This window comes from Mycoplana azooxidifex, assembly GCF_014196765.1.
Classification (GTDB): domain Bacteria; phylum Pseudomonadota; class Alphaproteobacteria; order Rhizobiales; family Rhizobiaceae; genus Mycoplana; species Mycoplana azooxidifex.
Genome location: NZ_JACIEE010000004.1, coordinates 270,386 through 327,684, shown reverse-complemented (window position 1 = coordinate 327,684; position 57,299 = coordinate 270,386). Strand labels below are relative to the sequence as shown.

General features: G+C 65.3%; 49 protein-coding genes and 1 riboswitch (2 of these 50 running past the window's edge). Of the genes, 23 read left to right on the top strand and 26 right to left on the bottom strand.

Going from position 1 to position 57,299, the window contains the following annotated elements; all coding sequences use genetic code 11:
* Nucleotides 1-860, bottom strand: partial view of a methionine synthase gene (metH, locus tag GGQ64_RS10820; RefSeq protein WP_183803560.1) — the 5' portion only. Its footprint begins 2,932 nt before the window's first position; 860 of the gene's 3,792 nt are visible here — the first part of the coding sequence; the start codon lies at nt 858-860; its stop codon lies off the left edge, out of view.
* Nucleotides 861-939: 79 nt separating this feature from the next.
* On the bottom strand, nt 940-1,155 hold the full coding sequence (locus tag GGQ64_RS10815; RefSeq protein WP_183803542.1) for a hypothetical protein: 216 nt from the start codon (nt 1,153-1,155) through the stop codon (nt 940-942).
* Between the two features lie 101 nt (nt 1,156-1,256).
* A riboswitch (cobalamin riboswitch) is annotated at nt 1,257-1,474 on the bottom strand.
* Nucleotides 1,475-1,916: 442 nt separating this feature from the next.
* Here GGQ64_RS10815 and GGQ64_RS10810 point away from each other — a divergent pair.
* Nucleotides 1,917-10,406: a glycoside hydrolase family 94 protein gene (locus GGQ64_RS10810; RefSeq protein ID WP_183803539.1), complete on the top strand. Its 8,490-nt coding sequence runs from the start codon at nt 1,917-1,919 to the stop codon at nt 10,404-10,406.
* A 115-nt stretch (nt 10,407-10,521) separates the two neighbouring features.
* Nucleotides 10,522-11,661, top strand: a complete 1,140-nt coding sequence (locus tag GGQ64_RS10805) for an OpgC family protein (RefSeq protein WP_183803535.1) — start codon at nt 10,522-10,524, stop codon at nt 11,659-11,661.
* Between the two features lie 154 nt (nt 11,662-11,815).
* Here the strand turns inward: GGQ64_RS10805 and GGQ64_RS10800 are convergent, their stop codons facing one another.
* Entirely contained in the window at nt 11,816-13,573 is a 1,758-nt protein-coding gene (locus GGQ64_RS10800) for a glucan ABC transporter ATP-binding protein/ permease (protein ID WP_183803532.1), read from the bottom strand.
* 297 nt (nt 13,574-13,870) lie between these two features.
* Here GGQ64_RS10800 and GGQ64_RS10795 point away from each other — a divergent pair, with 297 nt between their 5' ends.
* The 3 genes from GGQ64_RS10795 (at nt 13,871) to GGQ64_RS10785 (ending at nt 18,930) form a co-directional block, all read left to right on the top strand.
* Nucleotides 13,871-14,611, top strand: coding sequence for a LuxR family transcriptional regulator (locus GGQ64_RS10795; RefSeq protein WP_183803529.1), 741 nt, complete (start codon nt 13,871-13,873; stop codon nt 14,609-14,611).
* A 115-nt stretch (nt 14,612-14,726) separates the two neighbouring features.
* Entirely contained in the window at nt 14,727-18,182 is a 3,456-nt protein-coding gene (gene pyc / locus GGQ64_RS10790; protein ID WP_183803526.1) for a pyruvate carboxylase, read from the top strand.
* 193 nt (nt 18,183-18,375) lie between these two features.
* A complete protein-coding gene (locus tag GGQ64_RS10785) occupies nt 18,376-18,930 on the top strand; it encodes a GNAT family N-acetyltransferase (protein ID WP_183803524.1) in 555 nt (184 codons plus the stop codon).
* 9 nt (nt 18,931-18,939) lie between these two features.
* On the opposite strand, the gene GGQ64_RS10780 is transcribed toward GGQ64_RS10785, so the two are convergent.
* The 3 genes from GGQ64_RS10780 to acnA form a co-directional block, all read right to left on the bottom strand.
* Nucleotides 18,940-19,332 carry a DUF2794 domain-containing protein gene (locus GGQ64_RS10780; RefSeq protein ID WP_183803521.1) on the bottom strand — a complete coding sequence of 131 codons (393 nt, stop codon included), beginning with the start codon at nt 19,330-19,332 and terminating at the stop codon, nt 18,940-18,942.
* 617 nt (nt 19,333-19,949) lie between these two features.
* The gene (locus GGQ64_RS10775; RefSeq protein WP_183803518.1) at nt 19,950-20,726 is read right to left on the bottom strand and encodes a DUF1223 domain-containing protein; all 777 of its coding nucleotides are present in this window, start codon (nt 20,724-20,726) and stop codon (nt 19,950-19,952) included.
* 173 nt (nt 20,727-20,899) lie between these two features.
* On the bottom strand, nt 20,900-23,593 hold the full coding sequence (acnA, locus tag GGQ64_RS10770) for an aconitate hydratase AcnA (protein ID WP_183803515.1): 2,694 nt from the start codon (nt 23,591-23,593) through the stop codon (nt 20,900-20,902).
* Nucleotides 23,594-23,860: 267 nt separating this feature from the next.
* On the opposite strand from acnA, the gene ccmA reads away from it, so the two are divergent.
* From ccmA to GGQ64_RS10745, 5 genes are all read left to right on the top strand, one after another.
* A complete protein-coding gene (ccmA, locus tag GGQ64_RS10765; protein ID WP_183804246.1) occupies nt 23,861-24,508 on the top strand; it encodes a heme ABC exporter ATP-binding protein CcmA in 648 nt (215 codons plus the stop codon).
* A gap of 244 nt (nt 24,509-24,752) precedes the next feature.
* Nucleotides 24,753-25,412 (top strand): heme exporter protein CcmB, encoded by a 660-nt coding sequence (gene ccmB, locus GGQ64_RS10760; protein ID WP_183803512.1) that lies wholly within the window; start codon nt 24,753-24,755, stop codon nt 25,410-25,412.
* Between the two features lie 60 nt (nt 25,413-25,472).
* Nucleotides 25,473-26,288 carry a heme ABC transporter permease gene (locus GGQ64_RS10755; RefSeq protein ID WP_183803509.1) on the top strand — a complete coding sequence of 272 codons (816 nt, stop codon included), beginning with the start codon at nt 25,473-25,475 and terminating at the stop codon, nt 26,286-26,288.
* Nucleotides 26,285-26,446, top strand: a complete 162-nt coding sequence (ccmD, locus tag GGQ64_RS10750) for a heme exporter protein CcmD (protein WP_183803506.1) — start codon at nt 26,285-26,287, stop codon at nt 26,444-26,446. The genes GGQ64_RS10755 and ccmD overlap by 4 nt, the downstream gene beginning before the upstream one ends.
* Complete coding sequence (locus GGQ64_RS10745) at nt 26,443-27,066, top strand: DsbE family thiol:disulfide interchange protein (RefSeq protein ID WP_183803503.1); 624 nt, start codon at nt 26,443-26,445, stop codon at nt 27,064-27,066. The genes ccmD and GGQ64_RS10745 overlap by 4 nt, the downstream gene beginning before the upstream one ends.
* A 41-nt stretch (nt 27,067-27,107) precedes the next feature.
* On the opposite strand, the gene GGQ64_RS10740 is transcribed toward GGQ64_RS10745, so the two are convergent.
* The 6 genes from GGQ64_RS10740 to GGQ64_RS10715 all read right to left on the bottom strand — a co-directional run bounded on the left by GGQ64_RS10740 (nt 27,108) and on the right by GGQ64_RS10715 (nt 33,360).
* On the bottom strand, nt 27,108-27,743 hold the full coding sequence (locus GGQ64_RS10740) for a septation protein A (protein WP_183804243.1): 636 nt from the start codon (nt 27,741-27,743) through the stop codon (nt 27,108-27,110).
* A 14-nt stretch (nt 27,744-27,757) separates the two neighbouring features.
* The gene (gene ftsY / locus GGQ64_RS10735) at nt 27,758-29,410 is read right to left on the bottom strand and encodes a signal recognition particle-docking protein FtsY (protein ID WP_183803500.1); all 1,653 of its coding nucleotides are present in this window, start codon (nt 29,408-29,410) and stop codon (nt 27,758-27,760) included.
* Between the two features lie 12 nt (nt 29,411-29,422).
* Complete coding sequence (gene mtaB / locus GGQ64_RS10730) at nt 29,423-30,700, bottom strand: tRNA (N(6)-L-threonylcarbamoyladenosine(37)-C(2))-methylthiotransferase MtaB (protein ID WP_183803497.1); 1,278 nt, start codon at nt 30,698-30,700, stop codon at nt 29,423-29,425.
* On the bottom strand, nt 30,697-31,605 hold the full coding sequence (dapF, locus tag GGQ64_RS10725; protein ID WP_183803494.1) for a diaminopimelate epimerase: 909 nt from the start codon (nt 31,603-31,605) through the stop codon (nt 30,697-30,699). The genes mtaB and dapF overlap by 4 nt, the downstream gene beginning before the upstream one ends.
* A gap of 92 nt (nt 31,606-31,697) precedes the next feature.
* Nucleotides 31,698-32,288, bottom strand: coding sequence for a biliverdin-producing heme oxygenase (locus GGQ64_RS10720; RefSeq protein WP_183803491.1), 591 nt, complete (start codon nt 32,286-32,288; stop codon nt 31,698-31,700).
* Nucleotides 32,289-32,343: 55 nt separating this feature from the next.
* Nucleotides 32,344-33,360, bottom strand: a complete 1,017-nt coding sequence (locus GGQ64_RS10715) for an MBL fold metallo-hydrolase (RefSeq protein ID WP_183803488.1) — start codon at nt 33,358-33,360, stop codon at nt 32,344-32,346.
* 312 nt (nt 33,361-33,672) lie between these two features.
* Here GGQ64_RS10715 and ffh point away from each other — a divergent pair, with 312 nt between their 5' ends.
* From ffh to trmD, 5 genes are all read left to right on the top strand, one after another.
* Nucleotides 33,673-35,256: a signal recognition particle protein gene (ffh, locus tag GGQ64_RS10710; protein ID WP_183803485.1), complete on the top strand. Its 1,584-nt coding sequence runs from the start codon at nt 33,673-33,675 to the stop codon at nt 35,254-35,256.
* A gap of 10 nt (nt 35,257-35,266) precedes the next feature.
* A complete protein-coding gene (locus tag GGQ64_RS10705) occupies nt 35,267-35,590 on the top strand; it encodes a chorismate mutase (protein WP_183803482.1) in 324 nt (107 codons plus the stop codon).
* A 37-nt stretch (nt 35,591-35,627) separates the two neighbouring features.
* Nucleotides 35,628-35,990, top strand: coding sequence for a 30S ribosomal protein S16 (gene rpsP / locus GGQ64_RS10700; protein ID WP_183803479.1), 363 nt, complete (start codon nt 35,628-35,630; stop codon nt 35,988-35,990).
* Nucleotides 35,991-36,090: 100 nt separating this feature from the next.
* Nucleotides 36,091-36,663, top strand: a complete 573-nt coding sequence (gene rimM, locus GGQ64_RS10695; protein WP_183803476.1) for a ribosome maturation factor RimM — start codon at nt 36,091-36,093, stop codon at nt 36,661-36,663.
* A gap of 1 nt (nt 36,664) precedes the next feature.
* Entirely contained in the window at nt 36,665-37,363 is a 699-nt protein-coding gene (gene trmD, locus GGQ64_RS10690) for a tRNA (guanosine(37)-N1)-methyltransferase TrmD (protein WP_183803473.1), read from the top strand.
* Here trmD and GGQ64_RS10685 read toward each other — a convergent pair.
* Nucleotides 37,345-38,091 carry a sulfite exporter TauE/SafE family protein gene (locus GGQ64_RS10685; protein ID WP_183803470.1) on the bottom strand — a complete coding sequence of 249 codons (747 nt, stop codon included), beginning with the start codon at nt 38,089-38,091 and terminating at the stop codon, nt 37,345-37,347. The two genes, trmD and GGQ64_RS10685, sit on opposite strands and share 19 nt — an antisense overlap.
* 301 nt (nt 38,092-38,392) lie before the next feature.
* Here GGQ64_RS10685 and rplS point away from each other — a divergent pair, with 301 nt between their 5' ends.
* The gene (rplS, locus tag GGQ64_RS10680) at nt 38,393-38,935 is read left to right on the top strand and encodes a 50S ribosomal protein L19 (protein ID WP_183803467.1); all 543 of its coding nucleotides are present in this window, start codon (nt 38,393-38,395) and stop codon (nt 38,933-38,935) included.
* A 12-nt stretch (nt 38,936-38,947) separates the two neighbouring features.
* Here rplS and GGQ64_RS10675 read toward each other — a convergent pair whose 3' ends face one another.
* Complete coding sequence (locus GGQ64_RS10675) at nt 38,948-39,199, bottom strand: hypothetical protein (RefSeq protein WP_183803464.1); 252 nt, start codon at nt 39,197-39,199, stop codon at nt 38,948-38,950.
* Between the two features lie 4 nt (nt 39,200-39,203).
* On the opposite strand from GGQ64_RS10675, the gene GGQ64_RS10670 reads away from it, so the two are divergent.
* The 4 genes from GGQ64_RS10670 to GGQ64_RS10655 all read left to right on the top strand — a co-directional run bounded on the left by GGQ64_RS10670 (nt 39,204) and on the right by GGQ64_RS10655 (nt 43,253).
* Nucleotides 39,204-40,001, top strand: a complete 798-nt coding sequence (locus tag GGQ64_RS10670) for a transporter substrate-binding domain-containing protein (protein WP_183803461.1) — start codon at nt 39,204-39,206, stop codon at nt 39,999-40,001.
* Between the two features lie 7 nt (nt 40,002-40,008).
* Complete coding sequence (locus GGQ64_RS10665) at nt 40,009-40,830, top strand: amino acid ABC transporter permease (protein ID WP_183803458.1); 822 nt, start codon at nt 40,009-40,011, stop codon at nt 40,828-40,830.
* 303 nt (nt 40,831-41,133) lie between these two features.
* Nucleotides 41,134-42,543, top strand: a complete 1,410-nt coding sequence (gene leuC / locus GGQ64_RS10660; protein ID WP_183803454.1) for a 3-isopropylmalate dehydratase large subunit — start codon at nt 41,134-41,136, stop codon at nt 42,541-42,543.
* Between the two features lie 191 nt (nt 42,544-42,734).
* Nucleotides 42,735-43,253, top strand: a complete 519-nt coding sequence (locus GGQ64_RS10655) for a SixA phosphatase family protein (protein ID WP_183803451.1) — start codon at nt 42,735-42,737, stop codon at nt 43,251-43,253.
* Between the two features lie 60 nt (nt 43,254-43,313).
* Here the strand turns inward: GGQ64_RS10655 and GGQ64_RS10650 are convergent, their stop codons facing one another.
* On the bottom strand, nt 43,314-44,144 hold the full coding sequence (locus tag GGQ64_RS10650; RefSeq protein ID WP_183803448.1) for an aldo/keto reductase: 831 nt from the start codon (nt 44,142-44,144) through the stop codon (nt 43,314-43,316).
* A 160-nt stretch (nt 44,145-44,304) separates the two neighbouring features.
* Nucleotides 44,305-44,853 carry a L,D-transpeptidase family protein gene (locus GGQ64_RS10645; RefSeq protein WP_183803445.1) on the bottom strand — a complete coding sequence of 183 codons (549 nt, stop codon included), beginning with the start codon at nt 44,851-44,853 and terminating at the stop codon, nt 44,305-44,307.
* 158 nt (nt 44,854-45,011) lie between these two features.
* Here GGQ64_RS10645 and GGQ64_RS10640 point away from each other — a divergent pair, with 158 nt between their 5' ends.
* Complete coding sequence (locus GGQ64_RS10640) at nt 45,012-45,695, top strand: response regulator transcription factor (protein ID WP_183803442.1); 684 nt, start codon at nt 45,012-45,014, stop codon at nt 45,693-45,695.
* Nucleotides 45,696-45,825: 130 nt separating this feature from the next.
* A complete protein-coding gene (locus tag GGQ64_RS10635; RefSeq protein ID WP_183803439.1) occupies nt 45,826-46,281 on the top strand; it encodes a cyclic nucleotide-binding domain-containing protein in 456 nt (151 codons plus the stop codon).
* Between the two features lie 16 nt (nt 46,282-46,297).
* On the opposite strand, the gene GGQ64_RS10630 is transcribed toward GGQ64_RS10635, so the two are convergent.
* From GGQ64_RS10630 to tesB, 6 genes are all read right to left on the bottom strand, one after another.
* On the bottom strand, nt 46,298-47,104 hold the full coding sequence (locus GGQ64_RS10630; protein WP_183803436.1) for an exodeoxyribonuclease III: 807 nt from the start codon (nt 47,102-47,104) through the stop codon (nt 46,298-46,300).
* A 178-nt stretch (nt 47,105-47,282) separates the two neighbouring features.
* Entirely contained in the window at nt 47,283-47,945 is a 663-nt protein-coding gene (locus GGQ64_RS10625; protein ID WP_183803433.1) for an outer membrane lipoprotein carrier protein LolA, read from the bottom strand.
* A 93-nt stretch (nt 47,946-48,038) separates the two neighbouring features.
* Entirely contained in the window at nt 48,039-50,699 is a 2,661-nt protein-coding gene (locus tag GGQ64_RS10620; RefSeq protein WP_183803430.1) for an FtsK/SpoIIIE family DNA translocase, read from the bottom strand.
* A 257-nt stretch (nt 50,700-50,956) separates the two neighbouring features.
* Entirely contained in the window at nt 50,957-52,321 is a 1,365-nt protein-coding gene (locus GGQ64_RS10615) for an ammonium transporter (RefSeq protein WP_183803426.1), read from the bottom strand.
* A gap of 26 nt (nt 52,322-52,347) precedes the next feature.
* Complete coding sequence (locus tag GGQ64_RS10610) at nt 52,348-52,686, bottom strand: P-II family nitrogen regulator (RefSeq protein ID WP_183803423.1); 339 nt, start codon at nt 52,684-52,686, stop codon at nt 52,348-52,350.
* A gap of 221 nt (nt 52,687-52,907) precedes the next feature.
* Nucleotides 52,908-53,798: an acyl-CoA thioesterase II gene (gene tesB, locus GGQ64_RS10605; protein WP_183803420.1), complete on the bottom strand. Its 891-nt coding sequence runs from the start codon at nt 53,796-53,798 to the stop codon at nt 52,908-52,910.
* An 83-nt stretch (nt 53,799-53,881) separates the two neighbouring features.
* Between tesB and GGQ64_RS10600 the strand changes: the two genes are divergently transcribed.
* Nucleotides 53,882-55,102: a ubiquinone biosynthesis hydroxylase gene (locus GGQ64_RS10600; protein WP_183803417.1), complete on the top strand. Its 1,221-nt coding sequence runs from the start codon at nt 53,882-53,884 to the stop codon at nt 55,100-55,102.
* Nucleotides 55,103-55,135: 33 nt separating this feature from the next.
* On the opposite strand, the gene GGQ64_RS10595 is transcribed toward GGQ64_RS10600, so the two are convergent.
* The 4 genes from GGQ64_RS10595 to GGQ64_RS10580 form a co-directional block, all read right to left on the bottom strand.
* Nucleotides 55,136-55,324 carry a Trm112 family protein gene (locus tag GGQ64_RS10595; RefSeq protein ID WP_183803414.1) on the bottom strand — a complete coding sequence of 63 codons (189 nt, stop codon included), beginning with the start codon at nt 55,322-55,324 and terminating at the stop codon, nt 55,136-55,138.
* An 8-nt stretch (nt 55,325-55,332) separates the two neighbouring features.
* Nucleotides 55,333-56,013 (bottom strand): LON peptidase substrate-binding domain-containing protein, encoded by a 681-nt coding sequence (locus GGQ64_RS10590; RefSeq protein ID WP_183803411.1) that lies wholly within the window; start codon nt 56,011-56,013, stop codon nt 55,333-55,335.
* Between the two features lie 116 nt (nt 56,014-56,129).
* Complete coding sequence (trxA, locus tag GGQ64_RS10585) at nt 56,130-57,083, bottom strand: thioredoxin (protein WP_183803407.1); 954 nt, start codon at nt 57,081-57,083, stop codon at nt 56,130-56,132.
* Between the two features lie 58 nt (nt 57,084-57,141).
* Nucleotides 57,142-57,299, bottom strand: the final stretch of a protein-coding gene (locus tag GGQ64_RS10580) for a prolyl-tRNA synthetase associated domain-containing protein (protein ID WP_183803404.1). 358 nt of this gene lie beyond the right edge of the window; only the last 158 of its 516 coding nucleotides appear in the window; its start codon lies beyond the right edge, outside the window; its stop codon occupies nt 57,142-57,144.

Sequence of the window (57,299 nt, the reverse complement as noted above, 5' to 3'; positions counted from 1 at the left end):
CAGACGAAGGTGTCGGCCACGGACGAGATCTCGTCCAGGTGGGCGCGCATGGCATTGGCGCCGAGCGCGCAGTTCAGCCCGATCGAGAAGGGCAGGGAATGTCGCACCGAGTTCCAGAAGGCTTCGGGCGTCTGGCCGGAAAGGGTGCGGCCGGACAGGTCGGTGATCGTGCCGGAGATCATCACCGGCAGCTCGATGCCCTTTTCGGCAAACACTTCCTGGGTGGCGAAGATCGCCGCCTTGGCATTGAGCGTGTCGAAGATCGTCTCGATCAGGATGATATCGGCGCCGCCGTCGATGAGGCCACGGAGCTGGCCGGCATAGGCGAGCCTGAGGTCGTCGAAGGAGACGGCGCGGTAGCCGGGATTGTTGACGTCCGGCGAGATCGAGGCGGTGCGGTTGGTCGGCCCCAGCGCGCCGGCGACGAAGCGGCGCCTGCCGTCCTTCTCCATGGCGCGCAGCCCGGCCCGGCGGGCAAGGCGAGCGCCGTCGCGGTTCAGTTCGTAGACCATGTCCTCCATGCCGTAGTCGGCCTGCGCGATCGTGGTGGAGGAAAAGGTGTTGGTCTCGAGGATATCGGCGCCGGCGAGCGCATAGCGATAGTGGATGTCCTCGATCGCGGCCGGCTGGGTCAGCGTCAGGAGGTCGTTGTTGCCCTGCTGGTGGCAGGCGCACTCGCCGAAGCGGTTGCCGCGGAAATCGTCCTCGACCAGACCAAGGGTCTGGATCTCGGTGCCCATGGCGCCGTCGAGCACGAGGATGCGCTCGCGTGCGGCCGCACGGAGCGCATCGGCGATGTCCCTGCCATTGCGGGGTGGAAGTTCGGGACCGAAAAGGTCGTCGAGGTCGGTCGATGCCATGGCAAAGCCCTCCGATGCAGCATGTCTGTATCGGAGATCACATAAAGATATGTTTATGTCAATATGTCTTTATGCGGTATCAGTGCGGTCGGCCGGATCTTCCTGCAAGTCGCTCAAACAGCGAGCGGAGCCGGACGATGTCCGGATCGCGGTCCCTGTAGGGCGCTAGCTTCCTCAGTTCCTTAACGGCCTCTGTCGGCAGGTCGGCGCCGCGCGGCTGCCAGAGCAGCCACGAGATGAAGACGGATTCCGGCTTTCCGGAGCCCGAAGCGTTCTGTTCTATGGTGACAAGCATGTATTTTCCCCAATTGGAATTGGGGGATGACCGGACGCACGCAAGCTGAAGTTCCGCTTTCACACGGAGCAAGCGCACCCGTGGGACACCCCGCCCATGGACGTTACGAGTTCATCAGGGCAGGTCTCCTGGCTTGCGAGTCGTCGCTTCTGTCCGGCCTTCCCGGCACGGAAAACGTGCCAGTGGCATGGGGGACAGCAGCTCACCGCCTACAGTTGCGGGGGCAGCGCCGGAATAGATGGCAGGACCATCGCACCGGCTTCCCTCTTCGCTTCCGGACCGTAAACGATTCGGAAGAACCCTGATGCGCCAAGCTGACCCGAAGGCGGCGGCGATGTCAACGCGGACGGTCGGGTTATCGACTGAATTGGAAAAGGGGTGGAACCCTTGTCGGATGCATCGCGTTCAGACCCCGTTCACCGCCGGTCGCGTAGGGCAATGGCGGTATTTGATGGCCTAGATATAGTCGGAGTCGCCTTGCCCCTGCCGTCCAGTTCTGTTGCAACAGCCTGCCATTGCGGCTAAAGAAAGCCGTTTTCATGCGCCACGCAGCCAAGCGGGAGAAGACCCTGTCGCCCGTTACATGTCGCCCGCCGATCGAGGGCGCATTTCCGTGCGCATGGAGTCCGCTGGCGGGATCGTACGGAGGAACGCATGACGCCGTCCTGTTGCACAAGACCCCTCGGATGATCCCTGCCTGCCGAACGTAAATCCGGCCGAGGCCGGATCCACCAACCCTGCTCCAAAACAGAAAAAAGCTGATGTCCCTTCACAAAAGACCACAGACCTCGTTGCGCGAGACGGAATCCAAGCAGATCGACTACAACGATTCGATCCGGGATACCTATTTCACCCTCGAGGAACTGAGCGCCTGCGGTGAGGACCTGGCGAAGAACGGCGCGAATTCGCTGCCGGGCTTCACGCCGTTCGACTTCCGCGCCCGCCACCGGGAAAACGAGAAGGAAATCTTCCGCGTCTACCAGACGACGGCCCGCGACGTCGAAGCGGGGGCGACGATCACGCCGGCGGCGGAATGGCTGCTCGACAACTACTACGTGGTCGAGGAGGCGATCCAGGAAGTGCGTCGCGATTTCCCGCGCCGCTTCTATCGCCAGCTGCCGACGATGAAGATCGGCGACGTCGAGATCCCGCGGACGCTGGCGCTCGGCTGGCTCTATGTCGCCCACACCCAGAGCAGCGTCTCGCGCGAGAGCCTCACGGCGATCGTCGAGGGATTCCAGAAGGCCGAGGCCTTCAAGATCGGCGAACTCTGGGCGCTGCCGTCGATCGTCCGCTTCATCCTGATCGAGAACCTGCGGCGCATTTCCAGCCGTGTCGAGCGTTCGCGCGGCATGCGCCGCAAGGCCAACGAGGTCGCCGACGAGCTGATCCGCCAGAACGACGCGGAGAAGAGCATCGTCATCCTGCGCGAGATCGAGCACCTCGTCGCCGACAATACCTTCGTCGCCCAGTTGCTCTATCGCCTGCGCGACGGGCTGCAGGTATCGGGCGCGGCCATCCAGTGGCTGGAAAAGCAGATCGAGGCGCGCGGGACCGACCTGGAAGAGGTCCTCGTCGCCGAGCAGAACCGGCTTTCCTCCGGCAATGTCACGATGAGCAACCTGATCAAGGGGCTGCGCACGATCGACGACACGGAATGGCCGGTCTGGGTCGAGAGCGTCAGCCGCCTCGATGCGGCGCTGCGCGAGGGCTCGGACTATACCGAGCTCGATTTCGGCTCACGCAACGCCTATCGCGACACGATCGAGAAGATGGCCCGCCGCTCCGGCAAGACGGAGCTGGAAGTGACGCAGATGGCGCTGGCCATGACCGCCGAGGACATGGCGGCGGGGAACGTCGCCGGTGCGCACGAAGCCAATGTCGGCAGCTACCTGGTCGGCAACAAGCGCGACATCCTGGAAAGGCGGATCGGGTACCGTCCCTCCATCCTGCAGCGCATCGTCCGCTTCAGCCGCTCGCTCGACTGGTTCGCCATTGCCGGGCCGGTGATCCTGCTGACGCTTCTGGCCATGGTCGGGGTCTACTACTTCCTCGACCAGATGGACATTCCGGACGGCGCCTGGCTGATCATGCTGATCCTGTTCGCGGTGCCGGCTTCGGAAGGTGCCGTCGGGCTCTACAACACGCTCGTCACTCTCTGCGTGAAGCCGACCCGACTGGTGGGCTACGAACTGCGCGAGGGGATACCGGAGGAGGCGCGCACGCTCGTCGCCGTCCCCTGCCTGATTTCCAAGCGCGATCACGTCGACGAACTGGTGCGCAACCTGGAGGTCCACTACCTCGCCAACCCGCGCGGCGAGATCTACTTCTCGCTCGTCAGCGACTGGGTCGACAGCAAGGTCGAGGAGACGCCGGAGGATCTCGACGTCCTCGAATATGCCAAGCGCGAGATCGCGCTGCTTTCGGCGCGCTATGCCTATGACGGTCGCACGCGCTTCTACCTCCTGCATCGCCGCCGGCAGTTCAATCCGCAGGAAGGCGTGTGGATGGGCTGGGAGCGCAAGCGCGGCAAGCTGCACGAGCTGAACCTGCTCCTGCGCGGCGACGGCGACACCAGCTTCCTGCCCGGCGCCAACGTCGTCCCGGAAAACGTCCAGTACGTGCTGACCCTCGATTCGGACACGCGCCTGATGCGTGACGCGGCCACCAATCTCGTCGGCAAGCTGTTCCACCCGATCAATCGCCCGCTGATCGACCCCGAGACCCAGCGGGTCGTCGCCGGCTACAGCATCCTGCAGCCGCGCGTCACCCCGTCGTTGACGACGGGCGACGAGGCGTCGACGTTCCAACGCATCTTCTCGGCGAACCGGGGCGTCGATCCTTACGTCTTCACCGTCTCCGACGTCTACCAGGACCTCACCGACGAGGGCACGTTCACCGGCAAGGGCCTCTATCACGTCGATGCCTTCGAGGCGGCGCTGAAGGGTCGCATCGAGGAAAACTCGATCTTGTCGCACGACCTTCTCGAAGGCTCCTATGCGCGCTGCGCGCTCGTCACCGACGTGGAGTTCGTCGAGGATTTTCCGATCCGCTACGAGGTCGAGAACTCGCGCCAGCATCGCTGGGCGCGCGGCGACTGGCAGTTGCTGCCCTACATCTTCAGGCCGTCGAGCGGGGTGTCCATGATCGGCCGCTGGAAGATGTACGACAATCTCCGCCGTTGCCTTATCCCCATCTGCTGGCTCGTCGCCTCGGTCATGGGCTGGTATTACATGGAGCCGCGCCAGGCGCTGATCTGGCAGCTGGTGCTGATCTTCCTGCTGTTCGTCGCGCCCACCCTGTCGCTGTTCACCGGCGCCGTGCCGCGCCGCAGCGACATTGTCGCCCGGGCCCACCTGCAGACGATCTTCTCCGACATCAGGGCGGCCAACGCGCAGGTGGCACTGCGCATCGTCTTCATCGCCCACCAGGCGGCGATGATGGCGGATGCGACGATCCGCTCGCTCTACCGCATGTTCGTCAGCCGCAAGCACATGCTGGAATGGCGGACGGCAGCCCAGGTGCACAGCTCTTCGCGCGGCGGCATCTGGTCTTACTACGTCGACATGTGGCAGGCGCCGGCGCTGGCCCTGGTCGCAGTCGGCCTGGCGCTGTTCTCCAAGACCGGCCTGCCCTTCATCGCCATGCCCTTTGCGGTGATCTGGATCCTTTCGCCCGCGATCGCCTGGTATGTCAGCCAGTCGGCGGAGACCGAGGATCAGCTGGTCGTGCCCGAGGGCGTCGTGACCGAGCTTCGCAAGATCGCCCGGCGCACCTGGCGCTATTTCGAGGAATTCGTCACCGCCGAGCAGCACTTCCTGCCGCCCGACAATTTCCAGGAAACGCCGCAGCCCGTGCTCGCGGAGCGCACCTCGCCGACCAATATCGGCGTCTACCTCCTGTCGGTGGTTTCCGCGCGCGACTTCGGCTGGATCGGCTTCGAGGAGACGGTGCGCCGCCTCGAGGAGACGGTCTCGACGATCGACAGCATGCCGAAGTTCCGCGGCCACCTCTACAACTGGTACCACACCAACACGCTGGAGACGCTCGGGCCGCGCTATGTCTCGGCGGTGGACAGCGGCAACCTCGCGGGCCATCTCATCGCCGTCTCGTCCGTCTGCCGGGAATGGGCGGAAGCGCCGTCGGCGCATCTGCACGGCAGCCTCGACGGCATCGGCGATGCAGCCTCGATCCTGTCGGAAGTGCTGGCCGAACTGCCGGACGACCGCAAGACCGTGCGCCCGCTGCGCCGGCTCCTCGAAGAACAGATCGCCGGCTTCCACAACGCGCTTGCCGCGGTCAAGCGCGAGCACGAGTTCGCCTCGATCCGCGTGATCAACCTCGGCGTGCTGGCCCGCGACGTCAACAAGCTGATCGCCAACCTCGACCACGAGATCAAGAGCCCGCAGAGCGCGGAAGTGATGAAGTGGGCGAACGCGCTGGTGGCCACCTGCGAAGGGCACATCGCCGACAGCGTGTTCGACCTCGGCAGCATCGAGGCGTTGCGCCAGCGGCTCGTCGTGCTGCGCGACCGCACCCGCGACATCGCGTTCTCGATGGACTTCGGTTTCCTGTTCCGGCCCGAACGGCGGCTGCTGTCGATCGGCTACCGGGTCGAGACCAACGAACTCGACGAGGCCTGCTACGACCTGCTCGCTTCCGAAGCGCGCCTGACCAGCCTGTTTGCGATCGCCAAGGGCGACCTGCCGACGGAGCACTGGCACAAGCTCGGCCGCCCGGTCGTGCCGATCGGTTCGCGCGGCGCGCTCGTCTCGTGGTCCGGCTCGATGTTCGAATACCTGATGCCGCCGCTGGTGATGCAGGAGCCGCAGGGCGGCATCCTGAACCAGACCAACAACCTGATCGTCAAGGAGCAGCAGAACCACGGCCAGCGCCTCGGCACGCCGTGGGGCATCTCGGAAGCGGCGTTCAACGCCCGCGACCACAACATGAACTACCAGTACACCAACTTCGGCGTGCCCACGCTGGGCCTGAAGCGCGGCCTCGGCCAGAACGCCGTCATCGCGCCCTATGCCTCGCTGCTGGCGACGCAGTATGCGCCGAAGGCTGCTCTCGACAACCTGAACGAACTGCGCAGGCTCGGCGCGCTCGGCATCTACGGCTTCCACGACGCGGTTGATTTCACGCCGACGCGCGTGCCGGAAGGCAAGCGTTGCGCGGTCGTGCACAACTACATGGCCCATCACCACGGCATGTCGATCGCAGCCGTCGCCAACGTCGCGTTCAACGGCGCATTGAGGGCGCGCTTCCATGCCGACCCGGTGATCGAGGCGGCCGAACTGCTCCTGCAGGAAAAGGCGCCGCGCGAAATCCCGATCATCAACACCAAGCGCGAGCCGGAAACGGTCGGCAGCACGCAGGCCGACCTGCTGCGGCCCGAAGTCCGCGTGATCGAGGATCCGGTATCGCAAGACCGCGAGGCGGCGTTCCTCTCCAACGGCCACTACTCGGTCATGCTGACGGCGACCGGCTCCGGCTACGCGCACTGGAACGGCCAGTCGGTCACCCGCTTCAAGCCCGATCCGGCGGAAGATCGCTGGGGCACCTTCGTCTTCCTGCGCGACACGGCCACCAATGAGTGGTGGTCGACGACGGTGGAACCCAAGCGCGCCGAGGGTGAAGAGACGAAGACCCAGTTCAGCGACGACAAGGCGGAGTTCATCAAGACCGTCGGGACGCTTTCGAGCGAACTGGAGTGCATCGTCGCGACGGAGCACGATGCCGAGGGGCGGCGCCTGACGCTGCTCAACACCGGCGCCGAGGACCGCTTCATCGAGGTGACCTCCTACATGGAGCCGGTGGTCACGACGGACGATACAGACAATGCGCATCCGCTGTTCGCGCGCATGTTCCTCAAGACCGAGATCGGCCGACGCGGCGACGTCGTGCGCATCTCGCGCAACAAGCGCAGCCCAAGCGATCCCGACATGTGCGTGGCGCACCTGATCGTCGACAATGCCGGTTCGCGCCGGACGGAAGTCGAGACGGACCGGCGAAACTTCATCGGCCGCGGCCGCAGCCTCACCACGGCCGCAGCCTTCGAGCCCGGAGCGCAGCTTTCGGGCACGGATGGATTCACGCTCGATCCGATCGTGTCGCTGCGTCGCGTCGTCCGCGTGCCGGCCGGCAAGAAGGTGAAGGTGATCTTCTGGACGATCGCCGCCCCCAACCGTGAGGAACTGGATCGGGCGATCGACCGCTACCGGCATCCGGAAGCATTCAACAACGAGCTCATTCATGCGTGGACCCGTTCGCAAGTCCATCTGCGCCATATCGGCGTCACCTCGCAGGAGGCGGCGAGCTTCCAGGCGCTCGGCCGCTATCTCGTCTATCCCGACATGCACCTGCGCGCGGATGCGGCCACCGTCCAGGCGGGCCTCACCTCGCAGTCGGCGCTGTGGCCGTTGGCGATTTCGGGCGACTTCCCGATCTACGTTCTGCGCATCAACGACGATGCGGACCTGGAGATCGCCCGCGAGGCGCTGCGGGCCCAGGAATACCTGCGCCATCGCGGCGTGCTGGCGGATCTCGTCATCCTCAACGAGAAGGCTTCGTCCTATGCACAGGACATGCAGCACACGCTCGAGCAGATGTGCGAGAACCTGCGGATGCGCGGCCAGTCGGACGGCATGCGGCAGCACATCTTTGCGGTTCGCCGCGACCTGATGGACGTATCCACCTGGCAGGCGCTGCTGGCGACCGCACGCGCCGTCTTCCACGCGCGCAACGGAACGCTGTCCGACCAGATCGAGCGCGCCATCTCGATCTTCGCCACGCCGGCCGTTCCCGCAGAGGAAGAGGCCCGGCATGCCGCACCCGTCCCCGCTTCCGAGCGCAAGGGGCAGCCTGCGGCGATCGACGGCGGCGACCTGGCCTTCTGGAACGGCTATGGCGGCTTCGACGCCGGGCGGCGCGAATATGTCGTCAAGGTCCGCGGCGGCGAGGGGACCCCGCATCCGTGGATCAACGTCATCGCCAACGAGCACTTCGGCTTCCACGTCGCAGCCGAGGGCGGCGCCTTCACCTGGAGCCGCAATTCGCGCGACTACCAGGTCACGCAGTGGACCAACGACCCGGTCATCAACCGCCCGGGCGAGGCCTTCTATGTCAAGGACCGCGACAGCGGTGCGGTGCACGTTCCCTTCGCCGGCCTGTCGCGCGATCCGTCCGTCCTGTTCGAAACCTGGCACGGCCTCGGCTATTCCGCCTTCCGGACCGCGTCCGGCGGGCTGGAGCTGGATCTCGTGCAGACGGTCGATGCGGAGCGTCCGGTGAAGTATTCGCGCCTGATCGTGCGCAATACCGGAAAATCGGCGCGCAACCTTTCGGCCTATGGCTATGTCGAATGGGTGCTCGGCAACAATCCGGCCAGGACGGCGCCGTTCGTCCTGTGCAGCCAGGATGAGGCGAGCGGGGCGATCCTTGCGACAAACCCTTACAGCCTCGACTATTCGGGCCGTGTCGCCTTCTTTGCCACGAACGGCAAGCTTGCCGGCGTCACGACGAGCCGGCGCGAGTTCATCGGCCGCCAGGGCGACATCGTCATGCCGGCGGTGCTTTCGACCGGTGCCGGCCTGTCGGGCACGATGGAAAGCAACGGGGCGCCGTGCGCGGCACTCGTGACGGACTTCAAGCTGCAGCCCGGCGAGGAAAAGGAAATCCTCTTCGTGCTCGGTGACTGCGATACGGCCGAGGCGGCGAGTGCGCTTGCCGGCGAGGCCGTCTCGGCATCGATCGACGAGGCTTTGGAGAAGATGCGCGCCTTCTGGGGCGAGTTCACCGGCACCCTGCAGGTCGAGACGCCCGATCCGGCGCTGAACCTGATGGTCAATACATGGCTTCCCTACCAGAGCCTCGGCTGCCGCGTGCTGGCCCGGGCCGCCTTCTACCAGGCGAGCGGGGCCTACGGGTTCCGCGACCAGCTGCAGGACACGCTGGCCTTCCTGACGCATCGACCGGAACTCGCCCGCAAGCAAATCCTGAACGCGGCGTCGCGGCAGTTCCATGAAGGCGACGTCCAGCATTGGTGGCTGCCGGAAACGGGAGCGGGCGTGCGGACGATGATTTCGGACGACGTCGTCTGGCTGGCCTATGCGGTCACCCAGTACTGCGGCTCGACCGGCGACCATGCGATCCTCAGCGAGAAGCTGACCTTCATCGAAGGGCCGCCGCTCGCCGAGGGGCAGCACGATTCGTTCTTCAAGCCCGGCCGTTCGACGGAAGAAGCGGAACTCTACGAGCATTGCGCCCGGGCGCTCGATCTCGCCATCCAGCGGACGGGCGAGAACGGCCTGCCGCTGATCCTCGGCGGCGACTGGAACGACGGCATGAACCGTGTCGGCGAGGCCGGCAAGGGCACGAGCGTCTGGCTCGGCTGGTTCCTGGCCGGCACGCTGCGCGCCTTCGCGCCGATTGCCCGCGAGCGCGGCGACAACCATCGCGCCCGCGTCTGGCTGGAGCACCTGGAAACGCTCAAGGCGGCACTGGAATCGGCCGGCTGGGACGGCGCGCATTATCGGCGCGGCTACTTCGACGACGGCAGCCCGCTCGGTTCGCAGGGCAACGCCGAGTGCCGCATCGATTCGATCGCGCAGTCTTGGAGCGTTCTTTCCGGCGAAGGCGACAAGGAGCGGGCACGGCTCGCCATGGATGCGGTGCTGGCCGAGCTCGCCGACAGCGAGGCGGGGATCATCAAGCTGTTCACACCGCCTTTTGAGAACAGCCAGCAGGATCCCGGCTACATCAAGGCCTATCCGCCGGGGGTGCGCGAGAACGGCGGCCAGTACACGCATGCCGCCGCCTGGGTGGTGATGGCGCTCGCCGTGCAGGGCCGGGCGGACGATGCCTGGAACTGCCTGAACATGCTGAACCCGATCAAGCATGGGCAATCGCCGGAGGCGATCGAGACCTATCGCGTCGAGCCCTATGTGGTCGCAGCCGACGTCTATGGCGAGGGCGAGCGCAAGGGCAGGGGCGGCTGGACTTGGTACACGGGGTCTGCCGGCTGGCTCTACCGGGCCGCAGTCGAAGGCGTGCTCGGCATCCGCAAGGAGAATGGCCGTCTCGTGGTCGAACCGGCGATCCCCTCGCACTGGTCCGGCTTTACCGCCGCAGTCACGCTTGCCGGCGTGAAGCACGAAATCCGTGCCGAACGCAAAGTCGACGGTAAAATCGACGTGAAGATAAATGAAACTGTCATAAAGAGATCACAAGAAGAGTATTCGCTCTAGGCTCGAATTTCAGACATTGGGGCATGTCGGTTCCAGCGGGTGACGCGGGGGCCGTCGTGCCCCTTTTCACGTCGACTGTTCGGGAAGGCAAGCATTGATACGGAATGAACAAACCATGAGCGTGGCGGAAACGCCGGTGGCAAAGCCGGCGCGCGACACGCGGATCGACGTTCTGCGCGCTCTGGCGCTGATCGCGATCTTCATCAACCATGTTCCGGGCAACCTGCTCGAGCACCTGACGAACAAGAACTTCGGCTTTTCCGATTCGGCCGAGGCCTTCGTGCTGATCTCGGGCATTTCGGCCGGCCTGGCCTTCGGGGCGACGTTCGTTCCTGGCAAGCGCCTCGCCGTCAGCGTGCGAGTCCTGCGGCGTGCCTTCAGCCTCTATGTCGCCCACGTCATGACGAGTCTGGTCACGTTTGCGATCTTCGCCGGCGGGGCGCTCTGGTTCGCACGGCCCGACCTCCTTTCGGAGATCAACCTTCGCGCGGTCGTCGACCGGACCGAGGAGGGGCTGCTCGGCATGGTGCTTCTGGGCCATCAGTTCGGCTACAACAATATCCTGTCGATGTACGCCGTCATCCTGCTGATGCTGCCCGGCATGCTGTGGCTGCATGCGCGCAGCCCCGCGGCGATGCTGACGCTGTCCGGATTGCTGTGGCTTGCCGCGGGCCTCTGGAACATCGCGCCGTCCAATCTCCTGGACGACGGCTACTGGTTCCTCAATCCCTTCTCCTGGCAGTTCCTGTTTGCGATCGGCCTCGCGGCCAGCAGCCGCGCCCGGCGGGGAGCGTGGCCGGGGGCGAACAGGGCAGTGGTCGTCCTGTGCTGCGCCTATCTGGCCGTCTCGCTCGTCTGGGTCGTGCTGTCGCTCTGGTGGATCGATACGTCGTTCGGCCTGCCTGTGGTGATCACCGGCTTCGACAAGACCTTCCTGTCGGCGCCGCGGCTCCTGCACGTGCTCGCGCTCGCCTATCTCCTGGCGATGGTGCCGGCGCTTTCCGGCTGGCTGGCCCTGCCTACGGACCATCCGCTGACGGCGGTCGGCCGCCATGGCCTGGCGATCTTCATCTTCGGGACGATCCTGGCGATGATCGGCCAGGTGCTGGTGTTCATTTCGGGCAAGAGCGTGCTGGTCGGCACGGTCTACGTGATGGTCGGGATCGGGCTGCTGTTCGCCTATGCACGCTATCTGGACTGGTTGGCCGGACTGTCCAAGCCGATCGCCGTCAAGGCCGGCAAGCAACCCGCGTAGAGACGGCAGGCAGCCTCGGAGGAACTCACACCGCCCCCTGGAGCTGAATGCATGAGAAGCGCCCTGGTGGCCACCGGTCGGGGCGGCGGGGCCGCAAAACAAAACGCCGCACTCGAAACCGAATGCGGCGTCTGATCGTCGGTGGCTGGAAGCCTTATGCGGCGGTATGGCTCTTGCGGACGTCCTCGTCGGTGAGGATGCCGCTTGCCCGCAGCAGCGCTGCGAAGCGGCCGTTGCTCTGGCTGAGCTCGTGGAAGGTGCCCATCTCCGCGATGCGGCCATGGTCGAGGAACAGCACCTTGTCCGCCTCGCGCACCGTCGACAGGCGGTGGGCGATGATGAAGGTGGTGCGGTTCTTGCGCAGGTTGTCGATCGCCGCCTTGACGCGGGCCTCGGTCTCGACGTCGAGGGCGCTCGTCGCCTCGTCGAGCACGAGGATCGGGGCATCCTTGAGGATGGCGCGTGCAATCGCGATACGCTGGCGCTCGCCGCCGGACAGGCGGTTGCCGCGTTCGCCGACCCGGGTGTCGTAGCCTTCCTGGCGCGACTGGATGAAGTCGTCGGCTGCCGCGGCCTCGGCCGCATCCATGATCTCGTCATCGGTGGCGCCCTCGCGGCCGAGACGGATATTGTCGGAGATCGAACGGTTGAGCAGGCCGGCGTCCTGGAAGACGGTGGCGATCGACCGGCGCAGCGACTTGCGGGTCACCGTGGAGATGTCGACGCCGTCGATCAGGATCTGGCCGCTCTTGGGCTCATAGACGCGCTGCAGCAGGTTGACGAGCGTGGTCTTGCCGGCACCCGTGGGGCCGACGATCGCGATCGTCTGGCCGGCTTCGGCGGTGAACGAGACGTCGCGAACACCCTGCGTCGCATTGGCGAAGTCGAAGTTGATGTCGCGAAACTCGACCTTGCCGCGGACATCGGTCAGCTCGCCGGCATCGGCCGGCTCCTCGCGGTCCTTGACGGAATCCTCCAGGACGAAGAAGTCCTCCAGCTTGGCGCGCGCCTCGAAGATCTGCTCGGCAAACTGCTTCATCTGGTCCAGGCGGCCGATGAGAAGGCCCGCGAAGCCGATGAAAGCGATAACTTCGCCGACGCGCAGTTCGCCGCGCTGGACGAGGACGGTGCCGATCACGAGGATCGTCATCATGGAGATCGTCGAGGCGATGCGGTTCAGCGCGCTGGCGAGCGCCCACCAGTCGAGCACCGGATACTGGGCGTTGATGAGCTGCTGGGCAAACTGCTTCAGCTGCTTCGTCTCGGCCTCGATGCGGTTGTAGCTATGGACCACCGAGACGTTACTGATGGAGTCCGACACGTGCGAGAAGACCGTGTGATAGTGGCCTTCCACCGAGGCCTGGCCACCGCGGGTCTTGTTCATCACGACCTTGCCGATGATGACATAGGCGATGCCGAGGACGAGGAGCACCAGCGACAGCCGGTAGTCCATGACAAAGGCGGTCGGCACCAGCAGGACGAGCGCGATCGCGGTCGCCAGGTGGGTGCGCATGAACTCGAGCCAGAGGCCGAACATGGTCTCGCAGGCGCGCAGCAGCGTGTGCAGCGCGTTCGAGGTGCCGCGCTGGCTGTGCCAGGAGAGCGGCATGGAGATGATCCGGCCGAAGGCTTCCGTGATCAGGCTGGCGCGGCGGCCATGGGCCAGCCGGTCGGCCTCGCGCGCCACCAGGACGAAGGCGATCGTGTTGAACACGCCGAAGCCGGCCCACATCAGGAGCATCGGCGTGACGGCGCCCTTCGACGAGATGGCGTCGATGATCTTGCCGAAAAGCACCGGCTCGGCGATGGTGATGACCGCCAGCACGACGTTTGCTGCGACGATTGACGACACGCGGAACCGGTATACGGAGAGATAGCTCAGCGCCCGCGTGTAAACCTGGAACAACGACACTTCGAAACCCTTTCGCGGTCCTGTATTGTGCACCGCGTCAATCCTCCGGGATGGACGCCTACACAAGGTCTGTGACCGGTCCTCTCTGAGAGGTTTTGTCCACCAGTCACATCTTCAGCGATGGCCGAATGCTATTTGTTTGTCGATGAATGGACGCTGAACGGTACGTTGCCAAATCGGCGCAACTTGATAAACGGATCGACAGCGGGTGTTTTTCCGCACCGTGCCCGTTTTGCGAGCAGGGGCGATTTTGTGACAAAGTGTTTTGGAGGGGCCGCGTGTCCGGTCGATTTTATTATGAACATCAATCTTCTGGCCCAGTTTACGGGCCTGCTCGATGAATTATCGGTACCCGACGAGCTGCTGCCGGAGTTCGAGCGGCTGCTCGATCATTACGGCTTCGACTACTACGTTGTGGCGCGCCAGCCGAAGCCTCACGAGGATGTGATGGGCCTGGTGCTGGCGGGACGCTGGCCGGAAGGGTGGCCGGAGATCTACGCCCGGAAGAAATACATCGTCATCGATCCGACGGTCCAGTACCTCAACCACGCCCATTCCGCCTTCCGCTGGCGCGATTCCCTGACGGCGCTGCATGCCAATCCCCATCGCAAGCGGATGGAGAGGATGATGGTCGACGCGCGCAACAACGGCCTGGAAGACGGCTATACGTTTCCGGTTCACGGACGCCGCGGCCTGCTCGGAAGCATCACCGTCGGGGGCAAGGCGGTGGACCTGCATCCGGCCGAGATCGGACTGTTCGAGAATGTCGCCAAGAAGCTCTTCTGGAAGCTGCTGCAGCATGCCGACCCGCAGAAGTCGGTGGAGCTGTCGGCGGAGGTCAACCTTCACCTGACACGCCGGGAGATGGAGGCGCTGAACTATCTCGCCGACGGCATGACCTCCCACGAGATCGCCCGCGTGCTGAAGATCTCCAACCACACCGTCGACTGGTACATGAACGGCATCCAGGAGAAACTGAAGGCCAAGAACCGGCACCACGTGGTCGCCCTGTCCTTCCGGCTGGGGCTGATTTCCTGACAGCGTAAATCGTCTGCGGCAGCGCAAGGCGGAAATTGAACTTCCGTTTGGGACTCGCTAATGTTTCTTTTCGCGGGTGCAGCATTCCCGTGTCCAAGTCATTGAGGAGTCCGACTTGCCCATATCCAAGATCCTTGTCGCCAACCGTTCCGAGATCGCGATCCGCGTGTTCCGCGCGGCCAATGAGCTCGGGCTGAAAACTGTCGCGATCTGGGCCGAGGAGGACAAACTGGCGCTGCACCGCTTCAAGGCGGACGAGAGCTACCAGGTCGGCCGCGGGCCGCATCTTGCCCGCGATCTCGGACCGATAGAGAGCTACCTCTCGATCGACGAGGTGATCCGCGTCGCCAAACTTTCCGGGGCGGACGCCATCCACCCGGGTTACGGCCTTCTGTCGGAAAGCCCGGAATTCGCCGAAGCCTGCGCCGTGGCCGGCATCACCTTCATCGGCCCGAGGCCGGATACGATGCGCCAGCTCGGAAACAAAGTGGCTGCGCGCAACCTTGCGATCTCGATCGGCGTGCCGGTCGTGCCCGCGACCGATCCCTTGCCCGATGACGTGGCGGAAGTGGCGAAGATGGCCGAGCAGATCGGCTATCCCGTCATGCTGAAGGCCTCGTGGGGCGGCGGCGGGCGCGGCATGCGCGCGATCCGCGATCCCAAGGACCTCGCCCGCGAAGTCACCGAGGCCAAGCGCGAGGCGAAGGCGGCCTTCGGCAAGGACGAAGTCTATCTCGAAAAGCTCGTGGAGCGCGCCCGCCACGTCGAAAGCCAGATCCTCGGCGATACGCATGGCAACGCCGTTCATCTGTTCGAGCGCGACTGCTCTATCCAGCGGCGCAACCAGAAGGTCGTCGAACGCGCGCCTGCGCCCTACCTGTCGGAGGCGCAGCGCCAGGAGCTTGCCGACTATTCGCTGAAGATCGCCCGAGCCACCAACTATGTCGGGGCCGGCACGGTCGAATACCTGATGGATGTCGATACCGGGAAGTTCTACTTTATCGAGGTCAATCCGCGCATCCAGGTCGAGCACACCGTCACCGAAGAGGTGACCGGCATCGACATCGTCAAGGCGCAGATCCACATCCTCGACGGTTTTGCCATCGGCACGCCGGAATCGGGCGTGCCGACGCAGCAGGACATCCACCTGAACGGCAACGCGCTGCAGTGCCGCATCACGACCGAGGATCCGGAGCAGAACTTCATTCCCGACTACGGGCGCATCACCGCCTATCGCGGCGCCACCGGCTTCGGCATCCGCCTCGACGGCGGCACGGCCTATTCGGGTGCGGTGATCACGCGCTACTACGATCCGCTTCTGGAAAAGGTGACGGCCTGGGCGCCGACGCCCGAGGAGGCGATCCGGCGCATGGACCGTGCGCTGCGCGAGTTCCGTATCCGCGGCGTCGCCACGAACCTGACCTTCCTGGAAGCGATCATCGGGCACCAGCAGTTCCGCGACAACAGCTACACGACGCGCTTCATCGATTCGACGCCGGAGCTGTTCGCGCAGGTGAAGCGCCAGGATCGCGCGACCAAGCTTCTCACCTACCTGGCCGACGTCACCGTCAACGGGCATCCCGAGGCGAAGGGCCGTCCGATGCCGTCCGAGGACATCGCCGCACCGGAAGTGCCCTATTCGGAAGGCAAGATCGCGGCCGGCTCCAAGCAGAAGCTGGACGAACTGGGGCCCCAGAAGTTCGCCGAATGGGTCCGCGCGCAGAAGCAGGTGCTCCTGACCGACACGACCATGCGCGACGGGCACCAGTCGCTGCTGGCCACGCGCATGCGCACCTACGACATCGCCCGCATCGCCGAGACCTATGCGCGCACGCTGCCGCAGCTGTTCTCGCTCGAATGCTGGGGCGGGGCGACCTTCGACGTTTCCATGCGTTTCCTCACGGAGGATCCGTGGGAGCGTCTCGCCATGGTCCGCGAGGGCGCGCCGAACCTGCTGCTGCAGATGCTCCTGCGCGGGGCGAACGGCGTCGGCTACAAGAACTATCCGGACAACGTCGTGAAGTACTTCGTCCGCCAGGCGGCGAAGGGCGGCATCGACGTCTTCCGCGTGTTCGACTGCCTGAACTGGGTGGAGAACATGCGCGTCTCGATGGACGCGGTGGTGGAGGAGAACAAGATCTGCGAGGCCGCGATCTGCTACACCGGCGACATCCTGAGCTCGGCCCGGCCGAAATACGACCTGAAGTACTACACCGCCCTTGCGGCCGAGCTGGAGAAGGCCGGTGCGCACATCATCGCGCTGAAGGACATGGCGGGCCTGCTGAAGCCGGCGGCCGCGCGCGTGCTGTTCAAGGCGCTGCGGGAGGCGACCGACCTGCCGATCCACTTCCATACGCACGACACCTCGGGGATCGCGGCTGCGACCGTGCTCGCCGCGGTGGAAAGCGGCGTCGACGTGGTGGATGCGGCGATGGACGCCCTTTCGGGCAATACCTCGCAGCCCTGCCTCGGCTCGATCGTCGAGGCGCTGCGCGGGTCGGAGCGCGATCCGGGGCTCGACCCGGAATGGATCCGCCGCATCTCGTTCTACTGGGAGGCGGTGCGCCACCAGTACGCCGCGTTCGAAAGCGATCTCAAGGGCCCCGCCTCCGAGGTCTACCTGCACGAGATGCCGGGCGGACAGTTCACCAACCTGAAGGAGCAGGCCCGCTCGCTGGGGCTGGAGACGCGCTGGCACGAGGTGGCGCAGGCCTATGCCGACGCCAACCGCATGTTCGGCGACATCGTCAAGGTGACGCCGTCCTCCAAGGTCGTGGGCGACATGGCGCTGATGATGGTGAGCCAGGACCTGACGGTGGCCGACGTCGAGGATCCCGCCAAGGACGTGTCGTTCCCCGAATCGGTCGTCTCGATGCTCAAGGGCGATCTCGGCCAGCCGCCGGGCGGATGGCCGAAGGCGCTGCAGGAGAAGGTGCTGAAGGGCGAGGCGGCCTTTACGGACCGACCGGGTTCGCTCCTGCCGGATGCCGATCTCGACGCCGAGCGCAAGGCGATCGAAACCAAGCTGGAGCGGACTGTCAGCGACTACGAGTTCGCCTCCTACCTAATGTACCCGAAGGTGTTCACCGACTATGCGCAGGCGGCCGAGACCTACGGGCCGGTCAGCGTGCTGCCGACGCATGCCTATTTCTACGGTATCGCCTCGGGCGAGGAGCTCTTCGCCGACATCGAGAAGGGCAAGACGCTGGTCGTCCTCAACCAGGCGCAGGCCGAGGTCGACGAGAAGGGCATGGTCAAGATGTTCTTCGAACTGAACGGCCAGCCGCGCCCGATCAAGGTCCCCGATCGTAACCGCGGGGCTTCCGGCGCCATCCGCCGCAAGGCGGAAGCCGGCAATGCCGCCCAGCTCGGGGCGCCCATGCCGGGCGTCGTGTCGACGGTGGCCGTCGCTGCCGGCCAGTCCATCAAGGCCGGCGACGTGCTGCTGTCGATCGAGGCTATGAAAATGGAGACGGCCCTGCATGCGGAGAAGGACGGCACCGTTGCGGAAGTCCTCGTGCGGACCGGCGACCAGATCGATGCAAAGGACCTGCTGATCGTGTTCGGCTAGCCGAGGGGCGTCACAGGGGTCTCCAGGGGCGGGCGTCCGTTCGTTCGGAGGAGAGAACCCTTGCAGGTTGGATCGTGCGCGGCTATGCGGTGACGATCCAGCCCTGGGGATCGCCCGAGCCATGCACGCCCCGCGTGTGGAGCAGGTGCCGCAGCGGTCGGGCCGTTTTCATCAAGCCAGTGGTTGCCCATCGATGACCTTTGCCATCCGCAACGCCGCAGAAGGCGACATCGCCGAGATTGCCGGGATCTATCGCGAATCCGTCCTCAACGGCGTCGCGTCCTACGAGATCGATCCGCCTGCGCTCGACGAGATGCAGGCCCGCTTTTCCGCCATTACGTCGGCAGGCTATCCCTACATCGTCGCCACGGACGAGGGCGGGGTGATCCTCGGCTATGCCTATGCCTCCGCATTCCGCACGCGGCCGGCCTACCGGTGGCTGGTGGAAGACTCGATCTATCTGTCGCCGCAGGCCCGTGGCCGCGGCGTCGGCAAGGCGCTGCTGGTGGAACTGGTGGAACGCTGCACCGCCCAAGGCTTCCGGCAGATGGTCGCGGTGATCGGCGGCGCACACCCGGCCTCGGTCGCCGTGCACCGCGCGGTCGGCTTCGAGCATGGCGGATTGATGAAGGCAACGGGCTTCAAGCACGGCCGGTGGCTGGACACGATCATCATGCAGCGCGCACTCGGTGAAGGTGCCTTGAGCGATCCGGCGCTTGATTCTTTCCCGGGAAACAGGGACGCATGAAGCTTCGGTCTAGCTCTTGATCAGCTTCAGGGCCTTGTCGAACACCTTCAGCACCTGGGCGAGGTCATGGCCGCGCTTGAGGATCATGCCGTGGGTGTTCATGACGCTGTAGGCGCCCTGCCGCGATGCGAGCTTCGGGTTCTTCTCGACCCGGAACAGCGGCATCTCGCCGGAGCGCTTGAAGATCGAGAACACCGCCTTCTCGTGGCTATGGTCGATCGCGTAGTCGCGCCACTCTCCCTCGCCGACCATGCGGCCGTAGATTCGGAGGATGGAGTCGAGTTCCTTGCGATGGAAGGTGACCGGAAGCGGGTCTCTGCGGTTGCGGTACTCCCTCAGGTCGACAACGCTCGACCCTTGGGACACGGCTTCTCCCGGCGACAAATCCGGTTGATCAGTCATCAGTTCTCCGCACTTCGACAATGACGGTTGGATGACAGTGTGCCTCACCTGAAAGGAATTGCAAGCGCTGCAGGCCGCGACGCGGCACCGAAAATGCTCCGCAAGCCTGCAAAAGCATCGCAAACAGGCAGACATTTCGTCGCGCCGACGTGTCTCATTTGCGGGCTTTCCGGCCGAATCGGAGGCGGATGAAAGCCCGCAAACACGACCTCGCGATCGGGTTTCCACAGAAAGGCTCATCGATCGTCACCCGCGCATGTGGCGCAAACGCCTGAGAATGCGGACGACCTGTACCGATCCGGGACGCCGTTAACCAGTACGGCACGGCAAAATGCACGCTTGCCCCATTTCAGACAAATCCGCGCCCAATTTTTCTAGGAAAGTCACGACGCTGCCCTGAAGCCGAACCGCTTTGCATGTGCGGGAAATCGGTCGGTCACAGGGCATGCGTCGAAGCTCCAGTATTCCGTTGCCGGAAGCTTCGTCTAGGTCCGGCCCGGCGTGTCTTCGAACCCTCAAGCCCCAGCCCCTCGAAGAGCCCGGTCCGGACCCCCCCATCTTCCAGATCAGCATCGAACTGCCAGAAGGCAGGCAGTCAAGGCAGGCCCGGGTATGCGTTACTGTCGGCGTGCCGTCTGCGGCAGCGTCGATCTTACGACGGTCGCGCCGAGAATGGCTCCGGGCGTATCGGCCGTCTTCATGCGCTGCACGAGGATGGCGCAACCGCCGGTGCCTTTCTGGTTGAGGATGCTGGCCGGCAGGACGAGGGTGGTCTCCTGCCCCTCCCACATGCCGATTGTCTCCATGTCGCGCACCGCATGCCAGTAGGTGACCCGCCGGCCGCGGTTCTCGCCTTCCTTGATGTCCACGTCCTGCTGATCGTCGAAATAGGCTGCAAACACATTGGCCTTGCCGTGGCCGCCGCCGATGCGAATGCGGATCTCGTCCTGGACGATTTCTGCGGATACGTCGACCGACAGGCCGCGGCCCTGTGCGTCGAGCGTTTCGATCTGGCTGCGGATCTGCCCCAATTCCCCGCCGTTCACATGCGCGCGGCCGTTGATCACCGCCTGGGGGGTGTAGACGCTGCCGCGCCCGAACATGCGGGCATAGTCATACTGGCGCTCGGTGTTTTCCTTGGTCGACAGCGTGTCCGTCCAGCCAAGGTAGTTCCAGTAGTCGACATGGAAGGCCAGCGCCACGACCCTGCCTTCGCGGATCAGGGTCTCCAGCGCTTTGTCGGCCTTCGGGCAGGACGAGCATCCCTGGCTGGTGAACAGTTCGACGACGCCCATGGGCTGCTGCGCGGCTGCTTCCTGCGCAAGAGCGCCGCCGCTAGCCGGAACGACTGCCAGCAGGCTCGCAATGCAACCGATGATGAGCAGTCTGGACATGCGGAGTTCCGGAGAAATGCAGGCGAAGTGCCATTGTCGGCGACCGTCATACCCGCTTGCACAGTCAACAGGAAGTCACGATGGAGTGAGGCTTACCTTGCGGGAACTATGCTCCCAAAACAAATGCCGGGGCAATCGCCCCGGCATCGTGTTGACTGAAAATCCAGTCGAAATCAGGCGGCGAGATCGCGCAGAACCGTCTGCAGGATACCGCCGTTGTTCATGTAGGTGACCTCGTCGAGCGTATCGATGCGGCAGAGGAGCGGAACCTCCTTCACCGTACCGTCGCCATAGGTGATCCTGGCGATCTTGCGCTCGCGCGGCTTGATGTCGCCCTCGAGGCCGTCGATCTCGACGAGTTCGTCGCCCTTGAGGTCAAGGCTTGCCCAGGTCGTGCCTTCCTCGAAGACGAAGGGCACGATGCCCATGCCGACGAGATTGGAACGGTGGATGCGCTCGAAGGACTGCGCGATCACGGCCTTGACGCCGAGAAGGTTGGTACCCTTGGCCGCCCAGTCGCGCGAGGAGCCGTTGCCGTATTCGACGCCGGCGAAGATGACGAGCGGCACGCCCTCTTCCTTGTACTTCATGGCCGCGTCGTAGATCGACATCTCTTCCTTGGACGGATAGTGGATGGTGTAGCCACCTTCCTTGCCGTTCGGGCCGAGCATGTGGTTGCGGATGCGGATATTGGCAAACGTGCCGCGCATCATCACCTCATGGTTGCCGCGGCGCGTGCCGTACTGGTTGAAGTCGGCGACGCCGACACCGTTCTCGATAAGGTAAGCACCTGCCGGCGAGGCGGCCTTGATCGAGCCGGCGGGCGAAATGTGGTCGGTGGTGATCTTGTCGCCGAACAGGCCGAGGACGCGGGCACCCTTGATGTTCTTGATGCCGGAACCCTTCTTGCCCATGCCGACGAAGTAGGGCGGGTTCTGCACGTAGGTCGACTTGTCGTCCCAGGCATAGGTCTGCCCGGCCGGAACCTGCACCGCCTGCCAGTTCTCGTCGCCCTTGAAGACGTCGGCATACTTCGACGCGTAGAGTTCGCGGGTGACGTATTTCAGGATGAATTCCTGGATCTCGTGGGAGGTCGGCCAGATGTCCTTCAGGTAGACCGGCTTGCCGTCCTTGTCCTCGCCGATCGGCTCATGGGTCAGGTCCTTGCGAACCGTGCCTGCGAGCGCGTAGGCGACAACCAGCGGCGGCGAGGCCAGGTAGTTGGCCTGGACGTCCGGCGAGATGCGGCCTTCGAAATTGCGGTTGCCGGAGAGCACGCCGGCGGTGATCAGGCCCTTGTCGTTGATCGTCTTGGAGATCGGCGCCGGCAGCGGGCCGGAGTTGCCGATGCAGGTGGTGCAGCCGAAGCCGACGAGATTGAAGCCGAGCGCGTCGAGGTCCTTCTGCAGGCCCGACTTGGCGAGGTATTCGCCGACCACCTGCGATCCCGGTGCCAGCGAGGTCTTCACCCAGGGCTTGGTCTTCAGGCCCTTGGCGACGGCGTTGCGGGCCAGAAGGCCGGCAGCGATCAGCACGCTCGGGTTGGAGGTGTTGGTGCACGAGGTAATGGCGGCGATCGCCACGTCGCCGTGGCCGATGTCGTAGTCGGTGCCCTCGACCGCATAGCGGTTTTCAAGCTGGCCAGGCTTCTTGTAGTCGTTCTCGAGCGCGGTCGCGAAGTTCGGCGCGATAGTCTCGAGCGGCAGGCGGCCCTCGGGGCGCTTCGGGCCGGCCATCGAGGGCACGACCTCGCCGAGGTCGAGCTCCAGCGTGTCGGTGAAGACGAGCTCGGAGCCGTCGCCGTCACGCCACATGCCCTGGGCCTTGGAATAGGCTTCGACCAGGGCGATCCGCTGCTCTTCGCGGCCGGACATGGTCAGGTAGTTGATCGTTTCGGCATCGACCGGGAAGAAGCCGCAGGTGGCGCCGTATTCCGGGCCCATGTTGCCGATGGTGGCGCGGTCGGCCAGCGTCATGTTGTCGAGGCCGGGGCCGAAGAATTCGACGAACTTGGAGACGACGCCCTTCTTGCGCAGCATCTGCACGACGGTGAGCACGAGGTCGGTGGCGGTGACGCCTTCCTTCAGCTTGCCCGTCAGCTTGAAGCCGATGACTTCCGGCAGCAGCATGGAGACCGGCTGGCCGAGCATGGCAGCCTCGGCCTCGATGCCGCCCACGCCCCAGCCGAGAACGCCGAGGCCGTTGATCATGGTGGTGTGGCTGTCGGTGCCGACGCAGGTGTCCGGATAGGCGATCGTCTCGCCGTCCTCTTCCTTGGTCCAGACGGTCTGGCCGAGATATTCGAGGTTGACCTGGTGGCAGATGCCCGTGCCGGGCGGAACCACGCGGAAGTTCTTGAACGCCTGCTGGCCCCACTTGAGGAAGCGGTAGCGCTCGCCGTTGCGCTGGTATTCGAGTTCGACGTTGCGGGCAAACGCGGTTGCTGTGCCGAACTCGTCGACGATGACGGAGTGGTCGATGACGAGGTCGACGGGCACGAGCGGGTTGATCTTTTCCGGATCGCCGCCGAGCGCCTTGATGCCGTCACGCATGGCGGCGAGGTCGACGACGGCGGGAACGCCGGTGAAGTCCTGCATCAGCACGCGGGCGGGGCGGTAGGCGATCTCGCTCTCGGTCAGGCCCTTGTTCGTCAGCCAGGCGGCGACGCTCTCAATGTCCTTCTTCGTGACCGAGCGGCCATCCTCGTTGCGCAGCAGGTTCTCGAGAAGCACCTTCATCGAATAGGGAAGCTTCGAGACGCCGGTAAGACCGTTGGCCGCGGCCTTGGGCAGGCTGAAATAAACATAGTCGACGCCGCCGACTGTGAGGGTCGAGCGACAGTTGAAGCTGTCTAGGGATTTGGACACTGGATACCCCGTTCCGTCTGGTCGCCAAAAGCTGACGTACGAACGCCCGTGCGCCTGAGAAGCGCTGTATGGGATGCGGGTGCGGCCATTTCCGCTGTCCGTACGCGGAAGTCATTCCGGGTTCGGCGCAAGGATGAAATTCACGCCGACCGCTGGCGTGTTGCGGGCCTTATAGATAATTTCTAAGGAACGATCCAGAGGACCGGTGTATGGATCGGAAGAATTTTTTTGCAGTGCGACCAAGGTCGCAGAGGGAAAGTGAACAGGATGCGCCTCGTTGCCGAGCGCCTGAGTGCAAGACGGGGCGAAGACCTGATCTTCCGGGACATTTCCTTCGAAATCGGGGCCGGCGAGGTGCTGGTGGTGAAGGGGCCGAACGGCTCGGGCAAGTCGACATTGCTGCGCGTCGTGGCCGGCCTGCTTGCCCGGGAAACCGGCAAGATCAGGCTCACCGGCGAGGGGGCGCAGGCGTTCGAGACCGTTGCAACCGCCTGCCACTATCTCGGCCACCACAATGCGATGAAGCGCGAGCTGACGGTTGCGGAAAACCTGCGTTTCTGGAAGGACTTTGCCGGTGATTCCACCAGCGGCTCTGGTATCGGCATCGACGCGGCGGCCGAAGCCGTCGGCCTCGGCGGCATCGTGCACCTGCCGTTCGGCTACCTTTCCGCCGGCCAGCAGCGGCGGATGGCGATGGCGAAGCTGCTTGTCGCCTGGCGGCCGGTCTGGATCCTCGACGAACCGACCGCGGCGCTCGATGCGGCAGCCGAGACGATGTTCGCCGGGCTGGTGAAGGCGCATCTCGGGCGCGGCGGGCTGGCGATTGCGGCAACGCACCAGCCGCTCGGCCTCGGTGCGGTGGCGGAACTGCACATGGCTGGCTTTGCTGGAGAAAACGTGGAGGCCTGGGCGTGAGGGTGGCGATATCCGTACCCCCCCTCTGCCCTGCCGGGCATCTCCCCCTCGAGGGGGGAGATCGGATAGCAGCCACACTCTGCCCTCAAGCAGCAGATCCGTTTGGCGCAACGACGAAGCAACGGGTTTTGACAGCAGGACGCAGCAGTCGTTTCGGCCAATGGCGGCGCGCCTTGCCGATCTCCTCCCTTGAGAGGGAGATGCCCGGCAGGGCAGAGGGGGGGCAGATTCGAGGTATCCAACCATGACCGCTCTCCTTCTTCGAGACCTGAAACTCTCGGTGCGCGCCGGGGGCGGGGCGATGATCGGGGTTCTGTTCTTCATGACCGTGGTCGCCGTCATCCCCTTCGGCGTCGGGCCGGACCTGAACCTGCTTGCCCGAATCGGACCGGCGATCCTTTGGATCGGCGCGCTGCTGGCCTCCCTCCTCGGTCTCGACCGGCTGTTCCAGGCCGAGCGCGAGGACGGTTCGCTCGACCTCATCCTGATGCAGGAGACGCCGCTGGTGCTGACGGTGCTGGTCAAGTGCCTGGCGCACTGGATCGCGACCGGCCTGCCGCTGGTGATCGCCTCGCCGCTCCTGGCGCTGTTCATGAACATGGACGCGCCGGCGATGGCCGCGACCATGCTGACGCTTCTCGTCGGAACGCCGGCGATCACCTTCATCGGGGCTGCGGGTGCCGCCGTCGCCGTGGCGCTGCCGCGCGGCGGGCTGCTCGTCTCCATTCTCGTGCTGCCGCTCGCCATCCCGGTGCTGATCTTCGGCGTCAGCGCCGTCTATGCCGCGGTGCAGGAGCCCGCGCCGTTCCTGCCACCTTTCCTGTTTCTGACCGCGCTGACGCTCGTCTTTGCCGTCATCGGCCCGGTCGCCGCCGCCGCGGCACTCCGCGCATCGACGGATTGACGCAAATGTGATTGATGGCGGTCAATTGCAGCGATGGGGCGAAAGCGGTAAACAGAGCCCATGAGCGAACAGAGCCTGGCCATTCGCAAGTTTTCCGACCTCGCCAATCCGACCCGGTTCCTGGCGTTGAGCGCGGCCGTCTGGCCATGGATGGCGGCGGTCACGGCGCTGTTCTTCGCCGTCGGCCTCTATCTCTGTTTTTCGACCGTCGGCGACTACCAGCAGGGCGAGACGGTGCGGATCATGTATATCCACGTACCCGCCGCCTGGCTGTCGATGATGTGCTACTCGGTGATGGCGCTCTCGGCGCTCGGAACGCTCGTCTGGCGGCATCCGCTCGCCGACGTCTCGGCGAAGACGGCAGCGCCGATCGGCGCCTGTTTCACCTTCATCGCGCTGATCACCGGCTCGCTGTGGGGCAAGCCGATGTGGGGCACCTGGTGGGTATGGGACGCACGGCTGACCTCGGTGTTCGTGCTCTTCTTGATGTATCTCGGGCTGATTGCGCTGAACCGCGCGGTCGACGATCCGACGCGGGCGGCCAAAGTGGGGGCCATCCTGATCCTCGTGGGCTTCGTGAACATCCCGATCATCAAGTTCTCGGTCGAATGGTGGAACACGCTGCACCAGCCGGCGAGCGTCATCCGCCTCGACGGGCCGACGATCGACCCGGAATTCCTGCGGCCGCTCGTCGTCATGGCGATCGCCTTCACGCTGCTGTTCTTCACCCTGCACATCCTTGCGATGCGCAACGAGATCCTGCGCCGGCGCGTGGCGACCTTGCGGCGGCTGGCCGCGCGTTCCGCCGGGCACGGTTCCGGTGGCCCCGGTCTTGCAGGCCCCGGTCTGGCCGCCCCTGAGGAGGCGCCGCGATGAACCATGCCGCCTATGTCGCCGCCGCCTATGCGGCTGCCTTAGCCACGGTTGCCGGCCTCATACTCTGGGTCTGGCTTGACGGCCGCGCGCGGCGGCGCGAACTGGCGACGCTGGAGGCTTCCGGCATCCGCCGTCGCTCTGCCGGAGAGGCGAGATGAGCGTACCTGCAGACGAGAAGGCGGCGGAAAAGCCGCCCGGATCGCGTACGCGCGTGCTGCTGGCGCTGATACCGCTCGCGATCTTCGTGGCGCTGGCTGCGATCTTCTTCTTCCAACTGCGCTCGGGGCGCGATGTCTCGGAGATCCCGTCGGCGCTGATCGGCACCAAGGCGCCGTTCCGCGATCTGGAACCCCTGGCAGGGGCGATGCGCGACGGCGTTGCGATCCCGGCGCTGGGTACCGAGACGACGAAGGGCAAGCTGACCCTCGTCAATTTCTGGGCGTCCTGGTGTGTGCCCTGCCGGCAGGAGCACCCGGTCATCATGGCCCTGTCGCAGGATCCTCGTCTGAACGTCGTCGGCGTCAACTACAAGGACGGCACCGAGAACGCGCTACGCTTCCTCGGCGAGCTCGGCAATCCCTTCGCCGCCATCGGGCTGGATCCGAACGGCAAGATGGCGATCGATTTCGGGGTCTACGGCATTCCGGAGTCCTATCTCGTCAGTCCCGACGGCACGATCCTCTACAAGAAGGTCGGTCCGTTCGACGAGAACAGCCTGCGCAACGGCCTGATGCCCGCGATCGAAAAGGCGCTGGCTGCGCCGGTGCAGGCGGGCTGATCGTCCAGCGGCCCCGGTGATGGAACGTGGCCTTCGTTGCCTCAGGGCGTCTTGCTCTCCGCCGGTTCGGCCGAATACTTCATGATCAGCGGCATCTGGGCGAGCGTGAAGAGGATGGTGATCGGCATCGTGCCCCAGACCTTGAAGGCGACCCAGAAGTCCGTCGAGAAGTGGCGCCAGATGACCTCGTTGAGGACCGCGAGCACCAGGAAGAACAGGCCCCAGCGCAGCGTCAGCTTGCGCCAGCCCTCGTCCGTCAGCTTGAAGGCGGCATTGAAGACATAGCCGAGCAGAGGTTTGCCGAAGGCGAGGCCGCCCAGCAGGATGACGCCGAACAGGGTGTTGACGATGGTCGGCTTCATCTTGATGAAGGTGTCGTTCTGCAGCCATAGCGTGAGCGCGCCGAAGACGAAGACGACGATGCCCGAGACCAGCGGCATCATCGGCAGCGTCCGCGTCAGTACCCAGGAAACGATCAGCGCCGTCGCGGTCGCGGCCATGAACAGGCCCGTGGCGATGAAGATCGGGCCGCCGAGCTCGGCAAGGGCCGGGAATTGTCCCGCCAGCCATTCGCCGCGCGAATTGGCGAAGAAGAAGACGACGAGCGGGCCGAGCTCCAGCACCAGCTTCAGGGCCGGGTTGACCTTGGGCTTGCCGGCGTCTTCCATCGTCTCGATGATCCTGTCGTTGCTCATGCCTCAACCCCTGCAATCGCCTGCGCGAAATCCTTTGCCTCGAACGGTTCGAGATCGTCGATCCCTTCGCCGACGCCGATGAAATAGACCGGCAGCTTGTGCTTGGCGGCAATCGCCACCAGGATGCCGCCGCGTGCCGTACCGTCCAATTTTGTCATGATCAGGCCGGAGACGCCGGCGACGTTGCGGAAAATCTCCACCTGGTTCATCGCGTTCTGCCCGGTCGTGGCGTCGAGCGTCTGGAGCACGGTGTGCGGCGCGTCCGGATCGAGCTTGCCGAGCACGCGGACGATCTTTTCCAGCTCCGCCATCAGCTCGGCCTTGTTCTGCAGGCGGCCGGCGGTGTCGACGATGAGGACATCGCTCTTCTTTTCCCTGGCCTGCTCATAGGCCTCATAGGCCAGGCCGGCCGCATCGGCGCCGAGCTTGGAGGAGACGATGTCGGAGCCGGTGCGCTCGGCCCAGATCTTCAGCTGCTCGATCGCGGCGGCGCGGAAGGTGTCGCCGGCGGCCATCATCACCTTCAGGCCGGCGCCCGAGAGCTTGGCTGCGAGCTTGCCGATCGTGGTGGTCTTGCCCGTGCCGTTGACGCCGACGACGAGGATGACGTGCGGCTTGTGCGAAAGATCGAGCTCGAGCGGCTTTGCGACGGGCTCGAGCACCTTGGTGATCTCGCCGGCCATGATGCGGCCGACGTCCTCGCCGGTGACGTCCTTGCCGTAGCGCTCGGCGGCGAGCGTATCGGTGATGCGCAGCGCCGTCTCGACGCCGAGATCGGCCTGGATCAGCAGGTCTTCCAGGTCCTGCAGCGTCGCATCGTCGAGCTTGCGCTTGGTGAAGAGGCTGGCGATCTGGCCGGTCAGATGCGAGGAGGTGCGCGCAAGGCCGGCGCGCAGGCGCTGGAACCAGCTGAGCCTGGGCGCGGGTGCCGCAGGCTGTTCCTTCGGCTTCTGGTCGGCCGCGGAGAAGCCCTTCGGCAGCACCGGTTCGGGGCGGCTTTCTTCGGCGACGTCCGGCTCGGCCGGCTTCGTCTTTCTTGCCTTGGGCTTTGCCGACGGCGCGACGGGTTCGTCGGCGGGCACGGGCGAGGGTTCGGAAAGCGCTGCCTCCGCATCGGCATCGGCCGCCCGGAAGTCGTCGTCGGTCGCCGCAGCGTTCACTGCTGCTTCGGCCGCCTCGATCTCCTCATGGGCGTGCTCGACGCCGCCGAGGCCGATATTGACCAGTTCGGCGGCGCGGATCGCCTCCTCTTCCGGGGTAAGCGCTGTATTAGGCTGCCCGGGAACCTCCCCGGCAGGCTCGACCATGTCCGGCGCCGGGCCGCCGCCGGTCTCGATCTCCTGCTCGAGGACTTCGTCGGGCGCGATCGGGAGCGGGTGGATGACGGGCGGGAGCGGGTAGATGTCGACCTGCGGCTCACGATGGTGTGCGGCCTCGGGATTGGCCGCCTCGGCCTCCTCGAGCAAGGGATCATGCCCGCTGGCAGGCTCGATATGTGCGGGCACGGCATCGACCGGCGCGGCTTGCGGAAGACCGGCTTCCTCGACGAGGGGAGCCGGATCGGGCTTTGCGGCCTCCTCATGCGTTTGCGGCGCGGGCGCGGTGTCCTTGCCGAAGGTGAAGACTTTCTTGATGAAGCCGAAGGCCATGAATGATTTCCGCTAGTTGCGAACGGATGCGGGGTCTGCCCGCACGGTCAGGTGCTTGCCATTGTGGCCGGTGACGATCACCGAAACAAGCTCACGCGGGACAAGGCCTGCGGCATCGGCCAGCGTGAAGTTCTCCGTATGCGCCAGTCCGTTGTTTTCGACAAGGATCGTTTGCCGGCTTCCCGCCATGGCGGAAAGATGGGCCAGTTGCAGCTTTTGTCCAGTTTCTCGCAAGCGCGCGGCGCGCTCCTTGACCAGCGTGCGGTCGAGCTGCGGCATGCGCGCCGCCGGCGTACCGGGCCGCGGGCTGTAGGGGAAGACGTGCAACTGCGCGATGGCGCAGGCCTCGGCCAGCGTCGCGCTCCGCTCCGCCATGTCCGCAGTCTCGGTCGGAAAGCCGGCGATCATGTCGGCGCCGAAGCTGATCTCCGGTCGAAGGTCGCGCGCCTTGCGACAGAAGTCGATCGCATCCTGGCGCGAATGTCGCCGCTTCATCCGCTTCAGGATCAGGTCGTCGCCGTGCTGCAGGGACAGGTGCAGGTGCGGCATGAAGCGCGGCTCGTCGGCGATCAGGTCGAAGAGATGGCTGTCCGCCTCGATGCCGTCGATGGAGGAGAGCCTGAGCCGGAGGATGTCCGGCACCTGCTTCAGCAGGGTCTTGGCGAGCAGTCCGAGGCCCGGCTGTCCGGGGAGGTCCGCGCCGTAGCTGGTGGCGTCGACACCGGTCAGCACGATCTCGTGGTAGCCGCCGTCGACGAGCCTGCGCGCCTGGTCGACGATCGCGCCCATCGGCACCGAGCGGGAGTTGCCGCGGCCGAAGGGGATGATGCAGAAGGTGCAGCGATGGTCGCAGCCGTTCTGTACCTGGATGAAGGCGCGCACGTGGCCGTCGATGGCCTTGACCATCTGCGGCGCGGTCTCGGTGACGCTCATGATGTCGTTGACGCGGACCTTCTCTTCCGCCGAGACGCCGAAATCCGGCAGGGACCGGTAGGAGGCGCTCCTCAACTTCTCCTCGTTGCCGAGCACGGCATCGACCTCCGGCATGCCGGCAAAGGTCTCCTTCTCCGTCTGCGCGGCGCAGCCGGTGACGATGATGCGGGCATGGGGGTTGTCGCGGCGGGCGCGGCGGATTGCCTGGCGGGCCTGGCGCACGGCCTCGCCGGTGACGGCGCAGGTGTTGACGAGGATGGCGTTGTTCAGCCCCGCCTTCTCGGCCTCGCCGCGCATCACTTCCGATTCGTAGGTGTTGAGACGGCAGCCGAAGGTTATGACCTCGACGCCGCTCAAAGCGCGGCCGCTCCGCTTTCGGCTTCGTCGCGCCGCCACGTCCCGGTTACGGGATCGACGGTGCCGGACCACTCCCATTCGGCAGGCCCGGTCATGATCACGTGGTCGTCGCTCTCGCGCCACTCGATGTCCAGCGTGCCGCGGTTCGGGCTGCTGGCGACGGTGACGGCGACCTTGCGCTCCGTGCGTCCGGTGCGGGCAGCGCTGACGGCGGCAGCGCAGGCGGCCGAGCCGCAGGCGAGCGTCAGCCCGGCGCCGCGTTCCCAGGTGCGCGTCGTCATCGACGAGCGCGAGGTGACTTCGGCGAGCGTGATGTTGGCGCGCTCGGGGAAGATCGGGTGGTTTTCGAGCAGCGGGCCGAAGCGGGCGAGGTCGTAGGACATCACGTCGCGATCGACCCAGAAAACGGCGTGCGGATTGCCCATCGACATGGCCGAAGGCGAATGCAGCACCGGATCGTCGATCGGACCGATCTGCAGCTCGATACGGCGGGTGTCGAAGAATTCTTCGGCGAGCGGGATCCTGTCCCACTCGAAGACGGGCCTGCCCATGTCGACGGAGATCGTGCCGTCCTCGTGCTCCACGGCGTTCAGGATGCCGGCGACGGTCTGGAAGGCGAAGGCCTTCTTGCCGGTCTCGGCGGCAAGCGCCTGGACGACGCAGCGCGTGCCGTTGCCGCAGGCCTGGGCCTTGCTGCCGTCGCAGTTGAGGATGTCGATGAAGGCGTCGGTGCCGTCCGCCTTCGGATCGTGGATCGCCATGATCTGGTCGAAGGTGGTCTCGGCGTCCGCGGCGAGCGCGATCGCAGCCTCCGGCGTCACCCGGTCGGCGCGGCCGCGCATGTCGACAACCAGGATCTTGTTGCCAAGCCCGTTCATCCTCGCGAATGCGACAAAGTCTGCCATGGTGCCATCCCGTCGGGCGCCGAATGCCCGTCTTCCGGCGTATATGGCGGAATTGCCGGGAAATTACCAGTGGCACGCGGGCCTATCGGGTTTCAGGCAAATGCCTCTTCCACCAGGCCATGCACCCGGTTGAAGGCGGCCTTGGCGCCTTCGGCGGCCTTGATCTCGTCTTCTTCCGACAGGGGCAGCGTGTTGTAGGCGGAAACGAAATTGCGCCAGTGCAGGCCGCGACCGCTCGGATGGCCGGCGAGATGCCGCGCGCCGTCCTCTTCCGACAGCCCGAGCTTGATCGCTTCCTTCAGCAGGAACGCGGCGCCGAGGTTCGAACCTTCGGCGACATAGACCCAGCCAAGCGCCGTCGGCAGGTCGAGCTCGCCGTTCCGGCCTGCGATTTCGCCCGGCTCGTTGCTCGTCACGTCGCGGATGTCCTGCTTGATCGCCTTGAAGCGGCAGCGGTCGGCAAGGCCCGGCAGCAGCCGGTTCAGTTCCGGCGCGGCATAGAGCGGGGCGACATCGGCGTGGAAGCCATGCTGCACGTTGAGAAACTGCGCGTAGCGTTCTTTGCTCGCGAAGGGCTGGGCGGCCATGATCCGCTTGTCGAGGCGGTCGTGCGTGGCCTCCGTCATCGCCTTCAGGCGCTGGATGCGTGTGGCCTCGGCGGGATTTTCCAGTTCGGTCAGCATTTCTTTCCCCAAAAACTCATGAATTATCGTATCAAGCAAATGTGAGCGTCTTTCGTCAAGCCGGGACTTCGAAGACTTCGCCGGAACGCATCGGCCGGAAGCGCGAAGGAGCGATGCTGCGACGATCGAGCGCTGTGTGTAGGGCTGCGAGCGGCTCGCCGATCGCCTCGTCGGTCAGCTGGAACGTGCCCCAGTGATGGCCGGCGGCGAACGCCGCGCCGCACAACAGCATGCCCTCCACCGCCTCTTCCGGGTTCTGGTGCTGCGCCTTCATGAACCAGCGCGGCTCGTAGGCGCCGACGGGGAGGTTGGCGAGCCGGAAGCCGCCATGCTTTTCCTTCGCGGCGCGGTAATTCGCTCCGTCGTGAAAGCCGGTGTCGCCGACATGGTAGACCTTCCCGGCAGGCGTCGAGACGACGAAGGCGGCCCACAGCGCCATGCGCCGGTCGCGCGTGCCGCGCGCCGACCAGTGGTGGCAGGGCTCGCAATCGACGGTGATCCCCCCTTCGAACGAAAGCCGGTCGCCCCAGTCCATGACCGAAATCCCGGCGTCGGGGATCGCGCGGCGGATGATCGTGTCGTTGCCGAGCGGGGTGACGATATGCGGCCCGTGACGCGCCTGCAGCCGCTTCAAAGTGGCGAGATCGAGGTGGTCGTAGTGGTTGTGGGTGACGATAACGATGTCAATCGGGGGCAGGTCGTCGAAGCGGACGCCCGGCTCCACCACGCGCCTCGGCCCGGCGAAGGAAAATGGGCTGGCACGCTGCGACCAGACGGGGTCGGTGAGGATGTTGAGGCCGGCGACCTGGATGAGCAGGCACGCATGGCCGATCATGGTGACACGCAGGCCGCCGCCATCGACTCGATCGTCGGGCCTGGCCGGGCAAAAGGGACTTTCCACGCGCTTCGGCCATCGCGCCCGGCCGCCGCCGAACTGCCAGCGCATCAGCTCGCGAAAGCCGAGCGGCGTTTCCCCCTCGGGATTGAAGAAGAAGGTGCCGTCGAAATGGTCGGAGACCGGGCCGCCATAGTAGGGATTGCGCGGCTTGCTGGTGCGTGGCGTCTGTGTCATGCGAAACCGATCGAAGATATTGGGAGAATGATCTGGTACGTCGGGGCGTCCTTTGTAAGGGCGTCTGCCGGGATCGGCGCATTTTCAGCCTCTATCCTTGACTTTGGTACAGCTTTCCTGTTTATCCGCGCCATCTGCGACAAGTTCAGACACTTGAAGCCGCCGACCGGGACCCGAGAAGGTATAAAGAGATCCCGGAGGTCAACACCCGACAGCGCAATGCGCCCTCGGGTGGTTTTCGGCTTTGCGTCTTGTTTTCGTCGCAGATAGCACCGACGTTTCCGGGAAGCCGGAAACCAGAAGGACGACGCAATGTTTGAAACACTCCAGGACCGCCTTGGCGCCATCTTGAATGGGCTGACAGGCCGCGGTGCGCTCTCCGAGGCCGACGTCTCGGCGGCGCTGCGCGAGGTTCGTCGCGCGCTCCTGGAAGCGGACGTGGCGCTGGAAGTGGTGCGTTCGTTCACCGATGCCGTCCGCGAGAAGGCGGTCGGCGCGGAGATCCTGAAGTCGATCAAGCCCGGCCAGATGGTCGTCAAGCTCGTGCATGACGAACTGGTCTCGATGCTCGGCTCCGAGGGGGTCTCGATCGACCTGAACGCGGCCGCCCCCGTTGTCATCATGATGGTCGGCCTGCAGGGCTCCGGCAAGACCACCACGTCGGGCAAGATCGCCAACCGGCTGAAGACGCGCGACAAGAAGAAGGTCCTGATGGCCTCGCTCGATACGCGCCGTCCGGCCGCGCAGGAGCAACTGCGCCAACTCGGGGTCCAGGCGGGCATCGACACGTTGCCGGTCATTGCCGGCCAGTCGCCGACCGATATCGCCGCGCGCGCCGTTCAGGCTGCCAAGCTTGGCGGTCATGACGTCGTCATCCTCGACACTGCCGGCCGCACCCATATCGACGAGCCGCTGATGATCGAGATGGCGGAGATCAAGCGGAAGTCCAATCCGCACGAGATCCTGCTCGTCGCCGATGCGCTGACCGGTCAGGACGCCGTCAACCTCGCCCGCAACTTCGACGACCGCGTCGGCATCACCGGCCTCGTGCTGACCCGCATGGACGGCGACGGCCGCGGCGGTGCAGCGCTTTCGATGCGCGCGGTCACCGGCAAGCCGATCAAGCTGATCGGCGTCGGCGAGAAGATGGGGGAGCTGGAGGAGTTCCACCCCCGCCGTGTCGCCGACCGCATCCTCGGCATGGGCGACATCGTCTCGCTCGTGGAGCGGGCGGCCGAAAATATCGACGCCGAGAAGGCGGCCGCCATGGCCGCCAAGATGGCCAAGGGCAAGTTCGACCTGAACGACCTCGCCGACCAACTCGGCCAGATGCAGAAGATGGGCGGCATGGGCGGCATCATGGGGATGATGCCCGGCATGGCCGGCATGAAGGACAAGATGTCGGCGGCAGGCCTCGACGACAAGATGTTCGGCCGCCAGATCGCCATCATCTCGTCGATGACCAAGGCCGAGCGCGCCAACCCCGACCTCTTGAAGCATTCGCGCAAGAAGCGCATCGCCGCCGGCTCCGGCACCGATGCCAGCGACATCAACAAGCTTCTGAAGATGCACCGCCAGATGGCGGACATGATGAAGATGATGGGCGGCAAGAAGGGCGGCGGCATGATGAAGCAGATGATGGGCGGCCTTGCCGGCAAGATGGGCCTCGGGGGCGGCATGGGGGGCCTTGGCGGCGGCATGGGTGGCATGCCCGACCTGTCGAGCCTCGATCCCAAGCAGCTCGAGGCGCTGCAGAAGCAGGCCGAAGCCGCGGGTCTCAAGCCGGGCGGCGGAATGCCGGGCCTCGGCGGCGGCGGACTTCCGGGCCTTGGCGGCAAGCTGCCGGGCCTTGGCGGCGGGTTCCCGGGCCTTCCCGGCCTGCCGAAGAAGAAGTGAGGGCGCGGCGATGATCGATCCGGAAATCAAGAAGCAGCTGGCCGAGTATCGCCAGTCGATCGACAACATCGACGCTGCCCTGGTGCATATCCTGGCCGAGCGCTTCCGCTGCACCAAGGCGGTCGGCGTCCTCAAGGCCACCCACGATTTGCCGCCGGCGGACCCGGCGCGCGAGGAATACCAGATCGAACGCCTCCGCCACCTGGCGAAGGACGCCAATCTGGATCCGGACTTTGCGGAGAAGTTCCTGAACTTCGTCATCCATGAAGTGATCCGGCATCATGAAGCCATCGCCGCCGACTACAGCGGCTCCAACAACCAGCATACCGCTTAGAAAAAAGCGGCCAGTCATATCGCTAGGAGAAAATGAAATGTCCCTGAAGATCCGTCTCGCCCGTGGTGGTTCCAAGAAGCGCCCCTACTACCAGATCGTCGTTGCCGACGCCCGCTCGCCCCGCGACGGCCGCTTCCTGGAGAAGGTCGGCGCCTGGAACCCGATGCTCGCCAAGGAAGACGCAAAGCGCGTCGAACTCAATGCCGAGCGCATCACCGAATGGCTCGCCAAGGGCGCACAGCCGACCGACCGCGTCCTGCGCTTCCTGAACGAAGCCGGCCTTGCCAAGCGTGACACGCGCAACAACCCGGAAAAGGCAAAGCCGGGCAAGAAGGCGATCGAACGCGTCGCCGAGAAGAAGCAGAAGGCCGAAGACGCCGCTGCCGCCGCCGCGGAATAATCGCCGGCCGGGCCAAGTTCCAGCGGGCGGCGTGTCTCATGCCGCCCGTTTTCGTTTGGACTTCCACATTTTTCTGATTGAGTGATCGCGGACGGGACCGATGAACAAACTTCAAAACCCCGTGCTGATGGGCACGATCGGAGCGGCGCAGGGCCTGCGCGGCGAAGTCCGCGTCAAGAGCTACACGCTCGATCCGGGCTCGCTCGGCGACTACGGCCATCTCCACAGCGAGGATGGCCGGGTCTTCGAGGTGCTGGAGATCCGCGAGGCCAAGGAGATGGCGGTGGTCCGCTTTCGCGGCGTCAACGACCGCACCGCGGCAGAAGCGTTGCGGGGCGTGGACCTCTATATCGAGCGCGACAAGCTGCCGGACGAGGAGCTGGACGACGACGAGTTCTTCTATGCCGATCTCGAAGGGCTGGAGGCGGTCGATGCGACCGGGCGCAGCCATGGCACGGTCAGCGGCATCTTCGATTTCGGCGCCGGCGACCTCCTGGAGTTGAAGGGGCCGGGCAAGCGGCCGGTGCTCATTCCCTTCTCCGAGACGGCCGTGATCGAGATCGATCTCGAGAACGGCCGGCTGCTGATCGATCCCGTTGCCGCCGGCCTCGAAGGTGGCGACGAGGAAGGGCCGGGCAGCCGCAAGCGGCGCCCGCCGCGCGACGGGGAATGACGTGGCTTTCCGCGCCACCATCCTGACCCTGTACCCGGAGATGTTTCCGGGTTTTCTCGGCCAGTCCCTGTCCGGCAAGGCGCTTTCGCGCGGCGACTGGTCGCTGGAGACGGTGCAGATCCGCGATTTCGCCACCGATCGCCACCGGACCGTGGACGATACGCCGGCCGGCGGCGGTGCCGGCATGGTGCTGAGACCCGATGTGCTCGCACAGGCGATCGACCACGCCTCGTCGGAAGGTGACATGCGGCCTCGCCTGCTGATGAGCCCGCGTGGCCGGCCGCTGACGCAGCAACGGGTCCGCGACCTCGCCACCGCAGAGGGTGCGGTCATCGTCTGTGGCCGGTTCGAGGGCGTGGATCAGCGCGTGATCGACGCGCGCGGGCTCGAGGAAGTCTCGATCGGCGACTACATCCTCTCCGGCGGCGAGCCGGCGGCGATGATCCTGCTCGACGCGATCGTGCGCATCCTGCCGGGCGTGATGGGCAATGCCCTGTCCGGCGTCCACGAGAGCTTCGAGGGAGGGCTTTTGGAGCACCCGCATTATACGCGGCCGCAGGTGTGGGAGGGCCGGGAGATACCGGCGGTGCTGACCTCCGGCCACCACGGCGAGATCGAGAAATGGCGGCTTGCGGAGGCGCGCCGGTTGACCGGGGAGCGTCGCCCGGACCTGCTCGGCCCTCAGCCCGTCACGAAGTAGTAGATCGTCAGGAGCCCGCCGACTGCGACGACGAGGGCGCGGATGAGCGTCTGCGGAACGCGGCGCGCCGCCCAGACGCCGGAATAGCCGCCCATCGCGCCGGCGGGGATCATCACGGCCGCCTGCGGCCAGCCGACCACATTGCCGCTTGCAAAAACGACGATTGCGACGCCCGCGATCACCATGGCGAGGAAATTCTTCAGCGCGTTCAGCCGGTGGTAGTCTCCGCCCTTGGAGAGGCCGAGCACGGCGAGCGTCATGATGCCCATGCCGGCGCCGAAGAAGCCGCCGTAGATCGACGTCGCGAACTGGCCGACGAGCCCTAGCGGGCCGAGCGGCTGCTCGGCATGCAGATGCTTCGGCTTCAAAAGCGGACCGGCGGCGAAGACTGTGGTCGCGCCCAGCAGGAGCCAGGGCACGAGCGCGCGGAAGCCCGGGTTGGACATGGAGAGCAGGAGCAGCGCGCCCGCGAGCCCGCCGACCAGCGAAAGCGCGCCGACGATGACCGCCTCCTTCCAGTCGGCACGGATTTCGCGCCGGTAGGCAAGGGCGGAGGTGACGTAGCCGGGGAATTGGGTGATCGAGGAGGTGGCGTTGGCGACGATCGGCGGCAGGCCGGTCAGCGTCATGGCGCCGAAGGTGAGGAAGGTGCCGCCGCCGGCAATCGCGTTGACCACGCCGGACAGGAAGCCCGCGACGAACAGAATTGCGATATCGACGATCGACATGATTGCTCCCATGGGCCGCCTCGGCGAGCCGGCCATTCCTCCAGAAGCGCTGATATCGCCCGCCATGCCCGGTTGCAATCCTCCAAAAGCCGAAGATGCCGACGATTTATCGCGCTGCAAGGGATGACAAGCGCTGCCGAATGGTGTATTGGCCCGCACGGTTTTGGGATCGTCCCGGAAAGCCGAAAGCAAAGAATGGCGAATACGCTCCTGTCCGGCAACGGGCATTTCCCCGAGGTTCTCACCGAAGGGACAAGGTCGAGCGCTCTGGCTGTTTCAGAAGAACGTAAAGGTTAGACCGATGAACATCATTGAGCAGCTCGAGGCCGAACAGGCCGCAAAGATCGCCGCCAAGCGCACCCTTCCGGAATTCTCCCCGGGCGACACGCTCCGCGTCAACGTCCGCGTGACGGAAGGCACCCGTACCCGCGTACAGGCCTATGAAGGCGTCTGCATCGCCCGTTCCGGCGGCGGCATCAACGAGAGCTTCACCGTCCGCAAGATCTCCTACGGCGAAGGCGTCGAGCGCGTATTCCCCGTCTTCTCCCCGCTCGTCGAGAGCGTCGACGTGGTCCGCCGCGGCAAGGTCCGTCGCGCCAAGCTCTATTACCTGCGCGATCGTCGCGGCAAGTCGGCTCGTATCGTCGAGAACACCGGCACCCGCGCCCGCAAGCTGAACGACGCAGAACGCGCAGCCATTGCCGAGGAAAAGGCACGTCTTGAGGCCGAAAAGGTCGCAGCCGCACAGGCGCTGGCCGCCGAGAAGGCAGCAGCCGAGGCAGCGGAAGCCAAGGCAGCGGCAGAAGCCGCAGCCGCAGCCGCTGCGGAACCCGCAGCAGAATAAGGCTCGTCCAAATCATTCGAAGAAGCCGCCGGGGGCAACTCCGGCGGCTTTTTTTGTGCGCGCTTGCCGCTGCCCGGCGGGCGGGCCGGCAGCGTGGCCTTCCATGTGGATCTTCCGGCCGCTTGATATCGCGCGCCGAGCGAAGCCGGAGATGCCAAGGGCGCCGGCCGTCTTTTGCTTCCGGTAGCCCATATTTGGCATGATCCGTCTTGCCAGTATCGATTGTTCTGTGACACGTTTCGCGTGCCACACTTTCTGGAGCATTCCGATGTTTTCGCGCCGTACGGTCCTTGCCGGGCTCTCCGCCCTTGTCCTAATGCCCTTCACTGCCGCTGCGGCCGAATTGCCCGATCTCGGCGGCAAGACGGTGGTGGTCGTCACGGAGAACGCCTATCCGCCGCTGCAGTTCGTCGATCCGAAGAGCGGCGAGCAGATCGGCTGGGAATACGACGCGATGAACGAGATCGCCAAGCGGCTGAACTTCAAGGTCGAGTACCAGAACACCAGCTGGGACGCGATGATCCAGGCGGTCTCCGACAACCAGTACGAGATCGGCATGACGGGCATCACCATCAAGGACGATCGCAAGGAGAAGGTCGATTTCTCCGATCCCTACATGCGCTCGCAGCAGTTCATGCTGGTCCGCGGCGACGAGACCCGCTTCACCGACGCCAAGAGCTTCGGCGCCTTCGCCGACGGGCTGGTCGGCGCGCAGCCGGGCACCTCGCCGTTCTATGCCGCCGTCTACGAGATCCTCGACGGCAACGAGCAGAACCCGCGCATCAAGCTGTTCGAGACCTTCGGGGCGACGGTGCAGGCGCTGAAGGCGGGCGACGTCGATCTGGTGCTCACGGACAGCGTCGCGGCCAAGGGCTATGTCGATGCGTCCGCGGGAGCGCTGAAGGTGATCGGCGACCCGCTCGGCACGGAAGATTTCGGCTTCATCTTCCCCAAGGGGTCCGAGCTCGTAGCACCCGTCAATGCCGCGATCGCCGAATTGAAGACGGACGGCACGCTGGACGCTTTGAACAAGAAGTGGTTCCTCGACTACAAGATGGGCCAGTAAGCCCTTCATGGCTGCTGCATCCCGGAATTCGGAACCGACGAAGGGCGACTACCCCTGGTGGCTGGTCGCCCTTGTCACGATCGGTCTTGCGCTCGCCGTCGTGATCGCCGCCAACGAGATCTATGCGCAGGTCCTTGGCGTGATCCTGCAGGGCCTGTGGGCCACGATCTTCGTCACCGTCGTCGGCTTCGCGCTGGCCACCCTACTCGGGCTCGGGATAGCGCTGCTCGGTCTCTCCGATCACGTGGCGCTGCGCCAGGCCGCCCGATTCTATACGGAAGTCATCCGCGGCGTGCCGATCCTGGTGCTGCTGTTCTATATCGCCTTCGTCGGCGCGCCGGCGGTCGTGGCGCTTGCGAACGTCGTGATCGGCCCCCTTGTCGCTGCCGGATACGTCGAGCCGCTGCTGGTGCGGGACGTCTCGCTGATGTGGCGGGCGATCCTGGCGCTGACGATCGGCTATTCCGCCTTCATCGGCGAAGTGTTCCGCGCCGGCATCCAGTCGGTGGACAAGGGGCAGGTCGAGGCGGCCAAGGCGCTCGGCCTGTCGCGCACCCAGCGCTTCCGGCTCGTCGTGCTGCCGCAGGCGATCCGCGTCATCCTGCCGCCGCTCGGCAACGACTTCGTGGCGATGGTGAAGGATTCCTCGCTCGTCTCGGTGCTCGGCGTCTCCGACATCACCCAGATGGCGAAGATCTATGCCTCCGGCTCGTTCCGCTTCTTCGAGACCTATTCGATCGTGGCCTATGTGTACCTGATCCTGACGATCGGGCTGTCCCTGGCGCTGCGGGGCGTGGAGAACAGGTTGCGCAAGGGGACCGGGAACTGAGGCGCCCACCGGGTCGCCATGAGAGCGCGTGTCGTCGCGGTCGGGGAGCCAGTTCCGCTCGTCGGGCTCAATCAGTACAATATTGCTGCCAGTCGGTAAAACTGGTATAGGCCGGCCATGGAATCCAAATTCGCATGCATTGGCGGGCGCGTTTTCGTACTGCAGGACCACAAGCGCCTGCCGGTACGCTTCTTCGCGCGGGTATGCGGGGCGCTTACGAGCCGCCTGGCCTGATCCTGGCCGGATCCGCGGCCTTGGCCGCATTTGCATTCCATTCCCATCGCATCACTTGGATGAAGAGCCATGAGCGCACCCCGTACCCTCTATGACAAGATCTGGGACGACCACGTCGTCAACACGCAGGAAGACGGCACCTGTCTTCTCTACATCGACCGCCACCTCGTTCATGAGGTGACGTCGCCGCAGGCCTTCGAAGGCCTGCGCATGGCCGGTCGCAAGGTTCGCCATCCGGAAAAGACGCTCGCCGTCGTCGACCACAACGTGCCGACCTCGCCGGATCGCAAGAACGGCATCAAGAACGATGAGAGCCGTATCCAGGTCGAGGCGCTGGCCAAGAACGCGGCCGACTTCGGCGTCGAGTACTATTCGGAGAACGATATCCGCCAAGGCATCGTGCACATCGTCGGCCCCGAGCAGGGCTTCACGCTGCCGGGCATGACGATCGTCTGCGGCGACAGCCACACGTCCACGCACGGCGCCTTCGGTGCGCTGGCGCACGGCATCGGCACGTCCGAGGTGGAGCACGTGCTCGCCACGCAGACGCTGATCCAGAAGAAGGCGAAGAACATGCTGGTGCGCGTCGACAACCAGTTGCCGCCGGGCGTCACCGCCAAGGACATCATCCTCGCCATCATCGGCGAGATCGGCACCGCCGGCGGCACCGGCTACGTCATCGAGTTCGCCGGCGAAGCGATCCGCGCGCTGTCTATGGAAGGCCGGATGACGATCTGCAACATGACGATCGAGGGCGGCGCCCGCGCCGGCCTGATCGCGCCGGACGAGACCACCTTCGCCTATGTCAAGGACAAGCCGCGCGCGCCGAAGGGCAAGGCCTGGGATATGGCGCTCGACTATTGGAAGACGCTGAGCACCGACGAGGGCGCGCACTACGACCGCGTCGTGGTGTTGGACGCGGCCAACCTGCCGCCGATCGTCTCCTGGGGTTCTTCGCCCGAGGACGTCGTGTCGGTTCAGGGCATCGTGCCTGATCCGGAAGCGATTGCCGACGAGACGAAGCGCGCCTCCAAGCAGCGCGCGCTCGACTACATGGGCCTGAAGCCGGGGACGAAGATCACCGACATCAACATCGACCGCGTCTTCATCGGCTCCTGCACCAACGGCCGTATCGAGGACCTGCGGGCCGTTGCCAAGGTGGTCGAAGGCAGGAAGGTCGCTTCGACCGTGTCCGCCATGATCGTCCCGGGATCGGGTCTGGTGAAGGAGCAGGCGGAGGCCGAAGGTCTCGACAGGATCTTCAAGGAAGCCGGTTTCGACTGGCGCGAGCCCGGCTGTTCGATGTGCCTGGCGATGAACGACGACCGGCTGAAGCCGGGCGAGCGCTGCGCTTCAACCTCGAACCGCAACTTCGAGGGCCGCCAGGGTTTCAAGGGCCGCACGCACCTCGTATCGCCTGCCATGGCGGCGGCCGCCGCCGTCGCCGGCCACTTCGTGGATATCCGCGAATTCAATTGACCGCATGACGGCGGGGCGTATGACCTGCCTGCCGGGTCCAGTCTGATGGCGAGGGCCGTCCCGTCCGGGGCGGCCCTCTTGCAATTTGACGGTCGGGGCTATCGTATTTCGCGCTTCAGGCCTTTGTCGATGCACGCCTTTGTCGCAAGATCGGCTGCACGCTCTTGCGCCACGCGCCGAAAGGAACGCACATGACCAATCGCCGTCTCATGCTGTTGCGCCATGCCAAGTCCGCCTGGCCGGACGGGGTAGCCGACCGGGAGCGGCCGCTCGCGCCGCGGGGGCAGAAGGCGGCCCCGCGCATCGGCGAATATCTTCAGGCCGAGAAACTCATCCCCGATCTCGTTCTTGTCTCCAGCGCCCGCAGGACGCAGGAGACATGGGCGCTGGTCGCGCCGCACCTGCCGAAGGGCGCCGAAGGGCGCGAGATCGACGTGCTATACGAGGCGCCGGCCAACCGGCTGCTGGAGATCGTCCGTGCCACGGATGCGTCGGTTAGCACCCTCATGCTGATCGGTCACAATCCGGGCCTGCAGCATTTCGCGGCCGCGCTGGTCGGGGCCGGGGAGGGCAGGGCGCTGAAGAGGCTGGAGGAAAAGTTTCCGACGGCGGGGCTGGCGGTGATCGACCTGCCGCTGGCGCTCTGGTCCGACCTGCATGCGGGGACGGGGACGCTTGAGCGCTTCGTGACGCCGCGATCGCTGGAATGAGGCGGGTTGGCGACCGGGAGAGTTCCCGACCGCCAATGTCAAACGGGTGCGTCGCCGCGCTCAGAAGTCCGCGGTCTTCGGGTCGGGCCCGATCCGGGCGTCCGCGCGGTCCAGCGCGGCAATCGCGGCCAGGTCGTCGTCGTCCAGCTTGAAATCGAACACCTGGAAATTCTCCTCGATCCGCGACGGGGTCACCGATTTCGGGATCACGACCAGGCCATTGTCGATGTGCCAGCGGATGATCGTCTGCGCCGGGGTGCGGCCATGCTTGCGTGCGACCGCGCCGATCGTCGGGTCGTCCAGTAACTGGCCCTGGCCGAGCGGGCTCCAGCTTTCGGTGACGATGCGGCGCGGGGCATGGGCCTGGCGCGCGGCCTTCTGCTGGAAGTCGGGATGAAGCTCGATCTGGTTGATCACCGGCTCCTCGCCGGTCTCGGCAATGATCATTTCGAGGTGTTCCGGATAGAAATTGGAGACGCCGATCGAACGTGCCCGCCCTTCCGTCTTCAGACGGACGAACGCCTTCCAGGTATCGACATAGAGGCCCTTCCGCGGTGCCGGCCAGTGGATCAGGTAGAGGTCGACATAGTCGGTGCCGAGACGCTTGAGGCTCTCGTCGAAAGCCTTCAGCGTGGAATCGAAACCCTGGCTGTCGTTCCAGAGCTTGGTGGTCAGGAAAACGTCCTTCCGATCGACGCCGGACGAGCGGATGCCCTCGCCGACGCCTTCCTCGTTGCCGTAGATGGCTGCGGTGTCGATGTGGCGGTAGCCGGCGTCGAGGGCCGTTTTGACCACCGGCGCGGCCACGTCGTCGGGCGTGCGCCAGACGCCAAGTCCGACCTGGGGGATGGTGTTGCCGTCGCTAAGGGGGATGGCAGGGGTCTGGGTCACGAAAGGTCTCCATGTATGAATGCGTCAAAACGGATGACAGGCGCCGGTCCGGAACGCCCGCGGAGGGGCCGCAGATCCAGGCGCGACCAGAGAGATATAGGAACCCGGCCCGCGGTTTCCACATCCGCCGGAGAAGGTCGGGAAGATGCGCGGCGTGGGATCAGACCACCTTCAGCATCGTTCCGCGCGCAAGATGCGGCAGCAGCCGGCGCATGTCGGCGGCGCGAATTGCGACGCATCCCGCCGTCGGCTCGAATCCGGGGCGGATCAGATGGAAGAAGATGGCCGATCCCCGGTTCCGCCGACGGGAGGTGACGTTCCAGTCGAGGACCAGGCAGGCGTCGTAGAGCCCGTCCTTGCGCCGCATCTCCTCGTGGCTCGGCTTGAAGGGGCTGCGGACGAGGCGGTTGTAGTTCGGATCGCGCGGCTCGTCGCACCAGAGCATGTCCGGGCGGATGCGCTGCATCGGCAGGCGGGTGGAAATCCCCCGCATCCTGTCGCCGCGGAAGAAGCCCTCGAGCAACCGCATGGACGCAATCGGCGTGGCGCCGTCGCCTTCGCGCTTGCGGGCGGTGGTACCGCTCCGGCCGATGGCCGCGGGGATGGACAAAATGCCATATCGCAGGATGGCGCGGCTTTTCGTCAGCGGCGCGCGCCGGACCACGATTGTGCCGCGATTGTCTGATGCTGTCGTTTTTGCCCGTCTCATGACCGGTGCCTATTCAGTGCTCACGCGAATGTGCGTTGCCCGGAAAACCGGGTCCAAGCATATGCTCGCCGGCGGGCGTGGGGTTTGCATATATCCTTGGCGGACTTGTCAAAAGGCCAATTTCGCATAGGGTCAGTTCGATATTCGAAGGGAAGCATATGACATCGCGAACCATCCTCATTGTCGATGACGACAACGACCTGCGCGAGACGCTGGTCGAGCAGCTTGCGCTCTACGAGGAGTTCGCGATCCAGCAGGAGTCGACCGCGGCGAAGGGCATCCAGGCCGCCCGCGCCAGCCAGGTCGACCTGCTCATCATGGATGTCGGCCTGCCGGACATGGACGGCCGCGAGGCGGTCAAGCTCCTGCGGAAGGGCGGTTTCAAGGCGCCGATCATCATGTTGACCGGCCACGACACCGATTCCGACACGATTCTCGGCCTCGAAGCCGGGGCGAACGACTATGTCACCAAGCCGTTCCGCTTCGCCGTCCTGCTCGCCCGCATCCGCGCGCAGTTGCGCCAGCATGAGAGCAGCGAGGACGCCACCTTTGCGGTCGGCCCCTACACGTTCAAGCCCGGCCAGAAGCTCCTGACCATGGACAACGGCCAGAAGATCCGGCTGACGGAGAAGGAGGCTGCGATCATCCGCTACCTCTACCGGGCGGACCAGAAGGTGGTCACGCGCGACGTGCTGCTGGAGGAAGTCTGGGGCTACAACTCCGGTGTCACGACCCATACGCTCGAGACCCATGTGTATAGGTTGCGCCAGAAGATCGAGCGCGATCCGTCCAACGCGCAGATCCTCGTCACCGAGAACGGCGGCTACAAGATCGTTCCGTAAGGGCGTCCATCGACAGCATAGTCCCGGGATTGCCGGGCCGGACGCTGGACGCGGCCCGGCCTGGTCGGCTATTCATTCTGACAACAGATCAAGGCCGACGCTGCGCTCGGCCGCATGACGGAGGCGCCGCTTGGCTCTCATCGACGATATCAGGCTTTTCGCACAGGTGCCGCTGTTTGCGGGCCTGTCCGAGGACAAGCTGCGGCTGATGGCGTTCGGTGCGGAGCGGCGGCGCATCGTCGAGGGCCAGACGCTCTTTCGCGAAGGGGCATCGGCCGATTGCGGCTTCGTCGTCGCTTCGGGAAGCTTTCGTCTCTCCTCGACCGCGCGGGACGGATCCGTTCGCCACGAGGGTGTCGCAGCCGTCGGCACGCTTCTTTCGGAGCTTGCGATGATCTCCGTCATCGAACGGAAGTTCACGGCGACGGCGGTCGAGGACAGCGAGGTCATCCGCATCAACCGTCCGCTCTTCCGCCGCATGCTGGAAGAGTATCCGGACGTGGCCGTGATGGTGCAGGGACGGATCCGCGCCAACCTGGCGGCGATGATTGACGGCGCCTCCGGCATGGCCGGGCGGTTCGCCTGAGGCGCGCCTGCCTTCACTAGAGATCGAACGTGGCGATGACCGGGACGTGGTCGGACGGGCGCTCCCAGCCGCGGGCCTCGCGCAACACCGTGATCTCGGACAGATGCTGATCGAGATCGGCGGACGACCAGATGTGGTCCAGCCTGCGGCCACGGTCGGCTGTGGCCCAGTCCTGGGCACGGTAGCTCCACCAGGTGTAGAGCTTCTGGTCGACGGGGACCTTGCGGCGCATCAGGTCCACCCACGCCCCCTTCGTCATCACCTCGGTGAGGCCCTCGACCTCCACCGGCGTGTGGCTGACGATCTTCAGAAGCTGCTTGTGCGACCAGACGTCATGCTCCAGCGGCGCGATGTTCAGGTCGCCGACGAGGATCGACGAGATCCCCGCCTCCGCCTCGGCATGCAGCATCTTCATCTCCTCGATGAAATCGAGCTTGTGGCCGAATTTCGGATTGATCGTCCGGTCGGGTTCGTCGCCGCCGGCCGGGACGTAGAAATTGTGCAGCCGGATCGACTTGCCGCCGTGGCGGAAGACGACGGAGACGTGCCGCGCATCGCCGACGCCGCAGTAGTCGCGCCGCTCCACGAGCTCGGTCAGCGGCAGGCGGGAAATCGTCGCCACGCCGTGATAGCCCTTCTGGCCGTGCATGACGATGTGCTCGTAGCCGAGCGCCCGCAGCGGCTTGGACGGAAACTGGTCGTTCGGGCACTTGGTTTCCTGCAGGCAAAGGATGTCCGGCGCATGGGTCGTGAGGAGATGCTCGACCAGGCCGATCCGCAGGCGTACGGAGTTGATGTTCCAGGTCGCGATCGAAAGGGTCATTCGGGCTTTTCCTCGTGGTGCCGGATGGCAGGACGCGAGGTACTTAGCCGATAAGTGCCCGGATCGAAACGGGGTTCAGGGGTTTTCGGTGCAGATTCGGACCGGTTGCGATGCCGGCAAGGAAAGAGCCGCAGCGTTGGACACTGCGGCTCGAGATCGTCTGCGTGCAGGGGACCCGTCAGCGGCCGTGGATCTCGTCATAGGGGATGGCGAAGACCTTGGGATCCAGCGGCACGCCGTTCTTGACGTTGAAGATCATCACCGACGTGTCCTTGCCCTGGGCATCGGTGATCGTCCACTGCCGAAGGTCGTAGGTCTTCGGATCGAACATCATGGTGATGGTGGAGGTTCCGAACATGTTGCGGTCGCCGAGGATGATGGTGATGAGGTCGTCCTCCTCCTTCACGCCGCGGACCATCTTGGTGGAGAGATCGATCTGGTTGCCGAGGAGAAGCTTCAGCGGCGTCTTCGACAGCGGATAGACATCCCAGGTCTTGAGCTTGCGGTTGCCGATGACCACCGTGCGGCCGTCGGAGATGACGCGCATCGGCGAGGGATCCTCGTAGTTGAAGCGGATCTTGCCAGGACGGCTGATGAAGAACTTTCCGCCTGTCTGCTCGCCACGGGGGCCGAACTGGACGAACTCGCCCATCATCGTCTTCACCGACGAGAAATGGTTGGCGATCCTCTGTGCCGTGGCGGATGCCTGTGCGGCTGCGGGATGCGATGCCAGCAGGGACGGGCCCCCGACTAGGACCAGGGCCAGCAGTCCGGCAAAGTTCCTGCGGGTGATGTGGCCGGCCGGGGTCTTGTCGTGAGCGTTCATCTTGGTCTCCTTCATGCCGCTCTGAATGTCCGCCAAGTACGGCGCGATCATGGCGTGAGCCGGACGCCTGCGACCGTTATGGCACAGGTAGAGCGGGGCTAGTTCTCGTCAACGGCTCGTGACGTCGTCTTCCGTCGGAACCAGGATCTCGCGCTTTCCGGCATGGTTGGCCGGGCTGATCAGGCCCTCCTGCTCCATCCGTTCGATGAGCGAGGCGGCACGATTATAGCCGATCCCGAGCCGGCGTTGAATATAGGACGTGGACGCCTTGCCGTCGCGCAGGACCACGGCGACGGCCTGATCGTAGGGGTCGTCGGAATCGTCCAGGTTGGCGGTGCCGGCGGGGCCGGCGCCGTCCATGTCGTCATCGTCGTCCTGGGTGATGGCATCGAGGTATTGCGGCGCGCCCTGTGCCTTCAGGTGGGCGACGACCGCCTCGACTTCATGGTCGGACACGAACGGGCCGTGCACGCGCTGGATGCGCCCGCCGCCGGCCATGTAGAGCATGTCGCCCATGCCCAGCAGCTGCTCAGCTCCCTGTTCGCCGAGGATCGTGCGGCTGTCGATCTTGGAGGTGACCTGGAAGGAGATGCGGGTCGGGAAGTTGGCCTTGATCGTGCCGGTGATGACGTCGACCGAGGGACGCTGGGTCGCCATGATGACGTGGATGCCGGCGGCACGCGCCATCTGCGCCAGGCGCTGGACGGCGCCTTCGATGTCCTTGCCGGCGACCATCATCAGGTCGGCCATCTCGTCGATGATGACGACGATATAGGGCATCGGCTGCAGGTCGAATTCCTCCGTCTCGTACATCGCCTCGCCGGTCTGGCGGTCGAAGCCGGTCTGGACGGTGCGGGTGATCTGTTCGCCTTTGGCGAGCGCCTGCTCGACACGGCTGTTGAAGCCGTCGATGTTGCGCACGCCGATCTTCGACATCTTCTTGTAGCGTTCCTCCATCTCGCGGACGGTCCACTTGAGCGCCACCACCGCCTTCTTGGGGTCGGTGACGACGGGGGAGAGCAGGTGCGGGATGCCGTCGTAGACGGAGAGTTCGAGCATCTTCGGGTCGATCATGATCAGGCGGCACTGCTCGGGCTTCAGCCGGTAGAGGATCGACAGGATCATGGTGTTGATCGCGACCGACTTACCCGAGCCGGTGGTGCCGGCGACGAGCAGGTGCGGCATCTTGGCGATGTCGGTGATCACGGGCTCGCCGCCGATGGTCTTTCCCAGCGCCATGGCGAGCTTGGCCTTGCTGGTTTCGAAGTCGCGGGCGGCCACCAGTTCGCGCAGGTAGACGGTCTCGCGGCTCTGGTTGGGCAGCTCGATGCCGATCGCGTTGCGGCCGGGCACGACGGCGACGCGGGCTGCGATCGCGCTCATCGAGCGGGCGATGTCGTCGGCAAGTCCGATCACGCGCGAGGACTTGATGCCGGGTGCAGGCTCCAGCTCGTACAGGGTGACGACGGGACCCGGGCGGACGTGGATGATCTCGCCCTTGACGCCGAAATCCTCCAGCACCCCTTCGAGCATGCGGGCGTTCTGCTCCAGCGCGTCGGCGGAGAGCGAGGCGTCGCGGGCGACGTTGCGGGGCTCTGCCAGGAGGTGCAGCGAAGGAAGCTGGAAGCCGCCGGGGGCGGCGAAGGAGGTCTGCGCCTCCCGCTCGACCCGCGCGCCTGCCTTGGGCTTCGGGGCGGCCGCGGCGATCCGTGAGCGCAGGCCCGCGGGTGCCGGCGGCTTGCGCGGCGCCCAATCGTCGGCCAAGTCGTCGTCCACGTCATTGTCTGGCAGGATACCGGCCGGACGCGGCAGGTCGTCGTCCTCGTCCGCATCGTCCCCGTCGTAGCCGTCCATGGAGGGCGGCGGGACATTGCGGCGGGCACCGCCGTCGAGAGACGGCTCGACGCGATCCGCATAGCGCGGCGTGACCTTGGCGCGGGTCGGCTCGTTCAGCGTCCCGAACTCGTCGTCGTTGAAATCATAAGGCTGCTCGACGGCGCGCGCGCGCGTCTTGCCGCGGCCCGAGAGCCCGAACAGGCGACGCAGGCGGGCCTGGTTGGTGTACCAGGCATGGGTCAGCGCGCCGGCTATGACCATCATCGGGCCTTCGGCGTCGTCCTCCTCGTCGGAATCGCTGACCGTCCGCGTCCGCTCGACGCTGGCGGGTGGAGCGATCTCGTCCTCGCCCACCGGATCGTTGCCGATCAGGCCGGCGCTGAAGACGAGCAGCCAGCCGGCCGGGACGGCGACGATCGCGCCGAGGATGCTGGCCAGGATGCCGGTCGGATAGGCGCCGGTGAAGAGCGCGGGAAAGCGCAGGATCATGTCGCCAAAGACGCCGCCGAGGCCGTTCGGCAGGGGCCAGGTGACCGGCGCGGGGATGCAGCTGAGCGCGGCGGAGGCGAGCACGGCGCCGACGAACCAGCAGCCGAGCCGCTTGACGATGCGCGACATGCGACGGTTCTTGATCAGCGCCAGCGCCCAGGCGATGACCGGAAGCAGGGCAATGACGCAGGCGAGCCCGAAGAACTGCATGAAGATGTCGGCAAAGGCGGCACCGGCATAGCCGAGCGCGTTGGTGGGTTCACCGCCCGATGCATAGGAGAAGCTCGGGTCGGCGACGTTCCAGGTGGAGAGGGCCGCCACGGCCAGCGCCAGCGCGACGAACAGGCCGAAGCCCAGGAGCGCCCGGATCTGCCGCCATAGGAAGGCCGACAGAACAAATCGTTCGGGACGATTGTCCAGCATTGCCGTTGTGCTTCTCGCCATGTGTCTACAGCCTGTCGCGCGATGGGCCCGGATGCGGTCGTCTGCCGGGCTCGGGGGCATGGGTCATGTGCGACCCTAACGGGACAAGCCTTAATGGCGTGTTAACCATGGCGCGCAGAGCGGCCGCGACGCGAAAAAAGGCGGGCGCCGCCCACAAAAAAGGCCCGGACCGCGAGGTCCGGGCCGAGGGCCTGCTTGCACGGGCCGTGACGGGAAGATCCGACGGCGCCGGCCTGGGCCGGCGCCGTCCCGTTGCATCAAGCGTGGTAGGCGGCTTCGCCGTGCGAGGAGAGGTCGAGACCTTCGCGCTCGGCTTCGGCCGTGACGCGCAGGCCGACGATCACGTCGACGATCTTGTAGAGGATGGTCGAGACGACGCCGCACCACACGATGGTGATGACGACGGCAGTCAACTGCGTCATGAACTGGCCGCCCATGGTGACGCCTTCGGCATAGCCGATGCCACCGAGGGTGTCGGAAGCGAAGATGCCGGTTGCAAGCGCGCCGAACAGGCCGCCGATGCCGTGCACGCCGAACACGTCGGCGGTGTCGTCGTAGCCGAACTTTGCCTTCACGACCGAGATGAAGAAGTAGCAGATCGGCGATACGATCAGGCCCATCACGATCGCGCCCATCGGTCCGACGATGCCCGCGGCCGGGGTGATGGCGACGAGGCCGGCGATCATGCCGGAGGCTGCGCCGAGCATCGAGGCCTTGCCCCGCGTGAAGGTTTCGACGAGCGACCAGGAGACGATGGCCGCAGCCGTTGCGATGAAGGTGTTCACGGTTGCGAGCATCGCGCCGCCGGAGGCCTCGAGGTTGGAGCCGGCGTTGAAGCCGAACCAGCCGACCCAGAGCATGGCCGCGCCGACGAGGGTGAGCGTCATCGAATGCGGGGCCATCATGTCCTTGCCGTAGCCGATGCGCTTGCCGACCATGATCGCGCCGACCAGACCGGCCACGCCGGCGTTGATGTGCACGACGGTGCCGCCGGCGAAGTCGAGGGCGCCCATGCCGAACAGCAGGCCGTTGGCGTCCCAGACCATGTGGGCGATCGGGAAGTAGACGAAGGTTGCCCAGAGAACGCAGAACAGCACGGCAGCCGAGAACTTGATGCGCTCGGCGAAGGCGCCGACGATCAGCGCCGGGGTGAGTGCCGCGAAGGTCATCTGGAACATCACGAAGATGAATTCCGGAATGACGACGCCCTCAGAGAAGGTCGAGGCGGTCGACTCCATCGTTACGCCGGAGAGGAACAGCTTCGCGGTGCCGCCGAAATAGGGGCTGGTGGAGCCGCCGAAGGCGAAGGAGTAGCCGTAGATGACCCAGACGAGCATCATGACGGCGCCGACGATCGTGCACTGCATCAGCACGGACAGCATGTTCTTGGCGCGGACGAGGCCGCCGTAGAACAGGCCGAGACCCGGCATCAGCATGAAAAGCACGAGGATGGTGCAGAGGAACATGAAGGCGGTGTCGCCCTTGTCGGGAACGGGTGCGGCAGCGGCAGCCTCGACGGCGGCCGGTGCGGTTTCCTGCGCGAAGGCGACGACCGGCGCGAGAACGGCCGCAGCGGCTGCGCCCGCGCGGCCAAATATGGCGTTGAGAGTATGCGATGACATTGATATTGCTCCTGATCTGCCGGTTCTTACAGCGCTTCGGAATCGGTTTCGCCGGTGCGGATGCGGACGGCGTGGTCAATCGAGTAGACAAAGATCTTTCCGTCGCCGATCTGACCGGTCTTGGCGGCAGACGCGATTGCCTCGACGGCCTTGTCGACGGTCTCGGTCGGGACGGCGATCTCGATCTTCAGTTTCGGGAGGAAGCTAACGGCATACTCGGTACCGCGGTAGATTTCCGTGTGTCCCTTCTGGCGCCCGTATCCCTTCACTTCGGTCACGGTGAGCCCCTGGATACCCACTGCGGTGAGGGCTTCTCGTACCTCATCGAGCTTGAACGGCTTGATTATTGCCATCACGATCTTCATCTGGATTCCCATCCTTCGTGTTCACCCACGGCCGAGGCCGTTTCTCCTTGCTGCCGCAGGCATCATGCTGCAGCTGCCGAGCCTACACATTCAAGGGGCGTGCCAGATTCAATGCGTTTCGTAACACATTGTTAAATAATGATTTTATTGGAGATCTGTACTGGGTGTCAAAAAAGCGCCAGTCAATAAGCGCAAATAATAGGCATTTTTGAAAAAGTGCTTCAAATTTGTTCAGTTGCCTTTTTGCGGATCAACCCTTCCTGGGCGACCGAGGCAACCAGCAGGCCCTGGCGCGTGAAGAGGCTGCCGCGGGTCATCCCGCGTGCGCCCGAGGCCGAAGGGCTGTCCTGGACAAAGAGCAGCCAATCGTCGAGCCGGCACGGGCGGTGGAACCACATGGCATGGTCGAGGCTCGCCACCTGCAGCGACCGGTCGAAGACGGAGGTGCCGTGCGTGAAGAGGGCGGTGTCGAGCAGCGTCAGGTCGGAGAGATAGCCGAGAACGGCGGCCTGGAGGTGGCGATCGTCCGGCACCGGGCCGGTGGCGCGCATCCATACGTTGCGGCTGGCTGCGCTGCCGGCAAGGCCGGGATCGCGGGCGAGCTCGATCGGGCGAAGCTCGATCGGCCGGGGGCGTTCCCAGTACTCGCGAATGGCCTTGGGGGCGCTGGCGAGGAAACGCCGGCGCTCCTCGCCGTCTTGCAGCACCTGCTCCGGGGCCAAGACGTCCGGCATGGGGACCGCGTGGTCGAAGCCGGGTTCGTCGCCGTGGAAAGACGCCGTCATGAAGTAGATCGGCTTGCCGTGCTGGATGGCCATGACCCGCCTGGTGGTGAAGCCCGCCCCGTCGCGAATGCGGTCGACATCGTAGATGATCGGCACGGCCGGATCGCCCGGACGGATGAAATAGGCGTGGAGAGAGTGAACGAAGCGATCCTCGGCCACCGTCCGGCTCGCGGCGATCAGCGCCTGGCCAATCACCTGGCCGCCGAACACCCGCTGCCGGCCCACCTGCGGGCTGCGTCCGCGAAAGAGATTTTCCTCCAGCGTCTCGAGGTCGAGCGTGGACAGGAGTTCCTCCATGGGGGAGCCGAGCTCGACCGGACGCGACATTTGGACATTCTCCCGCTGTAGGAAACTCTGCCTGCGTCATCTATATAGGATGCAAGGACGGCTCAAGGGCACGGAGACCAGCGATGATCGACATTCTTGTGGCGGGCGGCGGATATGTCGGACTGTCGCTTGCCGTGGCCCTGAAGAAGGCCGCGCCACATCTGCAGATTGAACTCGTCGATCCCGCCCCGGCCGATGCCTGGGCGCGCGACGAGCGTGCCTCCGCGCTGGTCGCCGCCGCCCGCAACCTTCTCGACGTGCTGGGCGTCTGGGACGAGATCGCGCCGGAGGCGGAGCCGATCCGACGGATGGTGATTACCGATTCGCGCACGGCAGATCCCGTGCGCCCGGTCTTCCTCACCTTCGAGGGCGCGGGAATTGCCGTGGACGGCACGCCTTTCGCCCACATGGTGCCGAACCGTGCGGTCACGGGAAGCCTGGTGGCGGCGGCAGAACCACTCGGCCTGCCCATAAACTGGGCAACCTCGGTGGTGGATTTTTCCACCGATCCGCATACGAGCACGATCCGCCTCTCGAACGGCGAAACCCGCCAGGCCCGCCTGCTGGTGGCCTGCGACGGTGTCCGTTCCAGGCTGCGCGACATTGCCGGCATCAAGACGGTGCGCTTCGACTACGGGCAGTCGGGGATCGTCACCACCGTCGAGCACGAACGGCCGCATGAAGGGACGGCGGAGGAGCATTTCCTGCCTGCCGGCCCCTTCGCCACCCTGCCGATGAAGGGCAATCGATCCTCGCTCGTCTGGATCGAGCGGACCGACGACGCCAATCGCCTGGTCGAAAGCGACGACCTGGTCTTCGAGGAGGAACTGGAGCGCCGCTTCGGCCACAAGCTCGGGGCGCTGCGCGTGGTGGGTGGCCGAAAGGCTTTCCCGCTCGGGCTCACGCTCGCCCGTTCCTTCGTCGCTCCCCGTTTTGCGCTTGCCGGCGACGCCGCGCACGGCATCCATCCGATCTCCGGCCAGGGCCTCAACCTCGGCTTTAAGGACGTGGCAGCACTTGCCGAAACGGTGATCGAGGCGGACCGGCTCGGCCTCGACATCGGCCTGCTCTCGGTGCTCGAACGCTACGAGACGTGGCGACGCTTCGACACCTTCCGCATGGGGGTGACGACGGACGTGCTCAACCGGCTGTTTTCGAACGATATCACGCCGGTGCGCGTCGCGCGCGACCTGGGCCTCGGCATCGTCGACCGGCTTCCGGGGCTGAAGTCCTTCTTCATCCGCCAGGCCGAGGGGCTCGCCGGCCGCAGCCAGCCGCGGATGCTCGTCGGCGAGGCGATCTGAACCGGGCGGGCGGCGCCTAAGCGTTGTTTGGGCTCAATCCTTCAGTTCCCGTGCTTCCGACACGAGCATGATCGGAATGCCGTCGCGAACCGGATAGGCGAGCTTCGCCCGCTCGGAAACGAGCTCGCCGGTCTCCGCATTCCAGGTCAGCCGGCCCTTCGTCAGGGGGCAGACGAGAAGCTCCAGGAGCTTGGTATCGACGCTGTTGGTCTTGCTTTCCATCGGCTGACCTATTGCAGTCGCGTATCGACGTCGCCGAAATTGCGGGCCAGCACGATCTCGGTGATCGCGATGAGCGTCTCGGCGCGCGTCTTCAGGTCCGGGGCTTCCAGCAGGGCCTGCTTCTCGGCCGGCCCGTAGGGCGACATCATCGACATGGAGTTGACGAGCGTCGTGTTGCTGGCCCGCTCGACGCTCTCCCAGTCCGCCTCCAGCTTGTTGGCGTCGAGGTAGGCGCGGAAGGCGGAGAGCAGTGCTTCCCGATCGACGCCGCGCTCGTCGTCGGCGCCGGAGAGGTCGCTGATGAAGGGGGCGATCTTGAACGAGCGGTAGGCCTTGCCGGTGCGCACCTCGCTGATCAGCCGATAGCGGCAGACGCCGGTGAGCGAGGTGATGTATCGCCCGTCGCCGGTCTCGGCAAACGAGGTGATGCGGCCGAGGCAGCCGACCTGGCAGAGTGCCGGCGCTTCCGAGGAGGGGTCCGAATCGACGTGGTCGCCGAACACCGGCTGGACCATGCCGATCAGCCGGCTGCCCGCAAGCATGTCGTCGAACATCGCCAGATATCGGGGCTCGAAGATGTTGAGGGGCAACTGACCACCCGGCAGAAGCAGGGCGCCCGTGAGCGGAAACACCGGGATCGTTCCCGGCACGTCGCCCGGCTTCAGATAGCGCGCATTTCCGACATGCATTGCATCGCCTTCCCGTCGCATTCGGCATGGCCCGCCGCTCTCGAGGCGGTTGGCATCATCATGGCCCCTGAAATGGGGTCCGGAGCGAATTTCTCAAGATGTGCGCGGGCGATGCGTCAGGAAAACAGGATCGACGACAGCTTGCGCCGTGCGGCGATCGTGGCCGGGTCCTTCGGTCCCCAAACCTCGAAGAACTGCAGGAGCTCGCGCCGCGCGGCGTCGTCCTCGAAGGTGCGGTCGCGCTTCATGATCGCCAGCAGATGGTCTGCGGCCGCCTCGCGGTTACCCTCGACATTGCGGATCTTGGCAAGATTGAGCCTCGAAGCGTGGTCGTCCGGGTTGGCGGCAAGCGCCTGCTCGAGCGCCTGCGGATCGCCGAGCTTGCGGGCCTCATCGATCTGCTCCAGCTGCTTCTGCACGGCGGCGATTGCCGGATCTTTCGCGACCTCTTCGGGCGCCGAGGCCAGGATCTGGCGGGCATTGTCGAGCTGGCCGGCGGCGATCATGCACTGGGCCATGCCGGCAAGCGCTGCGGCATTTTCCGGATCGGCCTGCAGGATGGCGCCGAAGAGATCGGCCGCGCCGCCGATGTCGTGCTGGCCGAGCAGCGTCTTCGCCTCCTCGAGGATCGCCTCGATCTCGGCCTTGTGGTCGGCGTCGGCGGGGCCGGCGACCTTGTCGATGAAGTCGCGGACCTGGCTTTCCGGTAACGCGCCCATGAACCCGTCTGCAGGCCTGCCACCGACGAAGGCGATGACGGCGGGGATCGACTGGATGCCGAGCTGGCCAGCGATGGAGGGATGATCGTCGATATTCATCTTGACGAGCTTCACCCGCCCGCCGGCCTCCTTGACCACCTTCTCGATGATCGGCGTCAGCTGCTTGCAGGGGCCGCACCAGGGCGCCCAGAAATCGACGAGAACCGGCTGCTGGCGCGAGGCCTCGATCACGTCCTGGGCAAAGGTGGCCGTGGTGGTGTCCTTGATGAGGTCGGCCGCCGCTTCCGTGCCATAGTTGACGGCGCCACTCATCTGTCCGCCAAACGACGTCGCATAGGGATTGTCGCTCATCTTCCTGCTCCTGCGGACCCTCGCCCGGCTTCGTTCGATGCTGCCTGAAGATCGTATGTCAGGAGGTCACTTTCAAGACAAGCGGTTCGTGGCCTGTCGCCTCGATGAATCGCAGCAGGTCGCCCGCGGCGATCGACGTCGTCGCGTCGTTCCTGAGCGGATGGGCGTTGATGATGTCGTGGTGCATCAGGTCCTCGTCCAGGATCAGCTTCACGT

What these genes read in the sequence shown, in the direction of transcription:
- GGQ64_RS10815 (WP_183803542.1), bottom strand. Translation starts at nt 1,155, where the DNA reads ATGCTTGTCACCATAGAACAGAACGCTTCGGGCTCCGGAAAGCCGGAA.
- GGQ64_RS10630 (WP_183803436.1), bottom strand. Translation starts at nt 47,104, where the DNA reads ATGACCCTTTCGATCGCGACCTGGAACATCAACTCCGTACGCCTGCGG.
- ccmA (WP_183804246.1), top strand. Translation starts at nt 23,861, where the DNA reads ATGCGCCTCGTTGCCGAGCGCCTGAGTGCAAGACGGGGCGAAGACCTG.
- GGQ64_RS10810 (WP_183803539.1), top strand. Translation starts at nt 1,917, where the DNA reads ATGTCCCTTCACAAAAGACCACAGACCTCGTTGCGCGAGACGGAATCC.
- GGQ64_RS10595 (WP_183803414.1), bottom strand. Translation starts at nt 55,324, where the DNA reads ATGGAAAGCAAGACCAACAGCGTCGATACCAAGCTCCTGGAGCTTCTC.
- GGQ64_RS10670 (WP_183803461.1), top strand. Translation starts at nt 39,204, where the DNA reads ATGTTTTCGCGCCGTACGGTCCTTGCCGGGCTCTCCGCCCTTGTCCTA.
- GGQ64_RS10675 (WP_183803464.1), bottom strand. Translation starts at nt 39,199, where the DNA reads ATGCTCCAGAAAGTGTGGCACGCGAAACGTGTCACAGAACAATCGATA.
- GGQ64_RS10640 (WP_183803442.1), top strand. Translation starts at nt 45,012, where the DNA reads ATGACATCGCGAACCATCCTCATTGTCGATGACGACAACGACCTGCGC.
- ffh (WP_183803485.1), top strand. Translation starts at nt 33,673, where the DNA reads ATGTTTGAAACACTCCAGGACCGCCTTGGCGCCATCTTGAATGGGCTG.
- GGQ64_RS10610 (WP_183803423.1), bottom strand. Translation starts at nt 52,686, where the DNA reads ATGAAGATCGTGATGGCAATAATCAAGCCGTTCAAGCTCGATGAGGTA.
- GGQ64_RS10745 (WP_183803503.1), top strand. Translation starts at nt 26,443, where the DNA reads ATGAGCGTACCTGCAGACGAGAAGGCGGCGGAAAAGCCGCCCGGATCG.
- GGQ64_RS10625 (WP_183803433.1), bottom strand. Translation starts at nt 47,945, where the DNA reads ATGAAGGAGACCAAGATGAACGCTCACGACAAGACCCCGGCCGGCCAC.
- GGQ64_RS10720 (WP_183803491.1), bottom strand. Translation starts at nt 32,288, where the DNA reads ATGCTGACCGAACTGGAAAATCCCGCCGAGGCCACACGCATCCAGCGC.
- GGQ64_RS10755 (WP_183803509.1), top strand. Translation starts at nt 25,473, where the DNA reads ATGAGCGAACAGAGCCTGGCCATTCGCAAGTTTTCCGACCTCGCCAAT.
- rimM (WP_183803476.1), top strand. Translation starts at nt 36,091, where the DNA reads ATGAACAAACTTCAAAACCCCGTGCTGATGGGCACGATCGGAGCGGCG.
- ccmB (WP_183803512.1), top strand. Translation starts at nt 24,753, where the DNA reads ATGACCGCTCTCCTTCTTCGAGACCTGAAACTCTCGGTGCGCGCCGGG.
- GGQ64_RS10780 (WP_183803521.1), bottom strand. Translation starts at nt 19,332, where the DNA reads ATGACTGATCAACCGGATTTGTCGCCGGGAGAAGCCGTGTCCCAAGGG.
- ccmD (WP_183803506.1), top strand. Translation starts at nt 26,285, where the DNA reads ATGAACCATGCCGCCTATGTCGCCGCCGCCTATGCGGCTGCCTTAGCC.
- trxA (WP_183803407.1), bottom strand. Translation starts at nt 57,083, where the DNA reads ATGAGCGACAATCCCTATGCGACGTCGTTTGGCGGACAGATGAGTGGC.
- GGQ64_RS10655 (WP_183803451.1), top strand. Translation starts at nt 42,735, where the DNA reads ATGACCAATCGCCGTCTCATGCTGTTGCGCCATGCCAAGTCCGCCTGG.
- GGQ64_RS10785 (WP_183803524.1), top strand. Translation starts at nt 18,376, where the DNA reads ATGACCTTTGCCATCCGCAACGCCGCAGAAGGCGACATCGCCGAGATT.
- dapF (WP_183803494.1), bottom strand. Translation starts at nt 31,605, where the DNA reads ATGGCAGACTTTGTCGCATTCGCGAGGATGAACGGGCTTGGCAACAAG.
- GGQ64_RS10805 (WP_183803535.1), top strand. Translation starts at nt 10,522, where the DNA reads ATGAGCGTGGCGGAAACGCCGGTGGCAAAGCCGGCGCGCGACACGCGG.
- GGQ64_RS10645 (WP_183803445.1), bottom strand. Translation starts at nt 44,853, where the DNA reads ATGAGACGGGCAAAAACGACAGCATCAGACAATCGCGGCACAATCGTG.
- ftsY (WP_183803500.1), bottom strand. Translation starts at nt 29,410, where the DNA reads ATGGCCTTCGGCTTCATCAAGAAAGTCTTCACCTTCGGCAAGGACACC.
- GGQ64_RS10600 (WP_183803417.1), top strand. Translation starts at nt 53,882, where the DNA reads ATGATCGACATTCTTGTGGCGGGCGGCGGATATGTCGGACTGTCGCTT.
- rpsP (WP_183803479.1), top strand. Translation starts at nt 35,628, where the DNA reads ATGTCCCTGAAGATCCGTCTCGCCCGTGGTGGTTCCAAGAAGCGCCCC.
- GGQ64_RS10590 (WP_183803411.1), bottom strand. Translation starts at nt 56,013, where the DNA reads ATGCATGTCGGAAATGCGCGCTATCTGAAGCCGGGCGACGTGCCGGGA.
- tesB (WP_183803420.1), bottom strand. Translation starts at nt 53,798, where the DNA reads ATGTCGCGTCCGGTCGAGCTCGGCTCCCCCATGGAGGAACTCCTGTCC.
- GGQ64_RS10775 (WP_183803518.1), bottom strand. Translation starts at nt 20,726, where the DNA reads ATGTCCAGACTGCTCATCATCGGTTGCATTGCGAGCCTGCTGGCAGTC.
- GGQ64_RS10715 (WP_183803488.1), bottom strand. Translation starts at nt 33,360, where the DNA reads ATGACACAGACGCCACGCACCAGCAAGCCGCGCAATCCCTACTATGGC.
- GGQ64_RS10620 (WP_183803430.1), bottom strand. Translation starts at nt 50,699, where the DNA reads ATGGCGAGAAGCACAACGGCAATGCTGGACAATCGTCCCGAACGATTT.
- rplS (WP_183803467.1), top strand. Translation starts at nt 38,393, where the DNA reads ATGAACATCATTGAGCAGCTCGAGGCCGAACAGGCCGCAAAGATCGCC.
- GGQ64_RS10615 (WP_183803426.1), bottom strand. Translation starts at nt 52,321, where the DNA reads ATGTCATCGCATACTCTCAACGCCATATTTGGCCGCGCGGGCGCAGCC.
- GGQ64_RS10795 (WP_183803529.1), top strand. Translation starts at nt 13,871, where the DNA reads ATGAACATCAATCTTCTGGCCCAGTTTACGGGCCTGCTCGATGAATTA.
- GGQ64_RS10705 (WP_183803482.1), top strand. Translation starts at nt 35,267, where the DNA reads ATGATCGATCCGGAAATCAAGAAGCAGCTGGCCGAGTATCGCCAGTCG.
- leuC (WP_183803454.1), top strand. Translation starts at nt 41,134, where the DNA reads ATGAGCGCACCCCGTACCCTCTATGACAAGATCTGGGACGACCACGTC.
- GGQ64_RS10665 (WP_183803458.1), top strand. Translation starts at nt 40,009, where the DNA reads ATGGCTGCTGCATCCCGGAATTCGGAACCGACGAAGGGCGACTACCCC.
- GGQ64_RS10685 (WP_183803470.1), bottom strand. Translation starts at nt 38,091, where the DNA reads ATGTCGATCGTCGATATCGCAATTCTGTTCGTCGCGGGCTTCCTGTCC.